Annotated in this window: 58 protein-coding genes, 5 pseudogenes, 1 riboswitch and 1 other annotated feature (1 of these 65 running past the window's edge); of the genes and pseudogenes, 20 read left to right on the top strand and 43 right to left on the bottom strand. The window is 31.6% G+C overall.

Features of this window, described 5'->3' with window-relative positions:
* From COE49_RS22785 to COE49_RS22780, 3 genes are all read left to right on the top strand, one after another.
* Positions 1–787, top strand: partial view of an alpha/beta hydrolase gene (locus COE49_RS22785; protein ID WP_088229334.1) — the 3' portion only. It extends 410 nt beyond the left edge of the window; 787 of the gene's 1,197 nt are visible here — the last part of the coding sequence; its start codon lies beyond the left edge, outside the window; its stop codon occupies positions 785–787.
* A 21-nt stretch (positions 788–808) separates the two neighbouring features.
* Complete coding sequence (locus COE49_RS28150) at positions 809–1,216, top strand: DnaJ family domain-containing protein (protein ID WP_098882324.1); 408 nt, start codon at positions 809–811, stop codon at positions 1,214–1,216.
* Positions 1,217–1,294: 78 nt separating this feature from the next.
* Positions 1,295–2,110, top strand: coding sequence for a YwqG family protein (locus COE49_RS22780; protein ID WP_088229336.1), 816 nt, complete (start codon positions 1,295–1,297; stop codon positions 2,108–2,110).
* Positions 2,111–2,931: 821 nt separating this feature from the next.
* Here COE49_RS22780 and COE49_RS22775 read toward each other — a convergent pair.
* Entirely contained in the window at positions 2,932–3,702 is a 771-nt protein-coding gene (locus COE49_RS22775) for an LAGLIDADG family homing endonuclease (RefSeq protein ID WP_098357699.1), read from the bottom strand.
* Between the two features lie 296 nt (positions 3,703–3,998).
* Here COE49_RS22775 and COE49_RS22770 point away from each other — a divergent pair, with 296 nt between their 5' ends.
* Positions 3,999–4,961, top strand: a complete 963-nt coding sequence (locus COE49_RS22770; protein ID WP_088229338.1) for an MBL fold metallo-hydrolase — start codon at positions 3,999–4,001, stop codon at positions 4,959–4,961.
* Between the two features lie 119 nt (positions 4,962–5,080).
* Here the strand turns inward: COE49_RS22770 and COE49_RS22765 are convergent, their stop codons facing one another.
* From COE49_RS22765 to COE49_RS22710, 12 genes and pseudogenes are all read right to left on the bottom strand, one after another.
* On the bottom strand, positions 5,081–5,602 hold the full coding sequence (locus COE49_RS22765; RefSeq protein WP_088229339.1) for an NUDIX hydrolase: 522 nt from the start codon (positions 5,600–5,602) through the stop codon (positions 5,081–5,083).
* Positions 5,603–5,624: 22 nt separating this feature from the next.
* Positions 5,625–6,553 (bottom strand): annotated as a pseudogene (gene dnaN / locus COE49_RS22760) (DNA polymerase III subunit beta).
* 30 nt (positions 6,554–6,583) lie between these two features.
* Positions 6,584–7,027 (bottom strand): NUDIX hydrolase, encoded by a 444-nt coding sequence (locus COE49_RS22755; RefSeq protein WP_098252060.1) that lies wholly within the window; start codon positions 7,025–7,027, stop codon positions 6,584–6,586.
* A gap of 191 nt (positions 7,028–7,218) precedes the next feature.
* Positions 7,219–7,635: a GNAT family N-acetyltransferase gene (locus COE49_RS22750; RefSeq protein ID WP_098252059.1), complete on the bottom strand. Its 417-nt coding sequence runs from the start codon at positions 7,633–7,635 to the stop codon at positions 7,219–7,221.
* Positions 7,636–7,768: 133 nt separating this feature from the next.
* Positions 7,769–8,977, bottom strand: a complete 1,209-nt coding sequence (locus COE49_RS22745; protein ID WP_088229342.1) for an L-lactate MFS transporter — start codon at positions 8,975–8,977, stop codon at positions 7,769–7,771.
* Between the two features lie 278 nt (positions 8,978–9,255).
* Positions 9,256–9,399, bottom strand: a complete 144-nt coding sequence (locus COE49_RS27710) for a hypothetical protein (protein ID WP_088229343.1) — start codon at positions 9,397–9,399, stop codon at positions 9,256–9,258.
* A 31-nt stretch (positions 9,400–9,430) separates the two neighbouring features.
* On the bottom strand, positions 9,431–10,447 hold the full coding sequence (locus COE49_RS22735; RefSeq protein WP_098946111.1) for a serine hydrolase domain-containing protein: 1,017 nt from the start codon (positions 10,445–10,447) through the stop codon (positions 9,431–9,433).
* Positions 10,448–10,548: 101 nt separating this feature from the next.
* The gene (locus COE49_RS22730; protein WP_140417262.1) at positions 10,549–10,815 is read right to left on the bottom strand and encodes a heterocycloanthracin/sonorensin family bacteriocin; all 267 of its coding nucleotides are present in this window, start codon (positions 10,813–10,815) and stop codon (positions 10,549–10,551) included.
* A gap of 182 nt (positions 10,816–10,997) precedes the next feature.
* Positions 10,998–11,444 carry an NUDIX domain-containing protein gene (locus tag COE49_RS22725; protein ID WP_088229346.1) on the bottom strand — a complete coding sequence of 149 codons (447 nt, stop codon included), beginning with the start codon at positions 11,442–11,444 and terminating at the stop codon, positions 10,998–11,000.
* A 36-nt stretch (positions 11,445–11,480) separates the two neighbouring features.
* Positions 11,481–11,576: pseudogene (locus COE49_RS22720) on the bottom strand (cytochrome C biogenesis protein); the annotation flags it as partial.
* A 30-nt stretch (positions 11,577–11,606) separates the two neighbouring features.
* The gene (locus tag COE49_RS22715; RefSeq protein ID WP_098252058.1) at positions 11,607–12,065 is read right to left on the bottom strand and encodes a GNAT family N-acetyltransferase; all 459 of its coding nucleotides are present in this window, start codon (positions 12,063–12,065) and stop codon (positions 11,607–11,609) included.
* Positions 12,066–12,175: 110 nt separating this feature from the next.
* Positions 12,176–13,087: a DMT family transporter gene (locus COE49_RS22710; RefSeq protein ID WP_088229348.1), complete on the bottom strand. Its 912-nt coding sequence runs from the start codon at positions 13,085–13,087 to the stop codon at positions 12,176–12,178.
* A gap of 153 nt (positions 13,088–13,240) precedes the next feature.
* Between COE49_RS22710 and pdxR the strand changes: the two genes are divergently transcribed.
* The gene (gene pdxR / locus COE49_RS22705) at positions 13,241–14,674 is read left to right on the top strand and encodes a MocR-like pyridoxine biosynthesis transcription factor PdxR (protein ID WP_098946110.1); all 1,434 of its coding nucleotides are present in this window, start codon (positions 13,241–13,243) and stop codon (positions 14,672–14,674) included.
* Between the two features lie 45 nt (positions 14,675–14,719).
* On the opposite strand, the gene COE49_RS22700 is transcribed toward pdxR, so the two are convergent.
* Positions 14,720–15,250 carry a DUF4269 domain-containing protein gene (locus COE49_RS22700; RefSeq protein ID WP_088229350.1) on the bottom strand — a complete coding sequence of 177 codons (531 nt, stop codon included), beginning with the start codon at positions 15,248–15,250 and terminating at the stop codon, positions 14,720–14,722.
* A 159-nt stretch (positions 15,251–15,409) separates the two neighbouring features.
* Here COE49_RS22700 and COE49_RS22695 point away from each other — a divergent pair, with 159 nt between their 5' ends.
* Together COE49_RS22695 and COE49_RS22685 are read left to right on the top strand one after the other, a co-directional pair.
* Positions 15,410–15,871 (top strand): DUF2306 domain-containing protein, encoded by a 462-nt coding sequence (locus COE49_RS22695; protein WP_088229351.1) that lies wholly within the window; start codon positions 15,410–15,412, stop codon positions 15,869–15,871.
* Positions 15,872–16,684: 813 nt separating this feature from the next.
* Positions 16,685–17,401, top strand: coding sequence for a hypothetical protein (locus COE49_RS22685; RefSeq protein WP_140417263.1), 717 nt, complete (start codon positions 16,685–16,687; stop codon positions 17,399–17,401).
* Positions 17,402–17,456: 55 nt separating this feature from the next.
* Here COE49_RS22685 and COE49_RS22680 read toward each other — a convergent pair whose 3' ends face one another.
* The 14 genes from COE49_RS22680 to COE49_RS22615 form a co-directional block, all read right to left on the bottom strand.
* Complete coding sequence (locus tag COE49_RS22680; RefSeq protein ID WP_088229353.1) at positions 17,457–18,752, bottom strand: MFS transporter; 1,296 nt, start codon at positions 18,750–18,752, stop codon at positions 17,457–17,459.
* 114 nt (positions 18,753–18,866) lie between these two features.
* Positions 18,867–20,090: a MerR family transcriptional regulator gene (locus tag COE49_RS22675; protein ID WP_098840977.1), complete on the bottom strand. Its 1,224-nt coding sequence runs from the start codon at positions 20,088–20,090 to the stop codon at positions 18,867–18,869.
* 246 nt (positions 20,091–20,336) lie between these two features.
* Positions 20,337–20,552: a hypothetical protein gene (locus tag COE49_RS22670; protein WP_088229925.1), complete on the bottom strand. Its 216-nt coding sequence runs from the start codon at positions 20,550–20,552 to the stop codon at positions 20,337–20,339.
* Positions 20,553–20,918: 366 nt separating this feature from the next.
* Positions 20,919–21,725 carry a DegV family protein gene (locus COE49_RS22665; RefSeq protein ID WP_088229355.1) on the bottom strand — a complete coding sequence of 269 codons (807 nt, stop codon included), beginning with the start codon at positions 21,723–21,725 and terminating at the stop codon, positions 20,919–20,921.
* 200 nt (positions 21,726–21,925) lie between these two features.
* Positions 21,926–22,432 carry a DUF3189 family protein gene (locus COE49_RS22660; protein ID WP_088229356.1) on the bottom strand — a complete coding sequence of 169 codons (507 nt, stop codon included), beginning with the start codon at positions 22,430–22,432 and terminating at the stop codon, positions 21,926–21,928.
* 87 nt (positions 22,433–22,519) lie between these two features.
* Entirely contained in the window at positions 22,520–23,152 is a 633-nt protein-coding gene (locus COE49_RS22655) for a VanZ family protein (protein ID WP_240522806.1), read from the bottom strand.
* A 178-nt stretch (positions 23,153–23,330) separates the two neighbouring features.
* Positions 23,331–24,356, bottom strand: a complete 1,026-nt coding sequence (locus COE49_RS22650) for a serine hydrolase domain-containing protein (protein WP_098252104.1) — start codon at positions 24,354–24,356, stop codon at positions 23,331–23,333.
* Positions 24,357–24,466: 110 nt separating this feature from the next.
* Positions 24,467–25,705 (bottom strand): MFS transporter, encoded by a 1,239-nt coding sequence (locus tag COE49_RS22645; RefSeq protein ID WP_088229357.1) that lies wholly within the window; start codon positions 25,703–25,705, stop codon positions 24,467–24,469.
* A gap of 65 nt (positions 25,706–25,770) precedes the next feature.
* Positions 25,771–26,029 (bottom strand) — a binding site (T-box leader).
* A gap of 177 nt (positions 26,030–26,206) precedes the next feature.
* Positions 26,207–28,345: a penicillin-binding protein gene (locus COE49_RS22640; RefSeq protein ID WP_098357538.1), complete on the bottom strand. Its 2,139-nt coding sequence runs from the start codon at positions 28,343–28,345 to the stop codon at positions 26,207–26,209.
* A 229-nt stretch (positions 28,346–28,574) separates the two neighbouring features.
* Positions 28,575–29,174, bottom strand: coding sequence for an undecaprenyl-diphosphatase (locus tag COE49_RS22635; RefSeq protein ID WP_098252054.1), 600 nt, complete (start codon positions 29,172–29,174; stop codon positions 28,575–28,577).
* Between the two features lie 432 nt (positions 29,175–29,606).
* Entirely contained in the window at positions 29,607–31,022 is a 1,416-nt protein-coding gene (locus COE49_RS22630) for a HAMP domain-containing sensor histidine kinase (RefSeq protein ID WP_088229360.1), read from the bottom strand.
* On the bottom strand, positions 31,019–31,693 hold the full coding sequence (locus COE49_RS22625) for a response regulator transcription factor (RefSeq protein WP_098252053.1): 675 nt from the start codon (positions 31,691–31,693) through the stop codon (positions 31,019–31,021). The genes COE49_RS22630 and COE49_RS22625 overlap by 4 nt, the downstream gene beginning before the upstream one ends.
* 14 nt (positions 31,694–31,707) lie before the next feature.
* Positions 31,708–32,238 carry a hypothetical protein gene (locus tag COE49_RS22620; protein WP_098946109.1) on the bottom strand — a complete coding sequence of 177 codons (531 nt, stop codon included), beginning with the start codon at positions 32,236–32,238 and terminating at the stop codon, positions 31,708–31,710.
* A gap of 117 nt (positions 32,239–32,355) precedes the next feature.
* Positions 32,356–32,865, bottom strand: a complete 510-nt coding sequence (locus COE49_RS22615) for a GrpB family protein (protein ID WP_088229363.1) — start codon at positions 32,863–32,865, stop codon at positions 32,356–32,358.
* Between the two features lie 127 nt (positions 32,866–32,992).
* Between COE49_RS22615 and COE49_RS22610 the strand changes: the two genes are divergently transcribed.
* Both COE49_RS22610 and COE49_RS22605 read left to right on the top strand, forming a co-directional pair.
* On the top strand, positions 32,993–33,874 hold the full coding sequence (locus COE49_RS22610; protein ID WP_088229364.1) for a protein kinase domain-containing protein: 882 nt from the start codon (positions 32,993–32,995) through the stop codon (positions 33,872–33,874).
* 40 nt (positions 33,875–33,914) lie between these two features.
* Positions 33,915–35,222 carry a sensor histidine kinase gene (locus COE49_RS22605; RefSeq protein WP_098252052.1) on the top strand — a complete coding sequence of 436 codons (1,308 nt, stop codon included), beginning with the start codon at positions 33,915–33,917 and terminating at the stop codon, positions 35,220–35,222.
* A gap of 101 nt (positions 35,223–35,323) precedes the next feature.
* On the opposite strand, the gene COE49_RS22600 is transcribed toward COE49_RS22605, so the two are convergent.
* The 4 genes from COE49_RS22600 to COE49_RS22585 all read right to left on the bottom strand — a co-directional run bounded on the left by COE49_RS22600 (position 35,324) and on the right by COE49_RS22585 (position 38,618).
* Entirely contained in the window at positions 35,324–35,431 is a 108-nt protein-coding gene (locus COE49_RS22600) for a YjcZ family sporulation protein (RefSeq protein ID WP_088229366.1), read from the bottom strand.
* Positions 35,432–35,565: 134 nt separating this feature from the next.
* Positions 35,566–36,366 (bottom strand): energy-coupling factor transporter transmembrane component T family protein, encoded by an 801-nt coding sequence (locus COE49_RS22595; RefSeq protein WP_098946108.1) that lies wholly within the window; start codon positions 36,364–36,366, stop codon positions 35,566–35,568.
* Complete coding sequence (locus tag COE49_RS22590; protein ID WP_141556640.1) at positions 36,359–38,059, bottom strand: ABC transporter ATP-binding protein; 1,701 nt, start codon at positions 38,057–38,059, stop codon at positions 36,359–36,361. The genes COE49_RS22595 and COE49_RS22590 overlap by 8 nt, the downstream gene beginning before the upstream one ends.
* Positions 38,060–38,069: 10 nt before the next feature.
* Positions 38,070–38,618 (bottom strand): ECF-type riboflavin transporter substrate-binding protein, encoded by a 549-nt coding sequence (locus COE49_RS22585; protein WP_088229369.1) that lies wholly within the window; start codon positions 38,616–38,618, stop codon positions 38,070–38,072.
* Positions 38,619–38,757: 139 nt separating this feature from the next.
* A riboswitch (SAM riboswitch) is annotated at positions 38,758–38,873 on the bottom strand.
* A gap of 151 nt (positions 38,874–39,024) precedes the next feature.
* Between COE49_RS22585 and COE49_RS22580 the strand changes: the two genes are divergently transcribed.
* Entirely contained in the window at positions 39,025–39,708 is a 684-nt protein-coding gene (locus COE49_RS22580) for an aspartate/glutamate racemase family protein (protein WP_140417265.1), read from the top strand.
* Between the two features lie 422 nt (positions 39,709–40,130).
* On the opposite strand, the pseudogene COE49_RS22575 reads toward COE49_RS22580, so the two are convergent.
* The 8 genes and pseudogenes from COE49_RS22575 to COE49_RS22535 all read right to left on the bottom strand — a co-directional run.
* Positions 40,131–40,673 (bottom strand): annotated as a pseudogene (locus COE49_RS22575) (penicillin-binding transpeptidase domain-containing protein); the annotation flags it as partial.
* Between the two features lie 287 nt (positions 40,674–40,960).
* Positions 40,961–42,700: a PAS domain-containing sensor histidine kinase gene (locus COE49_RS22570; protein ID WP_098252049.1), complete on the bottom strand. Its 1,740-nt coding sequence runs from the start codon at positions 42,698–42,700 to the stop codon at positions 40,961–40,963.
* 443 nt (positions 42,701–43,143) lie between these two features.
* Complete coding sequence (locus COE49_RS22565) at positions 43,144–43,998, bottom strand: Cof-type HAD-IIB family hydrolase (protein ID WP_088229371.1); 855 nt, start codon at positions 43,996–43,998, stop codon at positions 43,144–43,146.
* A gap of 211 nt (positions 43,999–44,209) precedes the next feature.
* Positions 44,210–44,365: a DUF1540 domain-containing protein gene (locus COE49_RS22560; protein WP_000046093.1), complete on the bottom strand. Its 156-nt coding sequence runs from the start codon at positions 44,363–44,365 to the stop codon at positions 44,210–44,212.
* 73 nt (positions 44,366–44,438) lie between these two features.
* A complete protein-coding gene (locus COE49_RS22555; protein WP_088229372.1) occupies positions 44,439–45,068 on the bottom strand; it encodes a Vat family streptogramin A O-acetyltransferase in 630 nt (209 codons plus the stop codon).
* Positions 45,058–46,341: an MFS transporter gene (locus COE49_RS22550; RefSeq protein ID WP_098946106.1), complete on the bottom strand. Its 1,284-nt coding sequence runs from the start codon at positions 46,339–46,341 to the stop codon at positions 45,058–45,060. Before COE49_RS22550 ends, COE49_RS22555 begins: the two co-directional genes overlap by 11 nt.
* A gap of 267 nt (positions 46,342–46,608) precedes the next feature.
* Complete coding sequence (locus COE49_RS22540; protein WP_088229374.1) at positions 46,609–47,844, bottom strand: cytochrome P450 family protein; 1,236 nt, start codon at positions 47,842–47,844, stop codon at positions 46,609–46,611.
* A 160-nt stretch (positions 47,845–48,004) separates the two neighbouring features.
* The gene (locus COE49_RS22535; protein WP_088229375.1) at positions 48,005–48,409 is read right to left on the bottom strand and encodes a hypothetical protein; all 405 of its coding nucleotides are present in this window, start codon (positions 48,407–48,409) and stop codon (positions 48,005–48,007) included.
* Positions 48,410–48,910: 501 nt separating this feature from the next.
* On the opposite strand from COE49_RS22535, the gene COE49_RS22530 reads away from it, so the two are divergent.
* Positions 48,911–49,135 carry a hypothetical protein gene (locus COE49_RS22530; RefSeq protein WP_071712151.1) on the top strand — a complete coding sequence of 75 codons (225 nt, stop codon included), beginning with the start codon at positions 48,911–48,913 and terminating at the stop codon, positions 49,133–49,135.
* 726 nt (positions 49,136–49,861) lie between these two features.
* The gene (locus COE49_RS22520; protein ID WP_071712142.1) at positions 49,862–50,014 is read left to right on the top strand and encodes a YqbF domain-containing protein; all 153 of its coding nucleotides are present in this window, start codon (positions 49,862–49,864) and stop codon (positions 50,012–50,014) included.
* 49 nt (positions 50,015–50,063) lie between these two features.
* Here the strand turns inward: COE49_RS22520 and COE49_RS22515 are convergent, their stop codons facing one another.
* Positions 50,064–50,357 carry a hypothetical protein gene (locus COE49_RS22515; RefSeq protein ID WP_240522805.1) on the bottom strand — a complete coding sequence of 98 codons (294 nt, stop codon included), beginning with the start codon at positions 50,355–50,357 and terminating at the stop codon, positions 50,064–50,066.
* Between the two features lie 319 nt (positions 50,358–50,676).
* Between COE49_RS22515 and COE49_RS22510 the strand changes: the two genes are divergently transcribed.
* The 6 genes from COE49_RS22510 (at position 50,677) to coaW (ending at position 55,990) form a co-directional block, all read left to right on the top strand.
* Complete coding sequence (locus tag COE49_RS22510) at positions 50,677–51,879, top strand: MFS transporter (RefSeq protein ID WP_088229377.1); 1,203 nt, start codon at positions 50,677–50,679, stop codon at positions 51,877–51,879.
* 207 nt (positions 51,880–52,086) lie between these two features.
* The gene (locus tag COE49_RS22505) at positions 52,087–52,380 is read left to right on the top strand and encodes a hypothetical protein (RefSeq protein ID WP_088229378.1); all 294 of its coding nucleotides are present in this window, start codon (positions 52,087–52,089) and stop codon (positions 52,378–52,380) included.
* A gap of 174 nt (positions 52,381–52,554) precedes the next feature.
* A complete protein-coding gene (locus COE49_RS22500) occupies positions 52,555–52,923 on the top strand; it encodes a hypothetical protein (RefSeq protein WP_088229379.1) in 369 nt (122 codons plus the stop codon).
* A 488-nt stretch (positions 52,924–53,411) separates the two neighbouring features.
* Positions 53,412–54,611, top strand: coding sequence for an LL-diaminopimelate aminotransferase (locus COE49_RS22490; protein WP_141524715.1), 1,200 nt, complete (start codon positions 53,412–53,414; stop codon positions 54,609–54,611).
* Positions 54,612–54,666: 55 nt separating this feature from the next.
* Positions 54,667–55,065: a 3-hydroxyacyl-ACP dehydratase FabZ family protein gene (locus tag COE49_RS22485; RefSeq protein ID WP_098357682.1), complete on the top strand. Its 399-nt coding sequence runs from the start codon at positions 54,667–54,669 to the stop codon at positions 55,063–55,065.
* 94 nt (positions 55,066–55,159) lie between these two features.
* Entirely contained in the window at positions 55,160–55,990 is an 831-nt protein-coding gene (gene coaW / locus COE49_RS22480; RefSeq protein WP_098357683.1) for a type II pantothenate kinase, read from the top strand.
* A gap of 6 nt (positions 55,991–55,996) precedes the next feature.
* Here coaW and COE49_RS22475 read toward each other — a convergent pair.
* Both COE49_RS22475 and COE49_RS22470 read right to left on the bottom strand, forming a co-directional pair.
* Positions 55,997–56,493: pseudogene (locus COE49_RS22475) on the bottom strand (2'-5' RNA ligase family protein).
* Positions 56,494–56,613: 120 nt separating this feature from the next.
* Positions 56,614–56,826: pseudogene (locus COE49_RS22470) on the bottom strand (CcdC protein domain-containing protein); the annotation flags it as partial.
* A 487-nt stretch (positions 56,827–57,313) separates the two neighbouring features.
* Here COE49_RS22470 and COE49_RS22460 point away from each other — a divergent pair.
* On the top strand, positions 57,314–57,454 hold the full coding sequence (locus COE49_RS22460; RefSeq protein ID WP_088229386.1) for a YrzI family small protein: 141 nt from the start codon (positions 57,314–57,316) through the stop codon (positions 57,452–57,454).
* Between the two features lie 27 nt (positions 57,455–57,481).
* Positions 57,482–57,625: a YrzI family small protein gene (locus COE49_RS22455; protein ID WP_088229387.1), complete on the top strand. Its 144-nt coding sequence runs from the start codon at positions 57,482–57,484 to the stop codon at positions 57,623–57,625.
* Positions 57,626–57,671 lie beyond the last annotated feature (46 nt).

Genomic DNA, 57,671 nt, shown 5'->3' with positions numbered 1-57,671 from the left:
TAAAGCGTCTGTATTAAAAATAGGTATGGAAGTGCAGTATAGCAGTCGTTTTCCTTCAAATCATTATCCATCTGGAAAAATTGAAACATATTCTTTTCATAGTTCGATTCTAGATAACACACGTAAAATTCATATTTATACGCCTCATGATTATTCTCACACTTCACATCTTCAAGAACTTCTCATTGTATTTGATGGAAATTCATTCATTAATGACCTTTCAATCGCAAGCACACTCAATTATTTAATTTACGAAAAAGAAATCCCGTCTTGTATTGCTGTTGCTATAGATCCTGTTGATCGGCTAGAAGAGCTAACTTATAACGGTAAAATGAATACATTTTTAACGGAGGAATTACTTCCATGGATTCAAGCTAAGTATCATGTATATCAAGAAGAGAGGCATACAACCATTGCTGGTTTCAGTCTTGGTGGCTTAGCAGCCTTTTATGCAGCGCTTCAAAATCCACATATTTTTGGGAATGTGTTGTCAATGTCTGGATCCGTACACTGGAAAAAGGATGGTTTTGAAAAAGAAATTCCTTGGACTGAGTATCAGATTCTATTTAATAATTTAAACGCATATCATCTTAAATTTTATATAGCAGCAGGAGAACTTGAAAATGAACCTCTTTTAACGGCTAATAGACGCCTGTATGAAACTTTAAAAGGAAAGGGATACCAAATTACTTATGAAGAGTTTCAAGGTGGTCATGACAGTGTTTGGTGGCGCGAAAAGTTGTTTGATGGATTAAGAGCATTAAAACATACAAAAACAACGCTGTAAAATAGAAGGAGGATTGAATCTATGAATCAAGAAGAACTAGATAAAAAATTAAAAAAACAAGAAATTTTAGTGAAAGATGAGAAAGTTTGGTCCTATACGTATGAGGATCATATTAGTTCTATCGTTAAACAAGCAGAGAAGAAAGGAGCTTTTGATAATTTACCTGGCAAAGGGAAACCTCTTAATCTTGATAAAGATCTTTCATACAATCCTGACAAGCAACTGTATAGAACTTTGAAAAATAATCATGTTTTGCCTAAATGGATAGAACTTTCAAAGGAAATTGATGTTTTAAAAGAAAGTCTAAAAGAAACAACAAATACAACAGAAGTAGCGGATTTAATTCAAACTATTAATAAAAAGGTTTCAGAACATAATTTAATTTGTCCGCCAAGTGCGCAAAAAACGAGGGTGAAAACGGATTTTTAACAATTTTTAATTGAGCTATCTCTTACTATATAATTAAGTAAGGCATTTTCAACTTATAATTATAGGGAGGCAAATGTGGTGAAAAATACGTATCAACTTCAAATTCCGAAAGAACTAGAACAGTATCGTAGTAATTTAGAAGAAAGTGTAAAACCGTATATTAAAGTGTCTGGAACACAAGCAGAGACAACTCTTTTTGAAAGTAAGTTTGGTGGATATCCGTATTTACCTACCAATCAAGAGCATCCTAAAGACTCAACAGGACAACCTATGATGCTACTTGCGCAGTTAAACTTTGAAGAAATGCCGCATATTGAATTTATGCCTCAACACGGAATGTTACAGTTTTTCGTAAGTGCTGATGATGAGCTGTTTGGAGCAGATTTTGATCATCCAACAAGCCAAAAAGACTTTCGAATTATTTATCATTCTACAATTACAGAAGATTTAACTACGGTTATTACTGATTTTAGTTATTTAAACACTTTAGAATTAGAGGACTTTATCATACCCGAAGCAGCAAAACTAAATTTTGAATTGGATTATCAACCAGTAACACCAAGAGATTATCGATTTGAAAAGATTTTTAACGATAACATTGATTGGGAAGAAATTGTTGATAAAGAAAACAATACAGAATTAGGTGAACTGTATGATGATTTATGTGAAGATCAAGGGCATAAAATTGGAGGTTATCCATTTTTCACACAGACAGATCCAAGGGAATGGGAAGAAAAATACCAACAACATAATATATTATTGCTGCAAATTGATACAGACAATTCATTAAATATTATGTGGGGAGATTCTGGTGTTGCTAATTTCTTTATACGTAAGGAAGATTTGTTGAACCTAGATTTTTCCAATGTTATTTACAATTGGGACTGTTACTAAAAAATATAAATGAAATACTAGCAAGCTAAAAAATCTTCCTTAAGGTGAGGGAGATTTTTTTATGTTCAAAACAAATGTTATGTTAACTAGATTGTAGAACAATAAGTATAATAAAAGTCAAGCGTAAATAACAAAATACCAACAAATAAAGTAAAGTTGTAAAACGTGTGTAAATAGCAATATAAATTCATTAAGTAAACATAAAATAAAATTATTAATTTATATTTTGTATAAAATAATTTTTCCGCATAAAAATTTCTTGTTGATCAAAAATGATTTTAATTCGTTAAATCTTAATCGATTATTAATTTAAATTTACTGTGAAGGATTTATAACAAAAAACAATAAAAACTGTAGAAATTCGTTTAGATAAGATTTTGTGTGAATCTCATTAAAAATCTCCGTTCCGTCTCATTAAGTATAGTTTACTTGGTTTTTGATACCTGATATTGCTTTGTTTCTATAACTGCCTATAATATATATTATGTCAACTAGTAAAAAGTAATAAACTTATTATATATTAGCGGCATGTTTTACACTTCCCTTTTCTTTTTTTATTAGTGATTCATTCATTGTTTTGAATTGGTGTGAATTGATAGCTTTTTGGAATTCTAATTGTTTCTTGTATATGATGTTAATTAACAAAATTAAAAACAACTTGTTTAGAATTAATAATTAAACAAGTTGTTTTTAGATTGACCAAACTATATTTATAATTAGCTTTCTACAGCAATTACTTTGATTTCGATTAATACTTCATTTTGAATTTAAATTTTATATATAATTGAACTTGCTCGTGTATGATTTGATTATCATTACAATTATTCTTTTTGTTGAAAAATATTATATTTACGCTTTAAATGTAAACCTTTATCTTTATAAATCCACTGTGAAAATTTATTAACATTATTTTTACCACTTAGGTATATACGATATTGTCTTTCTTTATCAACAAAACTTAATTTGAATTTATTATCCTCAAGGATATCTTTAAAAGAATTCATAAAATTATACGATCCTCCAACAAAGCTAACAAAATATTTATGGGAGTTTACATGACCATCTCCATCAAAATACCCACGAACAAAATGATGTAAATATTCTTCTGGTACGAAAGGAAATTCGATGTTAAATGATTTACATGGCATGATTCCGTGTATGTTCATAAGATCGTTTTTTATTGTTTTGCTATTAATGTTTAGCATATATACGCCTGTTTTTTTATTTTGATATAGTGGCTGGTTGGTGTTTAGTTCTTGTTTTATATCTTCTAAAATGTAACTTTCTTTTTGAGATATACTGACACATTGATTTTCCTTCTGTATAACACCATCTGCTACTATAAACCCTAATATATATGCCATATTATTTGACCACGTTTTAAAATAATCTTCTGATATGTCATACTTTCTCTTCCAACTCCCTATAGCACGCCTTGGAACGTTACTGTCTGTTAAAACCATACGAATATACCTAGCAGACACATTAGCAAGTATAGCGATTTCTGAGGTGCTCTTCCCTTCTCCATACAGATGAATGATTTCAGGTTTTGATAGTTTACATTTTGAATTCTTTTTTTTCTGTATTTGCACTTACATTCTCTCCTCTCTTTTACTAATTAGAGACATATTTTCTTCTTTAACATACAACGAAACATATGTTCTTAGTTACTTTTAAGAAGGAATTTACTCAATTAAAACAATTTACATTTACTTAATATTGACTTTATCTGCTGCTGAATAAAGATCATTTTATATATACGAGCAATGAATTTGACGAATTTATGAAATGTACTGCATTTAAGATGAAAGATAAAATGATATAGTTTACACTACAAATAGCTACAATAACAACATACGTACATTGTTAAACGTAAAAAGGAGAACGAATGAAAAAGAAATATATTAATCAAATTCACACTGATGTAAGTTTTAAACCGAAAGATATTATAGGTTTAATGACTGATTACTTTAAAATGAAAACTAAGCTGCGTCCTATGAAAAATTTACCTATTGTTTTATCAAATAAAAATAATGAGTCTTTAGAGAGTGTTACGTGGTTTGGTCATTCTGCGTCTCTTTTAAAAATAGAAGGTAAAAAACTGTTATTAGATCCTATGCTTGGCGATGCCTCTTCCCCATTTCCTGTTTTTAATAGCAAACGTTATAGTGGTACGTTTTCTTTAGAACGTGAAGATCTTCAAGAAATTGATGCGATTATCATTTCTCATAATCACTATGATCATTTAAATTATAAAAGTATTATGCAATTAAAAGATCGTGCAAAGCATTTTTATGTTCCGAATGGAGTTGCACAATATCTTATTAAATGGGGTGTTTCACCTAGTAAAATTAGTGAACATAATTGGTGGGATGAAATTATGTTTGATAATATTAAGTTGGTATGCGCTCCTGCAAGACATTTTTCTGGACGAAGTATGACAGATAGAGATCGTTCGTTATGGTGTTCATGGCTTATTCTCGGTCAAGAAACTAAAGTCTTCTTTAGTGGTGATAGCGGATATGCGCCTCACTTTAAAGAAATTGGTGATAAATATGGTCCATTCGATCTTACATTAATGGAATGTGGGCAATATGATACACGCTGGTCTGCTATTCATATGTTGCCAGAAGAAACGGTACAAGCTCATATTGACGTTAAAGGAGAATTACTACTTCCGATTCATTGGGGTGCTTTTACATTAGCATTACATGAATGGAGTGATCCTATTGAACGTGTTACGAAAGAAGCAAAACGTTTAGGAGTTAATATTGCAACGCCGCAAATCGGTGAATCTATTACGTTAAAATCTACGGATTATCCCTCAGCAGCTTGGTGGCGTGAAGTTTAATTATAAATGTAATAAAGAGCGAACCTTTTTATTAGGGATTCGCTCTTTATTCTGTATTTAATTTTTTCATTCTATTTCCTCAAACGTTTTTAGATTACAAATTATAATGACAGTTTCGTTTATGTATTAATTAAGTTATGTATATCATCTATCGAACCGTCCTGCTTAACCAATTCTTCATTCCTGTAATCTATTAATTTTTGATTAGATAAAACAAAATTGTGTTCTAATATTAATTCATTATGTAGGACTTCAGGTAATAATTTTGGTAACATCTCTCCTACACCGTAATTATAGTCGCTTAATATCCAGGACACATTTTTCCAGTCTAAAATCCCTTCGGATACTTTTTTAGGTGTGTCATATGTAAATTCAGACGGTAGTGCTACTACATAAATATACATGCCACCAGAGTATGAAGAGTCCTCCCACTTAATAATTCCTTTAAATTGAATTTGATTTTGCTTAACATCTATACTTGTCTCTTCTTTTATTTCACGAATCGCATTTTCTAAAGGCGATTCTCCTGGTTCTATCTTCCCACCTACCCCGTTCCATAATCCTTTTACAGGATCATATTCTCTATTTAGCATAAGTATTTCTTCATTTCTTTTAATGAAACATAAAGTGTACTTGTACATAATGTAGTTCCTTCCTTCGTTCCTAATAAGCTCTCACTGGTGATATAAGATGAACTGCTGCAGATTGCTCACCTGCTTCAATTAATATCGGTCTCATTGAACCACCAAAACTTAAAGTGACGGTTTCTTCTTTTATTACCCTTAAAGCATCGACCATAAATCGTCCATCGAAAGATATATTTAATTGTGTTTCACCTTGAATCACATCTATTTGTTGTGTTTCAGCTATTTTACCAACTTGAGAGTCGTTAGAATAGATTTTAATAGTGGATTCGTTGATGATTTCTAAGTTTACATTGTTATTTGCCCATTCACTTGCTAATAAACTCGATCGATCTACGCCTTGTAAAATCTTTTTTCTATCTATGTGAATAACCGTTTGAAATTCATTTGGAATGAGACTAGATATATTAGGATATTTCCCTTCAATTAGTCTTGAATATAACGTAGTTGTGCCGAATGTAAAAACAATATGACTCTCTGAAAAATAGATATATACGAGTTTCGAATTACTATTCATTAATTTAAGTAGTTCACTAATAGTTGAACTAGGTACTATACAGTTTGCCTTCACATTTGTAGAAACTAGTGTTTCACGTATAGCAAGTCTATGCGAGTCAGTTGCAGCACAAATTAATTTATTATGATCTAACTCTATATGTACGCCGGTAAGAACGGGTCTAGATTCATTTTTAGCCACTGCAAAAACAGTTTGTTTAAACACTTCAATTAATTGTTCTTTAAGATAGTTGTAATTTGTTCGTCTTCGATTGAAATAGGGATGAATTTCTCGATAAAAATATTCGAATTACTCGCGATTAAAGTAATTCCAGATTGATCTGCTGTTATTTTGATACCAGATAATATAGGAATTAAAGCTTTTGTCGATATAGCTTTACTTACTTCTGAAAGTGCTTGAGTGAAGTGTTTATGATTAACGATAAACTCCATTTTTCCCCCGCCTTATATGAAATGATATTTTTATGTAGATTGATGAACGATTGTTCCGTTAAAAAAGTACGGTACTGTTTCTTTCTTTTGTAAAATGTCTAGTAAATGTTCTGGTATACGTAAATACGGTGCTGCTATATGAAGCTCCATCCAAGTAATCTCTTCAATTTCTTTTGGCCGGGATATATATGTCTCTCCGCCGATTATCTCGCCTGAAAAATTAAAGAAAATGGCGTGATGGTCTCTCTCCTCGAAAAAGGCTTCGCTGATAGAGCAAATCCCGTTTACAGATATATGTAGTCCTGTTTCTTCTTTCACTTCTCGAATTACTGCCTCTTCTAACGTTTCCCCGAATTTAACCGCACCGCCTGGTAGTGTGTAATAAGAACCATTTTTCCCTTTGTTTTTTACCATCAAGATCTTTTCGTTAGCTTTATCGTACAAAAGCGCGTATGTAACATTGACTTTTTTCATACGTACCTCCTCTAATTTTAATAAAAGGAATTTTCTATATTTATATTATTGTATCATTTCCTCGTTTCGATATATAAATTAACTAAACCCTTCATTTATCGCTATAAGTAACGTCTGCTACATATAAAAAAGACCTTATTTTGAAAAGGTTATCCAAAGTACGGTCTTTTTATTTTTTAATACTACACACTTTATAATCTTTTTTCTAAATAATAATGATTATGCCCTTTCGGATGATCTTCACTTATCCCAATTACTTTATATCCATGCTTTTTATAAAAATCAGGAGCCTGGAAACTAAAGGTATCTAAGTTGATGAGCCTACATCCTTTCTCGATTGCAAATTCTTCAATACGCTTTATTAATTCGCTTCCGTACCCTTCATGTCTGTATTCTTCAGAAACCCACAGGAAATCAACATGTACATGATGCCAAAAGGTTATTGCTGTTATCCCTCCTACTATTTCTTCTTTTTCGTTTCTAACTATAAAACTAACCTGCTCTGAAGGGTCTTTTTCGTCATCTGAAAGATGTTTTTGATTATATTCAATTACTTTTTCTCGTATGTAATCACTATCTTCTTTAATCCATTGCTGTACTATTTCCACTTTTAATATCACGCTCCTTTTATTTTATTTATTCCATTTCATAATTGTATTGTCCTGTCTTTACTGATCAATTTACGGAGCAAAGTTTACGTTGTAGTGAAAAAGAGCCCTAGCATAAGGACTCTTTTTAAAATCAAGCTATTTTCCGATGTAACTGATTTGAATCCTTTTTCGTTTCTGCACTTGGCGGACGGATTAAAATAGAAATGATGAAAGAGATCACACATAAAACACCAATTGTTATGAAGGTTGGCTGAAACCCTCCAAGTAGTGCACCAATAAATGAACCTGCAAGTGCACCAAATCCAAAACCTTGGTATACGATACCGTAATTTGTACTATGGTTTTTTAAACCGAAGAAATCACCAACAATGGCTGGGAATATTGTGATGTTACCACCGAAACAAAAAGCAACGCTTGCTACACAAGCGAAATATATCCCGTAATTTAGTGGGATAAAACTTAGTGTAAAGACTGACAATCCTATAACAATAAACGTTGCCGAGACAATTTTTAATCGACCTATTTTATCTGATAACGTTCCAAGGATGATTCTACCTATTGTATTAAAAATTGCAATCATAGCGACGGCGTTAGCAGCAGTTGCTGCACTAAGACCAACGAGCTGGACTCCGATATCTTTTACCATCCCGATTAAATACAATCCACCCATACACGACGTAAATAGCATGAAAAACAAGAAATATACTTGTTTCGTTTTCATCATTTCACGTGGCGTATAATCATTGTGTAATGTTTCTGTTACCGTGTTGCTTACAATTGCTTCACGTAAGAAGAACGATCCAATCAATACTAAAAGTAAAACGATAATACCCCAATATAAAAATGCTTGTGATACACCAAGACTATCGATAAGATTACCATTTATATATCTAAAGATTAAACTCCCCATTCCATATGCTGAAACAGATATACCAGAAATAAGCCCTTTACGGTTTGGAAACCATTTAATTAAATTAGATAGTGATGTAATATATGCTGTTCCATCAGCATATCCAACGACAACACCGGCCAATAAATAAAGTAATGGTAATGAGGAAACTTGTGAACTAAGTATTAAACCGAGTCCTAAAACAATTCCTGCAGTAGCGATAAGTTTACGAAGACCAAATTTTTGTTGTAGCTTTCCTGCAAATAGAGTTGAAAATGATAAAGAAAAACTCGTAATAGAGAAAGTAATCGCGACTGAATTGAGATTCCATCCAAACTTACTTACAAGGGGTTGATTAAATAAACTCCATGTATAAATTGTTCCTAGGCCAATTTGAACAATGATTGTACCTAGAACAATTAGCAACGGATTTATAGATGTTTGTTTCATACGTACTGTCCCCTTCTTTTATCATGACATGAATTTTCATAGTTAGTATATCCACGATAAAATGCAAGATACTGTACGAAAAATGGTAATTAATTTCATATACACAAAAAGACACTTCATAATGAAGTGCCTTTTTGCAGGTTATATCAGATATATTTAAAGAAAGCTTTGTTAAGATAAGACATTTTCAAATGCTTATGTATATATTACCAAATGATTTCTTACATGTAATGGGACTTGAGATGTATTTTTAATTCATCATATAGTCGGATAAGAAATTAATATTCAATTTCATCAAAATCCTTCGGCTGCGGTACCGTCTGCATGTTTGCTGCGTCTTTTGGGTCGCTATAAATCGCATTTTGCTCTGTAGTTACATCTTTTATATTTTTCTTTTTATTTTTGCTTACATTTTCTTTCACGTTATATCACTCCTTTTTGTTATAGGAGTAATTATGCCCTATTACCGCTACTAAATGTATCTGCGACTAAATTGCTAAATTCACGTAAATAATATAAATAATTATCACCGCCGTAATTAAACCTTTTATTGTACATTTTTGCAACAACTACATTATATTCAGGTATCACTAAAATGGTTGGTCCAGTAATTCCTAATATTTGATACGAACCTTTTGGAACACGTTCACCAATTTCACTTAATTGTGCAGGTTCATTTTGAACGAACCAAAACAACCCGTTTTGTGGTAATTCATTATTTTTATAATTTGGACTCTGCAAGCTGGTAGCAATTTTTATAACTTCTTTTGGAACAATTTGTTTACTATTTATCATACCTTGATTTAAATGGAGGTTACCCCAACATGCAAACTCTCTAGCTGAGACAAACAGATTTTTTTCAGTACCATCATCTACTGTACCCACTTCGCTAATCGCGGCTTCATTTGGATTATTAACAACTTTAACTAAATTTTCATCTTGCTGAATTCTCCATCCTGTTTCTTGGAATTTAGCAGGTTTAAACACACGCTCTTTTAACAATTCAGGAAAACTTTTGTTATATAGCTGATAAATAAGACGTGTCATCATTCTTACATTAATATCTCTATACGCCCAAGCTTGTCCGGGTTCAAATTCACGAAAAATTGTCCCGTCATCCGTTTCCGTTAAGCCATGCGAGTGAGTTACTAAATGTCTTATCGTTGTTTTACCAAGTAATAAAGGATTGAAGTCTTTAAAATATTGTATCGCCTCGTCCTCAATAGAGTTTATTTTCCCCTCGTAAAGCGCATACGCTACCATTAATCCTAAATAACTTTTTCTCGTAGAAGCAACGTTAAACTGAGAAGATGCTGTTACCTTTTTACTTTTAGATGTATTTGAATGGTATCCACTATAATGCTCTAGTACAATTTTGTTATCCTTTATAATACAAAGTGCTGTAGCAGAACTATGATTTTTTTCTTTTATATTCTCTACCCAAGAGATCAACTTATCATATGTATACAAATAAATCCTCCTTAATACGCATAAAAATCACAGTATGAAAGAAAAGCATAAACTAGTATTTACGCCTTTCTTTCATATGAAATATTAGTGATTTACTACAATTAAATAAACCACCAGTTCCAGCAATTAAAGCAGCTGAAACATCCAGCGCAACCTATACATCCACCGCAACGACCTGCACAACCGCCGCATCTGCCGCCACAACCACCACAGCGTCCACCACAACCGCCACATCCACCGCAGCGACGTGCATCGTCCTGAATGTAGTAATATGGATATTGATTTTGTTGTTGATCCCAATACACAACATTACCAGACTGATAATCATTTAGGTTTAATGATTGTAGTTCTTGTTGAAACTGATTCATTACGAAACCCTCCATTTATAAATATAAATTCCGTCCAAATATTAAAATTAATATAGAAACAAGGCTATAGACTAAATGCGTACATCAACAAAATATGAACTTACTCTAGGTGATGTACCTTGTTTTTTAGCCTATTTTCTTACTTTCCTTTTGGCGGACGGATTTACTATTGATAGAGGCGTTTAAAAATTGCTAATCCAACAGTTTAGTAGTTCATCACTTAATTTTCTTTCTAGTAACTCTTTAACTGAAGGTGCTGGCATGATTTTATAATCATTTAAAGCTTCTTGATTATAATCTATCCAGTGAAACGCTAAATGAGATTCTTTAGATTTCGGTATGAATTCAATATGTAACTCTTGTGAATCTATCTCAAAAATATGATTGATTTCATGGTGAAGAACTTCTCGATCTTGCCATTGGTTTTCTATGACTCCTAAAAATTGTTTTATACTACAATTTACTCCGAGTTCTTCTCGTAGTTCTCTTATTAATGCATTCTCAGCTGATTCGCCAACTTCAACATGACCACCTGGTAAAAAATAATGATATCCGATGTATTCAGCAACTAGCAATTTTTCATCTTTTATCATGACAGCCCGTACAATATGATGGAATTTGCTTTTCAATCTATATTCCTCCTAGTCATTCAATTTAAAATAGCACGTTTTACAAGTGTCGACTTTATTTAATTCATCTCGTAATAATGAAATGTATTCTTCAGGAATACATACTTCGATTTTCACTTCTGTAAAGTACATGTTTTATTTCACGCCTTTACTTAACAAAAGTTAAACGAATAAACGATATACTTCTTCACCATCATAATCATGTCCCAATGATTGAAAACCATAACGTTCATATAGTTTCTTTGCAGAGATATTATCTTTATGTACTGTTAATCTAATTTCTTTACACGCCATACTTGTATTTTTTATTAAATAAATACTTTCTTGTAATGCTGCTTTTCCATAACCATTACCTTGCTGCTTTTGATCGATAATAAATCCGTTTATCCAATACATATCAGTTGTTTCTCTTGCAAAAGCATGCATAATAAAACCAACCATATGGTCGCCGTCATATATCGCAAATGGTACGTACTCTACATTGTCACCATCTGGTTTTATATATACTTTAGCAAGTGAAACTGCTACTGATGGAACAAAGTTTCTTTGCTCTTTTTTAACTTGTAAATTTAATGCATCTCTCCAATTCTCTCTCGTAACAACCTTTAAGTGGATATTCAATATTGTAAGCTCCTTTATTAAGAGGATATATTTTTATATTCAACGCTGTAAAATAATTCCCTGTTTCTTGATTTTAAGAAATGTGTTGAATTATCACTTCTTAAAAAAATCTATCCATTAATATTGCTGTACTTTTCACTTCGAATATCTTTCTTTAATGATACATGTGCTATTAAAACTCCAAGTATAGTAATTACCCCACCAACTACCGAAATAAAAGTAGGTACTTCACCTAACCATACCCAAGCTATAAAACACGCAGTTACTGGCGTTAAATATAGAGAACTTGTTGCCTCGGAAGCACCAGCATGAGATATAATATATGCCAATGCAATATACGGGAGTACTGTTGGAAATAAGCCTAAATATATAACGCTCAAATTAACTTCAAGAGGAGCTGCTAGTATTTCTTGATAAATTCCCGGTAAGAAAATAAGCATACATACCGTACTAGATAAAATTGTATATATGGTAAATGGCAAGAAGCCGTACTTTTTTAAGTAAGATGTTTGGAAAACGAAAAATAGGCTTTCTGAAACGGCTGCTAATAATATAAATAACCCTCCACTTTTTAACTGAATAGAATCTCCTTGGCTGAACGATATGAATGCAATCCCTATAAAACTAATTACCCCACCGATCCATCCATTTAATTTCATTTTTTCATTCAAAAAAACAAAAGCAATAATTGCCGTTACTATAGGTGTGACTGAAACAATTAAACTTGCAGATCCAGCATTTACTGTTTTTTCGCCGTAGTTTAATGCAATATGATAAATAGTAAACCCTAAAGCACCGAACATAAAAATTGCTGGGATATCTTTTAAATCAGGTAGCCGTAACTTATATATAAAGGAGAACAAAAGAAGTATAAATGAAGCAATTAATAAACGTAGTAAAGTCAAATGCTCAGGTGTATAAGATTCAAGCCCCCTACGAATTGCCGGAAAAGCAGTTCCCCATATAAGAATGGTTAAAGTATGAGCACATATAATGCGTAAATCCCACTTTTTATTATGCATGTTTTTTCTCCCTCCCTAATAAACCAACCATTTTCAAATTACCAATTATTTCTTTTCATCATATTTAATAGTTGCTACAATGTCTTCAACCAGTTATTTATTGAAAAAACCAACCACTTTTCAACTTTTAAATAAAAGAGGGAGATTTTTCACATGAAAACTCATAAAAAAACGCCCAAATATCAGCAAATTGTAGACTATATAAAAGAAAAAATTGAAAATGGAGAATGGCCAATTGGAAGTAAGATTCCTAGTCAACGGCAGTTAGCAAAATTATTTCATGTAAATCGGAGTACTGTAATAACTGCGCTAGATGAAATTATGGCGGATGGCTTAATTCAAGGACAAATCGGAGTAGGAACAATTGTAACGAATAATACATGGTCATTGTTAGCGACGAACCCTCCTCCCGATTGGAGTGAGTATGTAAAAGCTGGTATCCATAAACCCAGCAAATTAATGGTACGAGAAATAAATGAAGCAGAAGCAAATAAAAAACTTATCCAGCTTAGTAAAGGCGAACTTTCACCTGATCTTTTCCCGATAGAAACTATGCAGGCTATTATGAAGAACGTAAGCACAGAATTAGATTATTTCGGATACGAGGAACAAAAAGGGTTTTATCCATTACGTGAAGCAATAAGTACATACGTAAAAACATTCGGAATACATGTATCGCCTAATTCTATATTAATCGTCTCTGGTGCACTACAAGCATTACAATTAATTTCAATTGGTCTTTTACATAGAGAGTCAACTGTTTTACTTGAACAACCTTCTTACTTATATTCACTTCATGTATTTCAATCAGCAAATATACACCTATCTGGTATATCAATGGACCATCACGGTATTTTACCTAGCGACTTATTAAAACGAATTAAATACAGTCAAAAGCAAAATATTTTATATTCTATTCCTTGCTTTCAAAATCCAACAGGGATATTAATGTCTAAAGAGCGACGGAAAGAAATATTAAAAATATGCGAGAAAGAACAGTTACCTATCATCGAAGACGATATTTACCGTGAATTATGGATTGATGAACAACCACCAGTACCATTAAAATCAATGGATAAACACGGACATGTATTATATATTGGCAGTCTTTCTAAAACACTTACCCCTGGACTTAGAATTGGGTGGATTATCGGGCCAGAACCTGTAATTGATAGATTATCAGATATAAAAATGCAAACTGACTATGGGTCTAGCTCTTTATCTCAAAGAGTTGCTGCTGAATGGATAAATAAAGGATTTTATGAGGATCATGTAGCAAATGTAAGAATTCACCTTAAAAAACGAAGACTAATGATGATACAAGCTTTAAATGAGTATTGTACAGACATTGCCACTTGGGACGTTCCTACTGGCGGAGTTTTTATATGGATAAAGATTGTACCTAACATTCCGATGAAGAAACTATTTTCAGAGGCACTATCAAAAGGTCTTCTTTTAAACCCTGGACGTATTTATGAAGAAAAATCAGATCAATGCATACGTTTATCATATGGATATGCTACTTCAGAACAAATCACTAACGGAATTAAACTATTAAGCGGATTAATCCGTAAGTTAATGGCATAACAAAAACTCCTCATTTATCTATAGAGGAGTTTTTATGTGTCTTATTTACCACAATCTCATTTCTTGCCCCAATAAAATAAGTTCTTCATAAGGATCTCCGTTAATTTTTAATACTTGAGCAAAAGCTGTTTCAGTTTTTAAACCTTGTTCCTTCAAGTGGATTATTTTTTCTCTTATATATGGATGCTGCATTAACAGCATGTGTTCTACAATCATATGTTTATATGCATTTTGGTTACGCACTGGCTTAGGTTGAGCAAATAATTCAAATTCAAAACCTTCAAATTTAAAATTCACCTTTATCGATTCGGTATTTTTAATTTTTTTCTTTTTTATTTTGAACCCTTCATAAGAACCATATAAAGATCTCATTTCTTGTTCAAAAGCATTAAAGTGATGTACTTCCATTACAATATCTAAGTCAGATTGAGGAGTATCAATTCTAATAGGGATTGTCCCGCAAAGAACTGGACTATATAAAGATAAATCCTCCATTATGTTTAGTTTATTTAAAACATTATATACTTGTTGTTGCTTGTCATTCCCAGATTGTAAATATGTAATAGATGTAAACATTGAAGTCTCTCCTTCATTTCACGTAATACGTGTCTCACTAAATTCAAGAAAAATTTGTTCTAGGAGTACCTTTATTTCAATAAATTAAGCCGAACTAACTATATTTTTCAACTTTTCTCCTATACTGCAATACTATAAAAATAAAAAGGAGAAATAAATATGGGTATTTTCAATATTCTTTTGATCATCCACATACTATTTGGCACGATCTGCTTAATTACCGGTATTATAGCGATGGTTGCTCAAAAAAAGAAAGGGAAGCATACGGAATGGGGCGAAATATATCATGCATCCTACGTTGTTGTCACAATTACTGCAATAATACTATCCATTATCAACTGGGATAAAATCGCATATTTATTCTATGTAGCAATTTTTTCTTATTCATTTGCGATTTATGGTTACCTTGCAAGAAAAAAGCGTTGGAAAAATTGGCTCCACCACCATATTAGGGGAATGTTAGGCTCCTATATCGGTGCTGTTACCGCACTATTAGTAAACATCGGCATTCATATTCCCATTTTAAATTTGCTTCCGCCAATATGGTTTTGGTTTTTACCTACCTTAATCGGAATTCCTCTCGTAGCTAGTGTATCAAAAAAATATAAAAAGCGTAGTTAAAATTAATTACATTTTGATTACTTACTGATTATCATTATAAAAAATATACCCAATGTAATATTTTATTAATAAAGTCAAAATCGTATTGCTTTAAGTTAGTCATTTAGCGCTAAATAAAAAGAATCCAATAAAAGTATTGGATTCTTTTTCGGATTTCATTTCAATATCGGCTCTATGTATTCAATGATGTTACCATCTGGATGACGAACTATCATTTTCATGCCTGTAGGTACTTGTATTGGTTTATTGATCATTACACCATTATAGTTTAAGATTAGTTTTTTACTTCCTGCAGATCATCAATTACGATTGTTCCCCTTTCACAGAAAGTAATGATTTAATATCCTCTATATTAAATATAACATAGAGGGAATTTTACTTATTCTTTGAAAACGCCCTTTTTACCCCCTTTATATGACACGTTATAGTATGAAAGAATTAAAAATGATATAACGTTGTCGGAATGAAAAAAGTGGTATATAATAAATATTAACATTACTAGTAATTATTTTAGGTATTCCTAGAATAAAGGAGCGATACATATGAAAATTACTATTTATTTCGGAAGTCATGAAGATCAAGATGTTCGTACTATGGACTGTCATTTAGATGTAGAAGATACAGAAGAGATTGTTTCTGTATCATAATATAAATAGTTGGGATGAACCCTCTTCCCTACAGCGTTTAAGGCACCTTTTACAGGTGCCTTTTTTGTTGTTTTTTTCATCAAAAACCCTTTACTTTAGAGCGTTTTAATAGTAAAATATAAATATACGAACAAATGTTCTTTTTATTTTAATTGTACATGAAGGGATGATTTTTACAATGGCTCAAGCAAAGCGCAGAGGAAGAAAAAAGCAAACACCTATTATTTCAAATACAGGCTTTATTGGCTCTGTCTTTATTGATACATTGGAGTTACAAAAGAAATCCTATTACTTCGCTCGTAAAAAACTCCAAATCGTTCATCATGTTTTAGATGGCCTCTCCGGGGCAACGAGTTCCCTATTTAAAGAACATAATATTTCAGCATACATGTCATGTGTGTACTTACATAAACAAAAGAAAATTGGTTTCGTTCTTTCAACGAAACCATTTGAACAAAGTGATGGCGTTGCTTATTTTGTAAATTATTTAATCGAAAAAAACTTTTACGGCGGCCATGATGAAGATGTAGAATATCAAGAAGTATTTAATACGGGTTTTATCGGTGTAGTATTCGCTGATTTATCTAGTATAGATCGCTTTAATTTCGAGTTTGAAATGGGTATGTTAACGAAATTAATGAAAGATATGATTATTCCAGTTAAAGAACTCTTTTTACGCCACAACGTACCGGCCTACATCTCCACTTCTCATTTAGAAGAACAAAATAAATTAGGTTTCGTTCTATCAGTAAAACCGTATGATGAACGTGCAGAAGCAGATTTATATTTTGAAGCGTATTTAAAAGAACGAGGGTTATTTATTGGTGATGAAGAAGATGATATTGATAAAATTGTAATTAGAAAAACCGCTGAATTACGATAGAAAAGCGCAGGGAAACCTGCGCTTTTTAAATATGAAACAATATCATTTAATTATGTTAAGCACTATAATCTTTTGAATGAAGTTCTAAATTCAACTTATTTGAGTAAGCCTCATTCAAAATAAGAAATACTATCCCTCCTGCAATAGGTAACGTATAAGCTGGAACATAATTTAATAATAAACCTGATACTGCCAGTGCTATTGGCTGCATCATTTTACCTATACTTATTCCGATACTAAGTACCCTTCCCCTATATTCATCAGGAACCTCTTTTTGCATGAAATAAATTAATGGGATATCAATTAGTGCTATCATTAGCCCTAAAAAGAACATACTCACACAATATATAGAAACGTATACAAAGTTATTTACTTCAATACTTCTAAATAAAACAGGAATTCCTGAAACTATCATAAAAATCCCCAACGTAAAACTTATTTTTTTCAAAAGATAAGAATAAGAAAAACGATCAGTTATCTTTTTTACTAATATTGCACCAACTATCATTCCTATTGGAAAAGTCCCTTGGATTATACCGAATTGATTCGAACTGAGATTGAGAACCGTGTGTATTATATATGGTAAAGGAACCGTTACAGCAAACCCTAAGAAGAAATTAAGTGCAATTAAAATACTAAACGTATTCTTTAAAGTCTCTTTCTTAATTAAGTAAGAATACCCTTCTTTTATATCTTTAATAAAATTAATTTCTTTTATTAAACATTCCTCATTTGTGTTATGCTCGAATAATTTAAAGCGAATAAACATTATAAATATGCTTGAAAGGATGAATGAAATACCGTTTATTATTATAAAAGTTTTTATATTTAAGACAGCAAAAACAATGCCACCTAACATAGGACCGAGAATCAAAGAAACGGAATCAATTATTTTGCTTATAGAATTAATACTCATTAACCGCTCTTTAGAAACAATATTGGGTTTTGCAGATTCTAATCCTATCCCAAAAAATGTTGTAAATACAGTAATAAGAAATGTAGTAGCATAAATAATAAATAAATTTAATCCAAAATTACTGCTAAATATATAAACTGAGATTAACACCCCTCCATTAAGCAGATCCATATAAACAACCAATTTCTTTTTATCAACCTTATCTGCGATTACGCCAGCAAATGGATTCATTATAATCATTGGAATCGTTCCTAATATGAGCGTAATCGCGAAGTTTAATGCTGATCCAGTTATTTGTAAAACATATAATCCTAATGCAAAACTATAAATAGAGCTACCAAATATAGATACTGTTTTCGCAATGGAATATAAACAAATGTTTCTTAGTTCTTGGTTGATTTTTTTATTTTCTAAATGTAATTGTAAATTCCCCATAATTTTTTCCTCTCTGTTTAATTTTGTATTACGTACATTGTAAGTACTTGGGTCAACCCGATAGCAATATGTACTATTAGAAATTTTTTGAGGGAAAATAAATAGAAGATGGGGTTAACCCCATCTTCTTCCGAAAAATGAATATATATAAATTTCCTCTCCTTGAACAAAGAAATTTTCATACTTCCCGCCCCGTTCCAAATTTTTAGAAGTTCTTTCATCAATGGAATGAAACTGTAGCTTTTTGATTGCTTTCTTAACTTTTGAAGAAATAAAATTATCTCGAAATCCAGGTGGAATTTGGCTATTTATGCTGAATTTATTAAATAAAATAAATGAACTTAATAAATAACAATCTGGTTTAAAAAGGGAATTTAACATGTACAATAAAAAATCTTTATGCTCAAAACTATAATTACTTGTACCAGACTGATCAATTACAATATCAACAGAATCATTCTGAATAGGTATATTTAAAAAATCAGCGCAAATAAAAAGAATATTTTTTTTCGGATTTCTTTTTTCAATTACATCTTTTAAAAATGAAAGTTTATTCAAATCTCGATCAACAGCTATATATAAGCAATTCTCTGGTAACTCTTCATAAATATTTCGTAAAAAGAACCCAAGGCCCGATCCTAAATCAAGTAGTATCTTGTTATTCAAATCTAGCTGCATTAGTTTCTTTTTCGCCCATTCTCCGCCTCTTTGTATATTCTCCAAAAAAGTACTATCTGTTTCATAAATATAATCCGAAATAGAATCTTTAAGTGATGTTTTTTCATACTCTTTAAATGATTTACCAGCTGTTAAAATTCCGGAAGTAATCGCGTATTCTTCACCACAACTACAAATTAACTTTCCTTCAATAATTTGATTCTTATTTATTATGCCATCTTCAAGAGTTAAATTTCCGCTACACTTAAAACATGTAAACAAAATAAGTACTTTTAAATCTATCCCTAAAACTGAATTTGAAATTTCATTTGTTATAGATAAATTACTTAAAGTTTCTTTTAATTTATCTTTTCTTTCCTCTAAACCTTTTATTTCCTGTTCAATCTTTTCATATTTCAATTTAAATAAGGATTGATATAAAGTATCTTTTTCGTAATCAATAGATTTCCCTAAATTTTTATAAAGAAACAGTTCTTTAATTTCATTTAAGCTAAATCCTAGCCATTTGTACTCTAAAATAAGTTCTATATCTTTTTGACAATACTCATCAAAAAAATAGTGGCCTCCCCTTTTTTCAGGAATAATGAGCCCGAGGTCTAAATAATGTCTAATCGTATCTACACTTACATTATTTACTTCTGCAAACTTACTGATTTTCATACTATCACTACCATTTATGTATTTGTTTATATATACTTCTTTTTTATTTATAAAAATCCTTTTATCTCTCTATACAAGATTATTTGTAGCGCAAATTAAATAAACCGACAAATAGATTTGGTTCACTAGTTTGTTTTAGAAACCTTATAGTTAATGACCCTAAGGTTGACTAATCCGCATCAAATGATGGTATTACTTGTGTAACCAAAGTAAAACCCCAGAAATCCAAAGGTTTCTGGGGCTTTATTATATATTTATCTCTTTTTGCTTTTTAGTTTGTTTATGTCTATAAAGTAATTTACGAGATGTAAGAGAAATCAGTAATAAAATCAGTATTAGTACTAAAATTTGTATAAATGATAAATCAAAATATTTAGCACCTGTAACAATTAAAAGGGTAGAAATCGTACCTTTTACAATGAAAAAAATAATAATCCATAATCCGCCTTTTTTCCAGTTCATTTTTATTTTATCCCTTCCTGCGTTTAAATTCATAAAAATCCCGTGATAGTTCTTGACAGTGACACCCTAACGGGAATCTATTACACTAATAAAAAAGTAAAATTTTTCCACAAAAATAATGTCCAATTAAATGTGACGATTTCATATTAAATGAAAATGATATTCATTGTCAAATTTATAGAACTTTTTTAATTCCGAAGGTCTTCATACTGGTACGATTTGAATAACCACTCATTTCATCTTAATCACTATGTGAGAATATTAATTGTTTTAGGAAGCAGGTATAGGTAGTGACATGGGCATGTGGCTGGTCCCTACTTTCGTATTAATCAAATAAAAAACCCGTGAATAATCCACGGGTTTACTTTAATAACTAATTGCTATTGTTCCTTCACCCGCATGAACAGCAAATGAGATTGGTAATGGATATAATTTAAAATCCATTTCAGGGAATGCTTGTCTAATATCTGAAATCCATTCTTCCGCTCCATCCTTATCATTGGCATGGAACATATGAAGTACTTTAGGTAACTCTTTTTCAAGTTCACTTTTAATGTACTCTCTACATTTTTGGATTTTACGAACTTTTTTTTCAAGTAAAAGTTCTCCACCTTTTACTTCTAATATTAAATTGACACTTAATAAACTTCCAAGTAAAAATTGTACGCCTTTTACACGACCGCTTGCATATAAACCTTTTAAGCTCTTTGGAAATACATAAAAAGGTCTTCTTTTTTCATCTATTAATGTTTTGTGTATATCTTGTAAAGTCATACCATCATTGTATAACGATTTCGCTTTTCTAATTAGTTCATCCATTGGATAACTGGTCGATTCACTATCTAGCACTGTTAAAGGGAACCCTGCCATTTCTGCAGCAAGTTTCATATTTTGATAAGTTCCACTTACTTTTCCGCTAATAGCAACTGCAAATCCTTCTTCATATTCTTCTTTACATTTCGTAAATAACTCAACCATTTCCCCAATGTTAGGTTGTGATGTAGTGACAGTTTTACCTTCGTTTAACGCAGCATAGACGCGTTCACGTACACCTTCTTCACAATCTTTGTACGACACCCCATCAATAATAACTTCAATTGGAATAACAAAGTTATCTCCTTCTGTTATAAAACCCGCAGTTGTACTATCAGTAATCCAAGCAACACGCTTCATGTTGTTCCTCCCTTAATTCAATTCCTCTTTTCTAATTTTTCTATATATTTATGTTATGAAAAGAGAATATCCCTGTAATAGTAACAGGACTTTATTGTTTTGGCTATAGTAGATGTATATCAAATGTGACTATTTCTTGTCTTTTTCATAAATTAAAAAAGAAAATTAAAGCATTCGCCCAATTTTCTTTTTAAAACGTACTATTTAAAGGTTTCATTATCTAAAATTACAACATAATCATTCGTCAATCGCCCAGCTTCTTTTGTATAACTGACTAACCTTTGTATATTATCACAGCAAATTTTCGCTCCCCATACGAGTAACGGTACGCCGATAAAGTCGATATGGAATCTTCTAGAAAACAACCCCCCAAAAGTCATTGGAATAGGCACTGTTGGTGATGTATTAGAAAAAATAATCTTTTCATGACTTTGATAGTGTTTTTGCAGAATCTCTCCTAAATGCTTCATCGCAGGTACCACGACTTTTGATGCGCCACATCCAATCGTATAAACAGGATGACCATTTTCGTCTATTCCATGAAAAATAATTTTCCCCATATCTTCTGTTTTCAATTTATTAAAGTAATCTACATTTAAAATTTCTTCTTTCGTCAACTTACGATCGGTTGGTAATTTATTCAAATGATAAGCTGCAGCGAGTGATGTTGTATGTGTTCCACCGAAGTCTGTGTAAATGAATATCATATTATCATCCCTTGTTGTAAAAGTTCAATGTTAATTAGTATTACCGTTCACAGTATTGTTAAACACGGGATGAATTTATTTTCAATTTTATTTATCAATACATTTCACATTATTAGTATTATTTTTCTCTAACATTTGAATGTTACATTTAGTAACTAACTTTAAAAAAACTTTATAAACATAATATCCAAAAATAGAGCCTAGAACATTGCAAATTACATCATCAATATCAGTAATACGTCCCCATCCACTAAATAAAGACTCAAGTAATTGTAATAATTCAATACTAACTGATACAGCAAATCCTAATAAAATAGTATTTTTGATCTTTTTATATGTACCCCATATGATTGGTGCTAAAAATCCTAAAGGCATTAATAATAAAATATTACCTCCTACATTCCTTATGATTAAAGCAATCATAAATAAAGCATCCCCATCATAAGCACTTCCAATTTGATTGATATCTTTAATAATTGATGCAAAAGGGATAACATTAACTGAACGACTTAGATTTTCGGCACTAGAAGGAAAACCAATTGGTAAAGGAAATAGGGTTACGGCAACAACCATACAAATATATACTGCGAATAGACAACAAATTAATTCTGTCCACCAATTTATACGTTCTTTACTTATTACTCCAATTAATATAATTCGTACTATCAAATAACAGATAATCCCCAAAATGATAAACAAACTTCCGTTGATCATATGCAAACTGTTAACACACCCCTTCATATTATTATTTTTATATTACCGAAAAACCATTAATCTGTAAATTTGATTAATTAAATGTTTTTATGTTTATAAATTTGTATTTTATTATCTCTAATATTCATTATTGAAAACCATCATTTTGTAAATAAAATGATGGTTTTTAAAAGTATTTGTACAATTAAAAAGCCTGTTCTATTTCTCCTATTATTTTTTCAGGTCCCGCTCCTTTATTCGAAGGAATAACTAATGTAATTCCCAAATCTGGATATACAGCAGAGCGAAAACTGACGCCTGGATCATAGCCCATCACATGATATTTAAAAACATTGTTTTGTCTAGTTTCAATCCATACTCCATAGCCATAAAACTGATTATTTTTAACTTGAATGTGAGGTTTTAAAAGTAACTCTGTATTTTCTTGGCTTATTACTTCATAGTTAAATAATGCTTCCCAAAACCTCAGCATGTCTGGAGCAGTAATAAAAGCACCACCATCAGAACCTCCTTTTATTGGTATAGAGTATACATTTGTTCTCCATGTTTGTTTATTTACACCTTTTATATATCCGAGAGCTGTGTGTCCTGGTAATCTATCTAAAGAGAAATAGCCAGAACCCTTCATGCCTAGTGGAATGAATATATTTTTTTCTATATATTCCGTAAATCCAAGCCCTGTTTGTTCTTCTATAATTAATCCAAGTAGGATAAAACCGGCATTGTTGTAGTGAAACTGCTCACCTGGTGTAAACATCATTTTATTGTTTTGGAATAATGGTAAAAAGTCTCGTAAACTTTTTAAAAGATACATTGGATTTTGTTTCCAAAGGTCCTCAAAGTTGTCCATAATACTTTCATCAAAATAATCTGGAATACCCGAACTATGCGTTAAAAGATGATGTACTGTAATATTTTCATTGAAGTTTGGAAATTCAATGCTTAAACAATCCTTTAACTTTGTATGAAAAGTAATTATACCCTTTTCAACAAGTTGGCAGATGCCGATAGCAGTGAAAATTTTACACCCTGAGGCAATTCCGAATCTTGTTTGTAGTGTATTATTTATACATTCACTTTTGTTTGCGTAACCAAATGCCTTTTCATAGACTAATTCTTTTTCTTTTTTTATTAAAACTACTCCAGAGAAATCTATTTTCTTATGTATATCTTTTATAATTTTATCCATTGCATCTTTTATTTTTATCACGACAACCACCCTTATCTTTCGATATTGTTCTTCCCCCTTATTATTTCTCCATATAAAGGGAGAAGAACCTTCTTATTGAATACGATAAATTATTAATGAGAACACAAAATTTATTTCGAATTTATCGATTCAGTAGAATACACCTTAGATTGTGATCGCAATAAAGTAAACACACACAATATGATAGTAATAAGTAACATTATTAATGATCCTACAATAACTACAAGTTGTATAGAAATAACTTGAGTTGCAACGCCGAACAAAATCGTTGCAAAAATAGTTATTACCGCGATTAATAGCCCATATATACTTCCAATCCGTCCCATCATATGAACAGGAACGTTATTTTGGTAAAAGGTATAAAACCCTGTATTTGCATATGCCATAGAGAAAGATAAAATAAAAAATCCGATAGCAGCTATTAAAAACTCATTTGAAAAAGCATAAAATAAATAACCGATTGCAATGAATAATGATCCTATTCCAATTAATAATGAAGGTGCTATTTTTTTTGATAAAATTGTATTTGTAATGGCACCTAATATATAGCCTGCACCAGCTATACTAACTAAAAAACCATATTCACTATCTGTTAATAGTAATACCTCTTTCGCAAACGATAGTTCAAGTGAATCAGTAGCGGTTGCTAATACGATTATGCCTTGAAATAAGAAGTAGACATATACGACATACACATGTTTTCTACTAAAATTTATAACAGCGCTCCAATCTTTTCTTAATACAGTAAGGGATAATGTATTACTAGTCGTATCCAAATCTTCTTTCTTATCAAGGTTGGGCAGAAGTAGTGTAATGGCTCCTGATATAAGAAAGGCAGTAGCATTTATATAAATAGCAAACTCTGGTGTACTCGCAAATAATAGTCCCCCCGCTACCGCCGGACCAATTAAAGATGCACCAGATCCTATTAAAGTACGTAGTGAGTTGAAATGTTGTCTTTTCTCTACTGGAATTAATTTCGTCATATATGTCATAGCAGTCGGCTCATAAATCGCACTGCCCATACTTATAAAAAATACGAATACATAAACAATCCAAAGTGATGGAAGGAAAGGTAAAATAGCGATAAATACTGCACGATATATATCAAGGTGAATCATTAATTTTTGTTTGTTTAAACGATCAATCATACTCCCTGACCAAGCATTTGTAAATAGAGCGGCTAATGGTTTTATTACATATAAAGTAGCAACAGCTAAGGCTGAGCCACCCATATTATAGACAAGTACATTCAGTGCTATTAAGTAAATCCACGCACCTAAATTCGCAATACCAACTCCGGATAGTAGTAATAAAGGATATTTCCAATCTTTAAGTATGTGTTTCATTTTTGGCCCCCGCTTTCCAAATGGTTTTAAAGCAATAAAAAAATCTCACCCCCAAGACTTTTAGTCTTAGGGACGAGATTTACCATCGCGGTGCCACCCTAGTTTATTAATATGTCGCCATATTAATCTTATCAGGTACTACATTGTTTTCATGCTTATACCTTATCTCTATAACGGGAGCTCCCGTCACACCACCCCCTTTATGAAAGGTTCCGATGTGCTGCTCAGAGGCTTGGTTCAATAAAGAATTTTTGCTCCTTTTCAGCTGCATGGAGCTCTCTGTGAAAAATTCATTTTATTTACTCTTCTCTTCATTGCATTTGATTTTTTCCATATTATCACAGTTTTATATAACTGTAAATAAAGAATAATCTGTCGTTTCAAATTATGCCAACGTTACTGATCTTGTTTATTATTTTTTCTAAAAATTACGGTGCGTGAAATTACCTAAACCTAAAAAAGGGCCTACTGTATATAGATAGCCCCTTTAGATCGTCTGAATTAATTTGCATTCGCCTCTGCTAACGGTTGTAGTGGAGGTTCTAATTCTAATATTAACGTATCTCCTTCTTGTATATCTTGTCCTCGTTCAATACTTTGGCTCGTTACATATCCCGTACCTAACGTTTTTAAATCTAATTTTAATAGCTTGGAGAAATGCATAACATCACGCATAGACCAACCTTTTAAATTTGGCATTTTTGCGTTATTTCCTAATAGAAATATACGATCTCCTTCACTCATTATTTCGCCAGACTGCGGATATTGTTTTGTTATCTTGCCTTTTCCTAAAATTACTGGCTGGAGTTTCATTTTTTCTACACTGTTCTCTACTGTATCCATCGTTTGGTTAACATAATTTTGCACTTTTATTTGAGATTGTTTCGTCGCATCTGCCATTTGTTTTTCGGTATATGGTTTCACCTTTAAATATTCAAGACTATTTTTCATAACTGGTTTAAATATTTCAGCAAGTGGCTGCGCTCCATATTCATCTCCCTTTAATTTTGGTTGTTTAATAGCTAAATATACAATTAATTCTGGGTCATCAATCGGAGCCATTCCTAAAAATGAAAAAATATAATTTTCTTTCCCTTCCATATATCGTCCATTTTCCGGATTCGGAATTTGAGCTGTTCCTGTCTTACCGCCTATTGGATAACCATCTACTTTATACATTGTACCAGTACCTTTTGAAGACGTAATAACACGCTCCATTAAGCTCCTTACCTTGTCCGCTGTCTCTTTTTTTATCGGATTTCCAATTTCTTTCGGTTGATTTTCCATAATAACTTGTTTGTTTGTTGGATTTACAATTTTGTCAACGATATACGGTTGCATCATTTTCCCGTCATTAGCTATTGCGCTAGCTGCTTGGATTATTTGAATAGGAGTTACTGTAGAACCTTGTCCGAAAGAAGTTGTGACTTGTTGAATTTGTGTATTTAATAATAAAGTATTTTTACTCTCACCAGGTAAATCTATTCCTGTTTTTTGGTTGAATCCAAATTTATTCATATATTGCTTAAATTTATCCGGTTTTAGTAATTGATCTTCTAAAATAGAAAACGCTACGTTTGATGATCTTTCAAAACCTTCATCAAATGTAATAGATCCCCATCCCAATCCGCCATTATGATCTTTTATATCCGATGAACCAACTGAATATTTTCCGGATTGGAAATATTCTTTCCCGTTATATACACCTTCATTAATGGCAGCAGCTAGCGTAAACACTTTCATTGTTGAACCTGGTTCATATGCATTTGCAATTGGATCATTTAAAAAATACTCTATATCGCCTTTATTAGGATTAAAACTAGGCTTACTAGACATCCCTAAAACTTTTCCTGTCTTGGGATCTGCAATGATTCCTATTAACATAGAAGGATCATAGTGCTCTTGTGCTTTATTCATCGCTTCTTCTAAAAAACTATTAATTTGTTTATCAAGTGTAAGATATACATTATTTCCATTTTTAGCAGGTTCTACTTTTCTAATATCATTTGTAAGCGGAATACCTTTTTGTGAGCCTACATATTCTATATTCCCGTTTGTAGAGCGTAAATATTTATCCAAACTTTTTTCAAGTCCAAATTTCCCTTCTGTATTTCCTTTAGCGTCGGGTCTAGCAAATCCAAGTATATAGGATGCAAAATTTTCATTTGGATATACTCTTGCTTTCTCTGGACTAAAAGACACTCCTGGTATTTTCAATTTTTTTATTTGATCTTTCATTTCTCTAGATAAATTCCGACCAGCTTTTCCAATTTCAACTTGCGTACGTCCCTCATGAAAATTTTTTATTACTTCTTCTTTATCAATTTCAAGCGCATCAGCTAATCGCCCTGCAGTTTCATCTTTATTTTTCACTTTATCCTTCCCTTTTAAATTCACAACAACACGATACGTTGTGGAATCTTGGACTAGTACTTTTCCAGTTTGATCATAAATTGTGCCACGATTAGCTTCTAAAACACCATTTTTATTATGCTGTTCATTCGCAAGTTCCTTTACATCAACATTTTGCACGACCCCTACTGCTTGAATGTAAAAAAAACGTAAAAGCATAGTAAGAAACAAAATAATAAAAGCAATCATCATGTACCGAGCACCTTTATTTGTTTGAAGTTTATGCATACTTTTCTCCTTTCTTTTACAATTAATCAATGAAAAGATACGCTTCTAAGTATGATTTTATTTAATACTATATTTTTCGTAGTTTTTTTGGTAATCCCTTTATATTAGTAAGAATCTAGGTGTGCAAATAATTTTTTTTGTTTTTATTTACTTTTTAATATAATTCAGTGCGTGAAATTTTAAAAATATTCAAACAAAAAGAACCTACTTATTTTGTAGGTTCTTAAATTTAAGCTATATGGTTATATTTCGCTAAAAAAGGAATTCGTTTCGCTACCAATCCATACATTTTAAAAACAAATTTCGCTATCGGTTCAAATATACGTGCACTTTGCATTACTAAGCCACTCGTAATAAATGTTAAGAAAGCAGCGCCAAGTATATCTAGTGGATAATGAACGCCTACGTACATACGTGATATGCCAACTAACACTGCCCAAATAAGTGCAATATATTTCAGTTTTTCTCCTCTAAGAATAAATACAAATGCAATGGAAAATACAAGTACAGAATGATCACTAACAAATGATGAATCTGCTGCATGTGGTACTAATTGATGTACTTCATGTGATATAAAAGGACGCGGATGATAATACACCGCATGAATGAAAACATTTACTAGTAATGCAATACTAACTGAAAGTGTCGTATATAAAACTGTATATTGTTTTCTAATTGCATTCTCTTTCTTTCCGTTATTAAACCATAAGATAAGCATAAACAGAATCGCTACATAAACAGCACTATTTGTAATAGCGATCATTAGCGTATCTAAAAGCTTGGACGATCCCGCGAAATGATTAAACCATTGAAATACTGTGTAATTCATACTACTCTCTCCTTACATACAAGTGTTCTTGATTTACACAGTATACAACATCATTATGAAAATGGGCTTAAGCTTTTCTCATCTAATTCTCATTTTACTATCATTTACTTTACAATGATGAAACTAATTTTATAGGCTATTTATGTACAAAGCTTAAAAACCTTTTAAATTATACAACTCGAATATTTTTCATATATAAAATACATAACATATACATTTAAATATGCGAGTTACAAAATCATATTATTAATGCATACGGAAGTACAAGAATATATCATCAAATCCTCTTTTATTTTGATCTACGATTGCTTTCATTATTATTTCCTTTTAATGCCACTAATTGTACAAGCAAGTTCGAAATAAGCAAACTAATTCGATCGCAAAAAAGAAGGAATGTACAAAACATCCCTTCTTTTCAATACTTCAAAGCATTTATTTTATGATGCAAGGTAGTGCAACCGTAACAACTGTTCCCTCATTTTCTTTACTCTCTATTTCAATAGCTCCGTCGTATTTCTCTACAATTCGTTTTGCAATAGACAACCCTAGCCCATTTCCCCCTTGCTTTCTGCTCCTAGCTTTATCAACTCGATAAAAGCGATTTAGAACAAATGGTAAATCTTCTTCAGGTATTCCTGATCCACGGTCTAATATACAAATTTTAACTTTCTCCGATTGTATACAGGATTCTATGCAAATATACTTATTAACTTCTTTTGTATATTTTACTGCATTATCCATTATGATAATAATAATTTGTTCTAAGTAAGATGATGGCATTGATACATACGCTGCATTACCATCTAATTTTAGATCAAATTGAAAATCAGTTTGAAGTACCGCAAAGTTTTGCGCAACTTGTTTTAATACGCTATTTACATGGACTGGCTCAGCTTCTATTGGATGCATCTGTTCAGAATCAGCTCTTGATAGTTCTAGCAATTCTGAAACCAATTTATTTAAACGTTCTACTTCTTTTAAACTGGATTGAAGAGATTTATCTAATACCGCTGGATCATTTTTCCCCCACCGATTTAACATCGCTAAGTGTCCCTGAATGATTGTTAACGGTGTTCTTAATTCATGGGATGCGTCTTCTACAAACTGTTTCTGTTGCGTAAAAGAAGTTTCTACTTCATCCATCATTTCGTTAAATAGAAATGATAATTTAGCGAGTTCATCATTATTTTCTCGTACTGGAACACGCTCATTTAATCCGTTTTTCTTAATACGGTTCATCGTGTCTGTTATATTTTGAACACTTGATAATAGTTTTTTTGATATAAGTATTCCACCTAAAAAACTAAATATCAATCCGAATACCCCAGAAATAACCATTACAACTAAAATAATTTTTAATAAGTGATCAAAAGTCTCTAAGTTTTTCGTAAGTTCAATCGTTCCAGTGAATCCTTTTGTTTGAATTGGTATACGCTCCACTAATATTCGATCTTCTAGATGCCTCGTTATTAAAGATTCATCTTCTATAATATACTTCGGTTTTATCCAATTTTCATTAAAATCTCGTGAGACAGAGACAATCGGTTTTCCATTAATATCGATAATACGAATCATTTGATGCTTATCAATCATATTATTTAGAAAATCTTTACTATTTTCGAAAGTTTTCGTAGAAAGGCTATCATTTTTATCTTGGAAATATGCCGCTATTTCTGTCACTTGTCTATTTATTTGTTTCTGTTCATAATCTATAGTCCACTTATTAATAACCAAAAATTGTAACGTACTATATAAAATGAATAAAATAAATACTAATGCAGTAGACCAAAGTGTTAACTTCCACTTTATAGGTAGATTTCGAATGCGAAACATAATATTTTTTATCATTTCATTATATATCCTGCTCCTCGGACTGTTTGGATATATTCCTCCTTATCAACACTATGTAACTTATTTCGTAAATAACGAACATATACATCCACAATATTCGTCTCAACGATTGCGTCATATCCCCATACTTGATCCAATAAAACATCACGTGTAAGTACTCGATTAATATTTTTCATAAACATAAGCAATAGCTCGAATTCTTTATTTGTAAGTTCGATTTCTTCATTTTCTTTTGTAATCGTTCGCGATTCAATCTGGAGCTGTAAATCTTTGAATGTAAGGAATGTGACAGGCTTATTTTCTATATTTTCTTCTCGTCTAAAAATAACTCTCATACGCGCTAACAATTCTTCGATTGCAAATGGCTTTGGAAGGTAATCATCAGCTCCACTATCTAATCCTGTCACACGATCCATAATACTATCACGAGCGGTCAACATGATAATGGGGGTCTTTTTAGTTGCTCTTAATCGACGACATACTTCTAATCCATTTAATCCTGGAAGCATTAAATCGAGTAATATAAGATCATAATTTTTTTCAAGCGCAGCTGTTAATCCCTTTCTTCCATCAAACTGTATATCTACTTTATACCCTTCATACTTTAATTCTAACTCTAAAAAATCTGCTAAACTTTCCTCATCTTCAATAATTAATATATGTTGCAACAACAGTTCCCTCCCTATACGTTTAAATGAATAAGTAAACCTATCCCAAATATAATTGCAATAACTTGATGTACTTTTCTATATACCATAAATTTTGTTTTCTTATTTAATTTTTGTGAAAAAAAACCAGTTAAACCTAGTGCTAGTAAAACTAATAGAGAAAAGATACCACTGTATATTAATAAAATATGGCGACTCCCTTTTATTAAAAAGTAGGCACCGTGAGTAATCGCAACAGCAATTACAGCATATCCAATTAATACATGAAACTTTTTTATGAAAAGATATAGTTCTTTAATACTTTTAAATAAATTTATGTTTTTTTTCTTTAAAAACAACCATAAATGACGTAAGAACCATAAAGATGCAGCGAAAATTGCCCCATACTCACCAACAGAACCTAATTTTTTATTTAACCCATTTACATGTAATACATCCCCATATGTAACATTAATAAATAGCAATTCTACACTGCAAATAATAATAGTAAAACCTATAATTTTAACATATAAATGAAAATATTTATTTCTGAGTAACTTCTCCATTTTATTTAATCTCCTTGCTTTTACAATTCCTATAACAAACAGTGTATCAACTACAGAAGAAAAGAACATGAGAGAAAGATGAAAATAAAATGAGAATTTCAATATTAATAAAATTTTCTAGTGATATTGTTTAGCTAATTTTATTATGTTTTGAATAAACGGCGCTTTTGCATTTGTATATGACACACGATCAAAAGGATATGTAGCTGCAAGTACCTCTTTTAATTCTCTATATTCTTTACGTGCCCATTCATGTTTTTTTAGAAAGTCTCGAAATAAGAGATTATTTCTCCATTCGTCACTATTATAAATATAAACATGTATATGGTGGGTACCTGCTCGCCATTTCCCCTTTCTAAAAAAACGCCAATTAGGTGTTTCTTTTGGAACATACTCATATCCTATTTTTGATAGGTCTTCAATCCACTTATCAGTAATTCGCAAATCCGTTACGCCAATCATCATATCAACAAGTGGTTTAGCTCCTAATCCTTCTACCGCTGTACTCCCTATATGCTCAATAGCAATCATTTCTTCTCCCAGCAAAACATTCAATTTGCATCTTTCTTTTAAGTATTCTTCATGCCATTCTTTTTGATGTGGCTTGATAATAATTTTTTGATCCATTTTTCTTGCCTCCTTTTAAGCTTGTGTCATTATATTTATAAAATTTCGTGTTAGTAACATAGGAATTGCACAAAATCTGTCGAATATTGAAACATATAACTTTATTATAATAAATGCGAGGTAAATTATGAGAGATATTCCAGTTGAAATTCAGTTAAACCATGTAACTTTCCAATTAAAAGAACGTCATAATTTTGATTGGCTTATGAAATTAGGAACCGTATTTGCAGTTTTTGACCAACAAGATTCCGGTAATCTTTCTTTTGGTGTGGAAAAAGATGGGCATAAGAAATTTATTAAATATGCTGGAGCTCATACAATTTCATATAACGGGAATACGAATGAGGCTATTAAAAGATTAAAAAATTCAGTTCCCATATACGAGGAATTACAGCATCCATCTCTTATAAAATTAATTGAACATTTTCCGGTTCAATCTGGATATGTTTTAGTTTTCAATTGGTTTGATGGCGAATGTCTTCATCCGCATTGGAATTTCTCGCGTCCTGAAAAATATATGCATCCAAACTCTCCATTTTTTAAATTTAAGCAATTATCTGTTACAGAACGAATTCATTCATTGAATTCCATTTTTTCTTTCCATACATATGTAGAAAAGAAAAACTATGTAGCGATAGATTTTTATGATGGGAGTATTTTATATAATTTCAGTACAAATGAGACGAAAATTTGCGATATTGATTTATATTCTAAAAAACCATATATAAATAAAATGGGACGATTATGGGGTTCCTCTCGTTTTATGTCTCCTGAGGAATTTGAGCTTAACGCAATGATTGATGAGAGGACAAATGTATTTAATATGGGTGCGATGGCATTCGCACTTTTAGGCGGTGAAAAAGATCGCACCTTTATAAAATGGAACGCAAGTAAAGAATTATATGAGGTAGCATATCGTGCTGTAAATGAAAACCGTGCAGAACGGTATGCATCAGTTAAAGAATTTTATGAAGCATGGCTAAATGTATCTGATACTGCAAAAATATAACTACATATTTTCAAACTAATATATAGTTTATACTGTTATCATGTATAATACAGATGAAATAGAAATTCAGAATAACGAGGCAAATATTATGAACTTTGTTTATATTAATCAAAACGTATTAAATAATCTTCTATACATTTTAAGTAGTATATTTGTTTTTTATTTTATATATGATAATGGGCACTATTTAAAGAAATATAGAACACTACTTATTACTGTTTGTACGATTATCCCACTTATTTTATGTATGCGTTATCCTATCTATATGGATGAGAATTGTATTCATGATTTAAGGCAAATTCCAGTTTTAATAGGCACACTTTATGGTGGATTCCCTGTCGGTATCATATTGTTTATTATTTTATTAATTACAAGATTTGCATTTTATGGATTTAACATGTTAACTGTCATTGTTTACGGCACAATGTTCATAATTACAGCTTTCGCATCTGCAAAATTTAATGCATATAATAGAAAAGTTAAAGTAGCTTTTTCTATGTTTTTAACTTTTTTCCTAGCAATATTTACAACTGTGATTGTATTAACTTTATCAGACTTTGAAGTAAATAATTTGTATATTATTTATTTTATAATATTACCAACTACTTTGATGCTATTTATTGTTTATTTTAATGAAGTGCTAAAAGATGCAGTATATATGCGCTCGAAGTTGATTAAGATGGAAAAAATGGAGATTGTTAGCCAACTAGCTGCTAGTATATCACACGAAGTAAGAAATCCCTTAACTGTCGTAAAAGGATTTACACAACTTTTAAAAACACCAGATTTAACTCCAGAATCAAGAGACAAATATATTGAACATATACTCGAAGAGTTAAATCGAGCCCAAGTAATAATTGATGATTATTTAACGTTTGCTAAACCCGCATCAGAAAAACTAGATTATATTTCAGTAGAACAAGAGTTAAATCGAGTTATTAATATGATATTGCCATTATGTAATATGAATACAATACATATTACAAAAGACTTCGCTAAGGCAACAATTGTTGGTAATAAGCAGCACTTTCAACAATGTTTTTTAAACTTAATAAAAAATGCTATTGAAGCCATGCCTGATGGTGGTACCTTACATATTTCCTCTTCTATTAGTAATAATAAAGTTATAATACGAATTGAGGATAGCGGAGTTGGAATGTCACAAGAGCAAATAAATCGATTTGGTGAACCATATTTTAGTACGAAAACGAAAGGTACAGGTTTAGGTACGATGGTTGCTGTTAAGATTATCGAAACGATGCAAGGTACTTTAAAAATTCGAAGCGTTATTAATAAAGGTACAACATTAATGATTACTTTTCCAAAACATAACGAAAATCCATCTTAAAACAAGTAAAAAAGGAGCATAATAGCTCCTTTTTTCTTTGTTTCGATACATAAGTATCTACTATGTTTTTTTAGTTTACATTAGCGAATACTAATTAAAAATTAATATCCTCCGCCCCAACAGCTGCATCCAACAATAATTAATAAAATAAACAACACAACTAATAAAGCGAAACCTCCACCAAAACCACAAGAACCACCGTGACTCATATTTTCTCCTCCTTTTGGTTTGAAAACTAATAGGTAGTTGATCATTTTAACTGGTTCGTATTATACATTATGTAAATATCCCTTTTTTGAGCATGTCTGCATAAAATAAGTAAAAGCACTCCTTTGAGAGTGCTTTAAAATGGATACCAAAAGTCTTGAAATACATGTAATTTTAAATAGACTGCAAAAATTAAAACGAAGACACCTATAAATAAAGCGATAAAATCCCAAGCTGTTGCTTTTTTTGTATAGAACCACGTACGTTTATCCTTCTTTCCAAATCCTCTTAAATCCATTGCATTTGAAACCGTATCGATTCTTTCTAGCGAATGAATAATTAGAGGCCAGAAAATTAAAATACGATTTTTCATGCGAATCCATAAACTTGCTTCTCCTTTTTCGAAAGCTACTCCTCTCACTTCTTGTGCATGCTTAATAACTTGATATTCAGACTGAATATCAGGTATGTAACGTAATGCAATATTTATTGCATATGTAATTTTATAATGAATGCCAAGTTTACTTAAGCTACTCACAAATTCACTTGGATCTGTCGTATAAATAAAGAGGAGTGTAAAAGGTAATAACGTAAAATACTTTAATGAAAGCGTAGCCGCATAAAATAATGTTTCATATGTAATTGTCGCATAACCAATATATATAAACGAAGTATATGATCCGGTTAATTCAGATCCATGGGTTGGTGTAATAAATAAAATCATAACAGAGTTTAATAAACTAAATGTAAATATAACACTAAAAACAATTAAAATTTTACGAAGTGGAATTTTAGAAAGTAAAAGTCCAATACACCCAATAAAAAATAAAACTAGCAATATACGAAAATCAAAAAATAAAAAAGTAAGCGTCATACAAAAAATAAATAAAAACAATTTCACTGCTCCATCCATACGATGAAAAAATGTACTATGCACCTTCCCCCCTCCTATTATCGTCGAAATAAAGTTCTATAAACTTTTCTGGACATGAAACTCCGCTAAATGTAACAAGCTTGAATAAAGAACTTTCTCTTAAGTTAGCTCTTTGTAGTATTTCTTGATTTCCTAATACAGCGGACACAGTATTATCTGCAATTATTTCTCCTTCATGTAGTACTATCGCTCGGTCTCCATATTCTAATGCTAGATTCATATCGTGCGTGATAAAAATAAATGAGATTCCTTTTTTAGCTAATTTTCTAATAAACGACATGAACTGTTTATAATGGTAATAATCTTGTCCAGCTGTCGGTTCATCTAATATGATTAGTTTTGGATTCATTGTTAGTACAGTTGCAATAGTTAATCTCTTCTTTTGTCCGTAGCTTAGCGCCTGAATTGGCCAATTCCGAAATGGATATAAACCACAAATTTTTAACGTTTCTTCTGCTCTATTCTTAATTTCTTCCTTTGAAAAATTTTTTATTTTTAAAGTAAATACAACTTCTTCTAAAACAGTTGGTTGTGTAATCATATGATTTGGGTTTTGCATCACATAACATATACTCTCCCCACGTTTGCGAATAGACCAAGAGTTAATCGGTATTCCATCTAACAAAATTTCTCCATTTTTTACTTTGTTTATACCAATTAGACTATGAGCTAATGTTGATTTCCCAGCTCCATTATGGCCCAAAAACGTTACAATTTCTCCTTCATATATTGAGAGATTCACATTTTTTAATACTTTTTGATTGTTAGGGTATGAAAATGATAAATTATCCACTTTAAGTAATTCCTTATTTTTAGTATTACGTTTTAATATAACTTGCTTGTTCATCCACTCATTTATAACGCTATTAATCCTTTCCTTTTGCAGATTTTCAATTGGATATATTAAGTCATTTTTTCTATCACAATGCAATCTCTTTAATGCTTCGATGTAAATAGGCTCTCTTAAGCCGATGTGTGGTAATATATTTGACGCTAAAATCTCTTCCGGTGTCCCTATCGCAACAACTACACCTTCATCAATTAAAATAATTTTATCTAAATCCAAATTTAAAATTTCTTCTATTCGATGTTCAATAATTACAATTGTTTTATTATATTGTTTATGTATATCTTTAATAAGTTCGGTCGTATGTAGGCTGCTTAGTGGATCTAAGTTTGCTAACGGTTCATCGAACAATAATATATCGGCATTTGTTGTTAACAGACCTGCTAGAGAAACGGTTTGCTTTTGACCCCCTGACAATTCATGTGGTCTTTGTTTATGAGAAGTATGCATCTTCACCTTTCTTAATGAGTCCGAAACAATCTTTTTCATATCATCTTGATGTACACATTCATTTTCTAAATAAAAAGCTACATCCTCCTCTACTGTTAGACCAATAAATTGAGAGTCTTGATCTTGCAAAATTGTGCCTACATGTTTACTCTGCTCAAAAATACTGCCTTCCCTCGGATCTTTACCAGCAATTGAAATATTTCCCGTACTAATCCCTTCATATGAAAATGGGATTAGCCCATTAATACAATGAGCTAATGTGGACTTTCCTGAACCGCTTCGTCCAGCAATTAATACTTTCTCCCCAGGGTATATATGAAACGTAATATCTTTCAACGTAGGCTGTGCGGCATGCCTGTATTGAAAGTTAAATTGTTCAAAAGAAATAATCGGTCGCATATTAACATCCCTACTTTTCAATTTTTAAATGTGTATGTTTCTTATTAGATTTAGCTAAGCCAATTGTAATTGGTAATCCAAGAACTAAGAATACAATAACATCAGCTATTGTCGCTCCTAATACTTGTATAACAATTTTGTCAAACGGTTCTCCCATCACAATAATATCGAATGCTCCAGCAAATATAATCGCGATGACAATACCAACTAATCCAGTAATTGCAAAATAAGAAATATCGCCTTTACTATACGCCCCATTTTTCACACTAAAGCCATTCCTTTTTTGAATGAGACCCATCGCAAAACCGATAATACCTGAGCTAATAACCCATCCCCACCAAATACCAAATCCAGCAATTGTATCTGTTACGGTATGACCGATAAGCCCTATTAACAGTCCCGCCACTGGACCAAATAATGCTCCAAAAACAGTTAAAATGGCTAATCCAGGTTTAATAAATGTATTTGGTGCAATAGTAAATCCCCAAAGTCCTAATATCCCGTATAATGCTGCTCCAATTCCAATTGCTACCACTACCTTTGTTGCTAATTTATTCATTACAATTCCCCTCTCATATTAGTCAGCTTTAATTACTCTATATTTGTTTAAAAAACGAATTATGCATCGACACTCCCTTTCTATACAACAAAAAATGACCTCTTACATAAGAGGTCATTTTCTTTCACGTTCAAGAATCCTCTTATCTTTCAAAAAACACATCGTGTCCTCTGCGGAGTTAGCACCTTCCTATGAATTTACATAGGGGTTGCTGAGGTTTCTTAGGGCCGTTCCCTCCACCTCTCTGGATAAGTATTAATTTGTAATTCGTATTATGGCACTAAGAAAGAAAAAATTCAATACTTTTCTAATTATTTTTTATTTTTCGTTAAATAGATTATTTATATCATTGTATTCTTATCGGAATTATGAAATAATGAATTCAAAATTGTTACGGGAGGAATATATGATGAAAGTAATTGGTTTAATTGGTGGACTAAGTTGGGAATCTACCTCACTATACTATAAACATATTAATACACTTACACTTTCTCAATATGATCAAAATGCGAAGCTCGTTTTATATAGTATGGACTTTGGTGAAGTAACTACTTTATTACAAAACCACCAATATGAAGAAGTGAAAAATGAATTAGTGACAGTTGCAAAAAAGGTTGAAAAATCTGGGGCTGAATGTTTATTGATGTGTTCAAATACAGTTCATTTATTTGCTGAAGAAGTAGAAAATGCAATATCTATTCCACTCCTTCACATTGGTGATGTAAGTGCTAAAGAAATGGTAGAACAAAATATAAAGCGTATCGGACTACTAGGAACGAAACAAACGATGGAACAAGATTTCTATACATCACGACTAGCAAATTATAACATTGAGACAATCATTCCAAATGAAGAGGAAAGAACTTTTATCCATCACATTATATTAAACGAATTAAGTAAAGGAATTATTTCAAAATCATCAAAAGAAAGACTATTACAAATTACAAGTTCATTAATTCAAAACGGCGCAGAAGGTATACTACTTGGCTGCACTGAAATACCTTTGCTCATTTCCCAAAATGATCTTACTGTTCCTGTTTTTGACACTGCTTTTTTACATGCAAATACTGCTGTGCAGTTCGCTGGATAATAAAAATATACAAGTGTAACCTTTATGCTTTTATATTGTCCAAACTATTAATTTAACTATGGATTCACAACTACAACTACAATTACAATTGCAATTACTATATTACAAAACTATTATTCCTAAAACACTTGCTACGTTATGTTTATAAATAATGGTTATCAATAAAAAAGCATCTGCATAGGCAGATGCTTAGATGTGATAAGGAGTGTTCTGTGAGGTTAGGATAAGCTTTTCAGCTTGTCCTATGCTATCAATATATGATTTATTTTATAAAACGTGAATAGTTAATAGAATTATTTTATGCCTCTTTTCTAATCTATTCCTATATTAAAACGTCTCTAGTTTCTATACATACTTGAGACGATTCACATTTTTCAATTCTCTACTTTTGTCGCTTCTCCAGTTAATCGCTTACTTTTTAATTAAAAATAAGCATCTAAAACTTCTTTTCCAATATTAGAGTTAATACCAGATTTATCATTTATAACCCACGGTACAACAATAGAAAATGCTACTTCTGGATCATCATATGGGGCATATCCTGCTAATGTTAAGTTATAGCATTCTCTACGATCGCCTTTCTCATTTCGCCCAATATCACTTTCTCCACCGTATACCGTTTGTGCGGTCCCTGTTTTACCAGCTGGTTTATACGGTGCTTTTTGGAACGCTCTTACTCCCGTTCCATCCCCTTCTTGGAATACCTTTCTAAATCCTTCTTTTACTTGATTTATATACTCCTCTTTCATATCTACTTTATTTAAAACGACTGGTTCTATTGAATGCACTACTTTACCAACTTCATCTTTTTGAACGGTTTGTTCTCTAATCTCTTGAACAATTTGCGGTTTCATTCGATAACCGCCATTTGCGATAGTTGATATATAGTGTGCAAGCTGAAGTGGTGTATACGTATCATATTGTCCAATCGAATAATCTAATAAGAAACCAGGCTGATCCTTTTTTTCTCTTGTTTCTTCACTTTGTCATAATCTCCTCCTTTTAGCGATTTGAATAATAACGGTACCTCTAGATTAAAAATAATGTACAACTTCTATACATTACTTTGTATGGATATTAATATAACGCTAAAAACTTAATTGAAATTAAAACAAAGATAAAGAAAAGGTAAAGTTTACCAAAGCAAACATAAAAATACCCAATAACAAAAAGTTTAGCTTTTTGTTATTGGGTATTTAGTAATTTAAGAGTTAATAGTCGATTGTATTGATATACAGCTATCATCACAATTTTATAGACATTGTTTACTCTGAATTTTTGGCAAGTAAATCGTTACAGTTGTCCCGACACCAACCTCACTCATAATACTTATTGTCCCTTGATGACTTTCAATAATTTTATAGCTTAACATTAATCCAATACCAGTACCTTTTTCTTTCGTACTATAAAAAGGCTCCCCTAATCTCTTAATTCTTTCTTCAGGTATTCCGATTCCTTCATCTATTACATGAATAATAACGCCCTCAGTATTGATTTTTTTTATATGAATTGAAATTTTTCCGCCAGCTGGCATAGCTTCAATTGAATTTTGTAAAATGTTAATAAATACCTGTTTCAGTTGATTTTCTGAACACTCAATGATTAACTCTTTGGAATCTGTATATAATTCCACATGAATATTTGTCATAATTGCTTTTGTATTTATTAATGATACGACATTTTTAAATATTTGATAAATATTTTTCTTTTCCGTATTTATTTCATCTGTTTTTGCAATCGACAAAAACTCTTGGAGAATCGCTTCTATTCTTTCAATTTCCGAAAGCATAAGATCAAAATATTTTTCTTGATCTTCTTTATTGATTTGAAATAACTGTATAAATCCTTTAATTACGGTTAATGGGTTTCTAACTTCATGAGCTACGCCCGCTGCTAATTGGCCAATTGCTGCTAATGTATCCGATTTATTTAGTAATTCTTCTGTCTTTTTTCGCTCTGTAATATCGCGTACAATAATCATAATTTTATCATGCAATAACGGTAGGCATCTAGCTTCAAAGAAATTAATACTTCCATTAATTGCAAGTGGGTATTCAACAATTGTATTTGTTCCTTTTTCTTTCACTTGACGAATTGCTTCTTGAAATTGCTGCGCTACTTGAGATGGTAATACTTCGTAAAACTTTTTCCCCATAAAAGCTTCTGCGGGTACGTAAAATTTTGTAGGAGATCCTGCTTTATAATCTATAATTGTGCCATCATCTTCTGTTAAGAAACATAAATCGGGTAAAGCTTTAAAAATTAATTCCAATTCAGATGTTTGTTGTTTTAACTGCTTTTCTATCGCTTTTAAATGTGTAATATCTACGCCAACAGCCCAGTAGCTGAATCCTGTTACAGGAAACTGCTCTGATATATTTGACCACATGATTGTTTTAACTTCTCCATTTTTACATGTTAGACGCATTTCCCAATCTCTAAAATTTTTTCCACGAGTCAAAAATTTACTTTGTATTCGGTGACGATAATTATGGTCTGGATACAATAATTGAAGTGCATTTGGATTCCCGATTATCTCTTCAGCAGTATAACCTGTTACAATTTCACATTCACGATTCCATAGAATAAAATCTCCATTATGATCAAGTGCATCAACCATGACAGGCATATTTTGTAAAATTGTATGTAGCTCCTCCTCTTTTTGAGAGAGCAACGTTGCATTTTTACTTTGAAATACTTTTATTACTCCATCTAAAATTAGGTTTGCTAGCATTTCAAAGTATTTTTGACAATTGAACATTTCACTTTTTGGGCACCATACTACAAAAGATCCTAAATATTGATTGTATAAGAAAATGGGGATTTCAATTTTGGGAAGTTTACATATTTTCATTTCATTTATTCCAAATGAAAATATACATACTCTTTCAGCATCAAGAAGTTGATGTGATATGTTTGTTAATTTATAAAATTGTTCTGCCATGGTTTCTATTGTACTCACATCAATAAATTCCCTTAGCCGCGCATTCATTGCTTTTCCACCTCGATATGTAAAATTAATACAAGTCCAAAATTCATACTTCTCCATTATACGAAGAATGTGCGTCTAGGTATATAGCTGTAGAATAATTATTCAAACAAATTTAATTTTTCAATTAAAAATAGATAATAGTATACACTTCAAGTAAAACTTTCATCCATCAGACATTATCCATTCCATACGAAGCGACTTATTATGTGTATATTTCCCTCTAACTTACTTTCGTTAAATTTCAAAATGGTTAACGACTCTTAGCAGAATAAAAATACAAAAAAGAACATAAAGTTCACAAAATTTTCATAATTATCATGAAAATTTTAAACATTTATTCCAATATATTCTATATAATAACAAGTAATAAGGCTTCTATGAATCTCATAGAATACCTTACCCCTAATAAAAAGTAAAAAAGAATCNNGATTCTTTTTTACTTTTTATGCTAACACATGCGTATACAGAGCATGTGCAACACCGTGCTCTTCATTTGTCAACGTTTCGTATTGACACATCGCTTTTATTTCTTCAACTGCGTTTCCCATTGCAATTGATATATTTGCTTTTTCCATCATGGAAACATCGTTTAGGCCATCACCTATCGCCACAGTATTTTCAACCGGAATATTAAGATGTCCTGCTAAAGTATATAATCCATTTCCTTTTTGAGCATCTCGATGATTAATCTCTAAATTATGCCAATAGGAAGATGTAATTGCTAAATCTGTATTATGCAGAAACTTCTCTTTTAATTGTTTTAATTTCTCAATATCATAAGAAAATGGCAAAAGCTTATGCACATGTATATCTGTTTCTACAATTGGTTTACAACTTTCTGCACTATGAAATGCTGTATGTTCAAGGTATAGTGCTGCAATCGTTTCTAACTCTTTCAAGTCGATATTTTCTTTTGAATTCTTTACGTATTCGATTTCATTACGTACACTCTCTACCCCATATTCCGGTACGTACACACCTTTATCAGTATAAAGCTGATAATATAAGCCATTTTCTTCGAGATAGTTCACAATCTCTAGTGCCTGCATATTTTGAATTGGATATCTCTTCATCATTTTTTTGTCCTTATATATAAGCGCACCGTTTTCCGCAATAATTGGACACTCTAAATTAACTTCTAACAATAATCGTTCAATGTCGACGATAGAACGTCCTGTACAAATTGCTACAACATGGCCCGCTTCCTGACATTTTCGAATTGCTTCTGCATTCTCATTACTAATCATTTTATTCCCCGAAAGAAGAGTTCCATCTAAATCAATTGCGATTAATTTCATTATTTCTTCACCACTTTCTTTAAATACACGAGTTCTAATCGATCAAAAGGTATCGTTCTCATACAGAACTCGTAAAGTACTATTTATTTATAATTTATGAAAAGCGTTTCAGGTCAAGAAATAATTTTAAAAAACATGAATGAAAATGAGATTTATTATCAATACTATAATTAATAAAAGGGCAACCACGATTTGGCTACCCTTCAAAAACTTATATTTCTGGATCGAAAGTTTTACAATCTGTTTCTTCCGTAGTAGAAGCTTGTTTCCCTTTATTACTTACTACATAAATTGCATCTGCACTACATTTGTTACCATTAGCCCAAAATTTACAGTTGTTTACTTCACATAAAACGTCTTGTGCCATAGTATCACACCTCCTTGTTCTATTATCATTAACAAAATTCGGAGGTATGATACTCTTTGGGGTGCATTTTTTATTACCTTTTGAGCTTTCTTAATGGGTCTATATCCCCTCGTACAATAGCATCTATATTTTCAGTTATTTTTTCAATGTCAAAATGCCACCATTGAATTTGCAATAATTCTTCTATTATTTCATTTGAAAATCTCTCTTTTATTTTACTTGCAGGGTTTCCACCAACAATTGTATATGGTGCGACGTCTCTGGTCACAACAGATTTAGCTGCAATTATTGCACCATCACCTATTTTTATTCCAGGCATAATAGTTGTATCCATGCCAATCCAAACGTCATTTCCTATAACTGTATCTCCTTTATATGGTAAATCACATAAATCGGGTGTGAATTTTTCCCATCCATTCCCAAAAACATTAAAAGGATACGCCGAAAATCCATCCATTCGATGATTTGCTCCGTTCATAATAAAGGTAACTCCAGATGCAATGCAACAAAAATTTCCAATAACGAGACGATCTCCGATGAATTCATAATGATATAATACTCGATCTTCAAATGTTTCTCCATCTTTCGCATCATAATAAGAATAGTCACCAACGAGTATATTAGATTTCGTTATTGTATTTTTAATAAAATGAACGTTTTGATTTCCTCCGATTGGGTATTTAACATTTGGATTAGGATTCATTTTGCACAGCACTTCCTTTACCATTCATTTCACTTTCTACCGCTATTATTGGCTTTAAATTGTATATGGGTAAAATAAACAATAATCCAATTATAAATAGTAGAGCCGTTCCCTCATACATCGTACTTAATGAAAACATCTCCTTTAATGAACCAGCAATACTCATCGTTACTACCATTGAACCGGTAAATAGTGGACTTAAAATACCGTTTACCCGTCCAATAAAATCAGTATCGCTATTTTGAATAATGAGCGTATTAATACCTATTTGGATACATGGAAGAGCTAACCCACTAAAAAATTGTGCTGTAAGTGTCACCCATAAATTTGTAGAGTAGCCAATTATACCGATGCCAATTGCCTGACCAAGCATCCCTATAATTAACATTTTTTGCGGAGCAACATTTTTCGCAAACACCATCGCTAAAGCTCCTCCAACAATCATCCCTACACCATTTACTGTTAGTAACCATTGTAAACTCTCTTTTGATAACCCTAACTGCTCAGTCACAATAAATATACCTAGTGGCTGAATTAAACCAATCCCTAGCCCTGCTGCCATAAAACATAGTCCAAGCAAAGTTAATGCTTTTTTCTTTTTTACATATTTAATACCATCCAGCATTTCCTGTAATAGTGTAATTTCTTTCTTTTCATTTTTATTCTCGAGATCTTTCGGAAGAAATAACAAAACAACTGCTGCAAGTAAAAAAGCGATACCTGTTATAATGATTGAAATATAAATTCCAAAGCTATGAAAAATAAATGTGCCTATAATTGGTCCTAACACCATAAATATTGCAAATATCGTTTGATAAATAGACATTGCTAATTGAATTTGTTCTGCCGATAAATGCTGTTTAAATAACTTCATTCCCGATGGTTGAGAAAACTGAGAAAGGATTGCAGAGATAAGCGTCACAAAAAATACGATTTTCCACGTTCCAAACATAAGTGTAATTAATACTGCAAATACTGATAAAGAACTCAAAGTCTCACACCATATCATTGTCCTCTTCGGTTTCCACCTATCAGCAAAAGTTCCACCAATGAATGAGAAAATAAAAATTGGAGCGAATTCAGCAACTGAAATCATTGAAATAGCGAAAGCATCACCTTTCGTCATTTCCATAACATACAGCAATACCGCAAAGTTTCGAACCCATATTCCTATTTGTAAAAATAATGCTGATGCGAGAATTCCTTGCACAAACCGATTTTTTAATACTTGTGATACCCCATGATTTTGTTTCGTTTCCACAGTCGTTGACATAAAAAAGCCTCCTATTTCATGTTCTGAACAGGAGGCAGCACAAATCATATGAAAAGACTATATTTTCGCGGCGCGAAACACATCCCTTTTCTATAAATGTACATACTAACCCTATTCAGAAGAATATTTCGTTTTTTAACGAAGATCTCTTACAAATAGAATTAGTTGATCATTGGGATGTTTTCACCCTTCCGTTTCGAATTTAAATAACACATACATACTCTATGTAAATCATTTTCGATGTATGCATGTCTAAAAATAAATATTCTAGAATGTTAATGGTAATTCCTCTAAAGAACGCATTAAATAATTACCTTGCCATTTGATTTTTTCACGATTCCCTTTTATTTGTAGTTCAGGCATACGCTTTAACAAAGTAGAAATAGCAATCTTTGCTTCTAACCTAGCAAGTGGAGCTCCTAGACAGAAATGGCTACCATGACCAAAGGCAATATGACGATTATTTTCCCTCGTAATATCAAATACTTCCGGATTTTCAAATACTGTTTCATCACGGTTGGCAGAAGCTAATGCAATGATAACCATGTCTCCTTTTTGTATTGTTTGATCGTGGATTTGAAAAGGTTCAGCCGCCCATCTTGCAGTTGTAATCTCAACTGGAGAATAATAACGTAAACCTTCCTCAATAGCAGTATCAATTAACGTTGGATTTTCTTTTAATAATTGTAATTGATTAGGGTTTTCAAGAAGTGCTAATACCGTATTTGTAATTAAATTCACAGTCGTCTCGTGTCCTGCTACGATTAATAGCATTATCATTGAATATAGCTCTGCAGCACTAAGTTTATGCCCTTCATTTTCTGCAAGTATTAGCGCACTTACCAAATCTTCTTTTGGATCTTTTCGTTTTACATCAACTATATATTGAAGATATGTAATAAACTCAGATAGTTGTTTTTCGATTTCTTTTATTTCTTCAGGTGTTTTTGGCGATGCAATGACAGCATGCGACCAAATTCTAAATTTCGCTTGATCCTCTTTTGGAATTCCAAGCATCTCGCTTATTACAATAATCGGTAATGGGAATGAATAATCATCTACAAGATTTAATGTACCTTTTTGCTCTGCAGCACTTATTAAACTATCCGCGATTTTCTGAATTCTTCCGTCTAATTGTGTAATCATCTTCGGTGTAAAAGCTTTTTGGACTAAAGATCGTAAACGATTGTGGTTAGGTGGATCCGAATTCAACATATGAGTTGTCAAATGATCACTATTGTCAATGGAAAGATACATGTTCTTTGTATCTTGAGGAAACACATTTACCAGATCTTTCTTTAAGCGATTATCTTTTAAAAGTGGCAGAGCATCTTCATATCTTGTAATAAGCCATTCGGCACCTAATTCAGTTTTATTTACAAATAAGATAGGTTGCACTTTTCTTGATTCTTTATAAATTTCATAAGCATCTTCTTTAAAATGAGCTGAAGCTAAATTAATACCATCTTCTATTCTTAGCCCAACTTTATTTTTCATTGACATTGTATTCCCCCACTCTCATTTGCTATTGAAAATCAACCCAACATTTGCATTATACTCCAATAAAAACGTAAAAATTGTAAGTTTTTAATCAGAAGCTTACTTCTTATGTTGAAAAATAAAAAAGTGAGAGAGTAAAATCATTTAGCTCTCCCACTTCTCTTTATGCGAAGCACATAAAATTACTAATTTGTTGATAGCGGTAACTTACTTTACGACGACGGCCACCTTGCCAAGTGTAACCTGATACTCCGTTGCTTCTCACTTCAGTCGGAAAGAACCATAAGTCTCTTCCAAAAGGTCCAGGACGATGTAAACGTAAATATCCCCATCTTCCTAAGCAGTTACACATCCATGATTTCATATTGCCAGCTTGTGCAGGAGAAGCAAATGTTGACGGTAAAGACGGAGCTTGTGATGGTGGTGGTGACGTTGGAGCATCTTCCGCATCATCTGGTCTGTAATCTTCATGTTCAATATCTCTCGCTTCATTTGCTGATGTATACCCATAATTTTGCGGATTATAATACATCGCTTGATCATATGGATAATTTTGTTCGTTATACATAGTAACAAATCACCTTCTTTTCATTAATTACCTTTAACATTCATATGTGATTTGACACCTATAGGAAGCTTATGTATAGCCCAATTTCAAACCGAAAAAAACTTGTATTTTTGTTTTCAAAAATACAAGTTTTTTTAAAATAGAACATATCTTTATTTTTTCAACTTTACACTATAAAAACGCATTTCTTCTAATAAATTTAACTATATAAGAATACTTTGAAGTAAATGTTTTGCTTCATCTTCATACATATCCTCAACAGCATTTTTAATTTTATCTATCATGTAAATCCCTCTATTCATTTCAAAAGTAACATAGACTATAGTGTATCATTTCAGTACAAATATTTAAAAGTTTTATCTTTAGTATTAGTGTGTGAAATTTGCTGCATTTTTTCCATTGCAAATTATTTATAACGTATTTTATTTTTATGAAGAAAACACTTTATAAATCTTTTTATTTATATGTATAATTATATAAAAAAACATAGGAGGAATTTCCATAATGAAAAAACTAATTAATTACAAATACCTTTTAAAAAACTGGCGATATCTTTTCATATGTATACTCCCTACAATTAGTTTATTTTACATTTTCGACGTTACTTTTGAATTACTGTACCACCAAGATTTCTACTTATCTAACTTAATATGTGCTGTAATCTTATTCATTTTATTTATCAATATTAAAGATAAATTTAAAATTAAAGATGATAGTACTTTATGATTAAACGTGATTCTTTTACGTTCAATCCTTTTTTAATTAGATGCTTATTAGAAACTTACACTGCCTCAAAATGATTGCTCATATCCTTTTCTTCTGTACAAATACCTTTTGTTTCTTTCAGTGTAATTGGTATATTGCTATTTATTATATTGATTCGACATGTTTTACAAACAAAAAAGAACATCTTCAATATCGGATGCCCTCATGTGATTTGGAACGAAACGGAACAAAAGAGTTCAGTCTACCTTCTGACGGCGATTCATCTCCACCTGAATTGTTGGGTTTCACCCGTAACACAAATCAGATGAAGTCTTCTTGTCGAAAAAGATAAAAAACTGTGAGAACGTATCCCACAGTTTATCTATGTATGTTAAAATTATTTTTTAAATTTAAATCTTTCTATAAAGTTTCTTTTTCCTCTTTTTCATTTCCTGAAACTAAGTTACCTATAGCATCTGCCGTTACTTCAACTACAAATTCACAAATCCCAGCTACAACTTCTCCAATTACTTCATCCATCTTTTCCCCCCCTTATTTTATGGAACTTATTTGTAGTATAGTAGCAATTCATTAATTGAAACTATCGGAAAAGGTGACACAAACCTTACATATTTGTAAGCTCTTTCATTTTTTCGCTTATCTTCTTTAAACCCAAGTATTTTTAATAGAGATATCGGTCATCATAATATGAGGTAAGTCATAATCCTGTTAGAGGAGGCGTTTAAAATATATTACGTAAAATTAATTAAAGGTCAATCCTTCTATGCTTTTAATCGTCGTTTTTTAGTATCTCAAGAAGAAGAAGTTTCAGAAAAAACGTATAATTACTTACGCCGAAATGAATTCTTCGAAGTACGTAAAGAAGAATTTTCTGCCTAATTTACATTGAAAGGTCAAACCCCTCTCACATGAGAGGGGTTTGACCTTTTTAATTTCCTATATCGATGTTTATCGATTCTTTTATAAATTGATACGTTTCTAATTCTAATTCTGTCACTTTTTTTCTATATATACCAGACTCATTCAAACTTATCCATAACCAACCTTTAAACAAGTCTTTTTTTAATTGACCTGTTATATAAACTCCTGTTTTCATAGCTTGTTCTTCATGTAATAAAACATATTCTCTTTCATTCTCTAATAAACATAAAGTTTCTCCAACCATTTCATCTTTACGAAGGAGGAATTTGTATACTTCCTCTTCAAACTTTACGCTAATCAAATATGTGCTACATGGACTTACTTCATATAGATGCGTTTCTATACTATTCACCTCCTATCAATAATTACATTTTAACATCCGGATATTTAAATAAAAATAGTGTTATATAAGAATTTACAAATGGATTACACATTCATATTTTTACACTATTTCAATATATAAACCTACTAACATTTCGACAAATCAAAAAGATTGAAATCCACTAATGAAACACGTATTATAGACTCTGACTCTAAAAAAGAGCGTGAAAAAATAATACATAAATAAGGAGATTTTATATACGAGTTTTTTATTTTAAAAGACGGAGAGGTTTTATATTATGTGGCGTAATAAAAACGTTTGGATTGTTCTAATTGGGGAGTTTATTGCTGGTCTAGGATTATGGCTTGGTATACTTGGTAACCTTGAATTCATGCAAAAATATGTCCCTTCTGATTTCATGAAATCAGTTATATTATTTATTGGACTACTAGCAGGTGTTCTAGTTGGTCCTATGGCTGGCCGTGTCATCGATCAGTATGAAAAGAAGAAAGTTCTTCTATATGCTGGATTTGGTCGAGTTTTAAGTGTTATTTTTATGTTTTTCGCTATTCAGTATGAAAGTATCGCCTTTATGATTGCATTCATGATTGCACTTCAAATTTCAGCAGCATTTTATTTTCCAGCACTACAATCTGTAATCCCTCTAATTGTTAGTGAACATGAGTTATTACAGATGAATGGTGTACATATGAATGTTGGTACAATCGCTCGTATTGCAGGTACTTCACTAGGTGGAATTCTTTTAGTTGTAATGAGTTTACAGTATATGTATGCCTTCTCTATGGCAGCATACGCTTTATTATTCCTCTCAACTTTCTTCCTACGATTTGAAGACAAGAAATCAACAATACCAAGTGAACAAGCTGCAAAAGACAATAGCTTTATGGAAGTATTTCGTATTTTAAAAGGAATTCCTATTGCTTTTACAGCACTTATATTAAGTATTATCCCCCTATTATTTATAGCTGGGTTTAATTTAATGGTCATTAATATTAGCGAAATGCAACATGATCCAACGATTAAGGGATTCATATATACAATTGAAGGTATCGCCTTTATGCTAGGTGCCTTCGTTATTAAACGTCTATCTGATCATTTCAAACCTGAAAAATTACTATATTTCTTCGCAACTTGTACTGCATTTGCACACCTTTCGTTATTCTTTAGTGATGTAAAATGGATGGCCCTTGTATCATTTGGTTTATTTGGATTTAGTGTAGGTTGCTTCTTCCCGATAATGTCGACAATTTTCCAAACGAAAGTAGAAAGAAGTTATCACGGACGTCTCTTCTCATTCCGTAATATGTTTGAAAGAGTTATGTTCCAAATCGTATTACTCGGAACGGGATTCTTCTTAGATACGATTGGATTACAATATATGGTTCTCATCTTCGGAGTTATTTCATTGTTGATTATTTTTATTTCTCTATCTAAGCAAAAACAATTTGAAAAACAAACGTCACAATCTGCGAATGTATAAGGTGTAAATTTAGTTGGCAGAGGATTTACGGGCAGTAAGACTTATACTCCTTAAGAATGGATTCAGCATTTTACTGGGTCCATTCTTTTTCAATTTCTAGGATAAAAAATTATATACTTTGTATAGTTCAAAGATTTAGAGGAGTATCCCCTACTACTTTCGAATACAATAAATTATAGATTTTTCAAAAAGGAGCTGTGGAAATGTATGATCCAATTATTAATTATCCTTCTTTTTTCATTAGTTATGTTTGGTATTCTAAATTTTTTAGCCATTTCCTTATCTCAAAATAATTTTAAAAGAAGGATTGCTGCAGGTTTCCTATTTTTATTGTTAACTCCCATTATCTTTTTGACTACTACAGCATTCACTTCTATATTCGATAAAGATGATTTTGGAATAGCTAACCTAACCTTTGTTATTGTAAATGTATATATTGTAAATGGAATTGTCATTCTTCTTTCCGCTTCATTTATCCTCAACAAACATAACTTAAGATAGAGTACTAGGCATGAATCTAGATTACACTAGATTCATGCCTTTTCACTTTAAAAACCTCACCTTTCTCCAAATTTTTATGTGAAATTAAATAATTCTTTATAAAAATTTAAACATTATTTATTACAATATTCATATCGTACGTTTTATACGTACTACATACGAAAGGAGCACAAAATGAAAAAATTTCTATTAATATCTCCTATACTCGCCATTCTTCTTAGTGGGTGCAGCAATAATGATATATACGGTTCTTGGGAAATCGTTGACAATAAAAATGGGGAATGTCCTGTATCTTATAAATTTGAAACAATTGTAAAAGAGGAAAAGAAAGTAGAAATTGTACAAAATTTAGTGGAAATGCAAACGACAAATAAAAAAGAAGATTTATATAAAGGTTCGTTTGTAAATAACTCTAGCTTATACCACATTGATTATGGTAACTCCTTTACATCGGATCAATCTTTAAAAATTGTCGATAATAAATTAATTGTATATTTTACTAATGCTGAAAAAATATGTACATATAAAAAAATAAGTGATTAACTATAGGGATTTTACAAAACCGCAAAATATATTTTTGCGGTTTTGTACTATAGATGCTTTCTTAAAAATATTTCCCCTTTTAAATCCTCTAATTATAATATAGAATTAATTAATAAACATTTTTTATTGTGAGGTGTTTTTTTGAGGAGCTTAAGTTCTTTAATTATATCAACAGTTTGTTCCGTAATCCTTATTCTATGGAGTGCTATTTTATTCTATGAAAAATTCACTACAGGGAATTCATACTATTGGCTTAGCGGCATAATAGGTGTGGTGTTCGTATTCTTTTTAATACAAAATATCCGAGATATTATAAACAAAAACTCTAAAACATCTTAACTGTTTTAGAAGAAATATATAATACTCTAATCCTTCCTCTAAATTTGTCAATCGTTTTAATTTTCATAAAAAAATGATAAAATATAAACATGTGTTTTCAGAATAATTAAAAACGCAGAAAGAAAACACAGTTTTTAGGAGGGGTTTTGATGACTTACACGTTAGCAACTAGAATGAAAGCATTCCAATCTTCTATTTTTAGTGAATTAGGGGCCTATAAAAAAGAGAAAATTGCAGCAGGGCATAAAATGATTGATTTAAGTATCGGGAATCCTGATATGCCTCCTGTTGACTTCGTAAGAGAAGCACTGGTACATACAGCGAGTGAAAAAGAAAGCTATGGATATACATTAGCAGGTATACAAGAATTTCACGAATCTGTAACTGAATATTACAACAACACTCATAACGTTATATTAAACGCTGAAAAAGAAGTTTTATTATTAATGGGTTCACAAGACGGACTCGTTCATTTACCTATGGTTTATGCAAATCCTGGAGATATAATATTAGTTCCTGATCCAGGATATACAGCTTATGAAACAGGTATTCAAATGGCCGGTGCAACATCTTACTACATGCCATTAAAAAAAGAAAATGATTTCTTACCTAATTTAGAAGTTATTCCTAAAGAAATCGCCGATAAAGCGAAGATGATGATTTTGAACTTCCCAGGGAACCCAGTTCCAGCAATGGCTCATGAAGATTTCTTTAAAGAAGTAATCGCATTCGCGAAAAAACATAATATTATCGTTGTTCATGATTTTGCTTATGCTGAATTTTATTTTGATGGCCAAAAACCAATTAGCTTCTTATCTGTACCTGGCGCAAAAGAAGTTGGCGTTGAAATTAACTCTTTATCTAAAAGTTATAGTTTAGCAGGTAGCCGTATTGGGTATATGATTGGTAACGAAGAAATTGTCGGCGCGCTTACACAATTTAAGTCTAATACAGATTACGGTGTGTTTTTACCAATTCAAAAAGCAGCATGTACGGCACTTAGAAATGGCGCTGCATTTTGTGAAAAAAACCGCGGTATTTATCAAGAACGTAGAGATACTTTAGTCGATGGATTCCGAACATTCGGTTGGAACGTCGATAAACCCGCTGGCAGTATGTTCGTTTGGGCTGAAATTCCAAAAGGGTGGACTTCTCTAGAATTCGCTTATGCATTAATGGATCGCGCAAATGTCGTTGTCACACCAGGTCATGCTTTCGGCCCTCATGGTGAAGGCTTTGTACGTATTGCACTTGTTCAAGATAAAGCAGTATTACAAGAAGCAGTTGAAAACATTAAAAACAGTGGTATTTTCTCTCTTGGAAAAGTAGAGGAACTAGTTAAAAATTAATAATAACTCCCCTGCTTAACTTTAGCAGGGGTATTATTATTCCTGGAGGTACGCTATGAATATTAAAGATACTCTTCCCCATCGCTATCCATTTTTAATGATTGATAAAGTAACAAATATAAAACAAGATGAATCCGTTACAGGATACAAATTCATCACAAATAACGAATGGTTTATAAATGATAGTCAAAAACATATGCCTCATATGTTAATTGTGGAAGCACTTGCTCAGCTAAGTGCTTTTATACATACAAGCGATTCTGAAGGATTAGGCTTTCTCTCCTCATTAGATGGAGTCGAGTTTCATGAAAAAGCGTATCCTGGTGATACACTTGATTTACGTTATGAACTAATACGTAACCGCCGCGGTTTTGTTCTTGGGAAAGGTACAGCAACAGTTAGCGATCAGTCAATTGTAACTATAGAAAAGCTATTAATATATCAAGCCGATTAAGTGACTTTTTAATCAGTCAGGGTATCCTATCCCCCACCAATCGGATTGATTGAAATTAATAGAATAAACATATTACATAGTTAGGAGTAGAAAAATGGTAAGTACAGTCGGTATCGATGCTGGAGGCACATTAACGAAAATTGCTTATTTTAACGAAAAAAAGCAATTAGCTTTTGAAAAATTTTATTCACTTGAACAAGATAAAATTATAGATTGGCTTAAGAACAACAATAGAATGAAACAAATATGTATTACAGGCGGAAAAGCAAAACAAGTACAACAACTACTTTCAGATTCATATAAAATAGTGGAACTAAACGAATTTGAAGCTACTCTTGCTGGTGTTCGATACATATTAAAAAAAGAACACCATTCTATAAACAACTTTATTTTAACAAATATCGGGACAGGTACTTCCATCCATTACGTCTATAATGACCAATATATTCGCGCTGGTGGAACTGGAGTTGGTGGTGGTACAATTATGGGGCTTTCCAAACTATTAACAAATATAGATCAGTTTGAAGATGTAATCCCTCTAACAAAAACAGGTTCTAGAAAAGATTTAGACATTACGGTCGGAGATATTTATGGAGGTATTCTCTCCCCTATTGATAATAGTTTAACAGCAAGTAACTTTGGGAAAGCAGCCAATATAGACTCGAATTTTAGTAAATCAGATATAATCGCAACCGTTCAAGGGCTTGTTGGTGAAGTCGTTACCGCATTAAGCCTTCAATTTGCCGAAGCAAAAAATATTGACCATATCATTTATATCGGTTCTACTCTATGTAATAACGTACATCTTCAAAAAATTATAAGTAGCTATACGGAATACCAAAACAAAATACCAGTCTTTTTACAAGAAGGTGGTTATAGTGGTGCGATTGGTGCCCTACTTCATGTTTCGAATAAAAAAAGCTGACTTTTGTCAGCTTTTTTGCAATGGTACTTCAAATTCAATAATTGACTCCCCGTTCTTTCCAATACGCTCTACACTAATTCTATCAATCACACAATTTAACTTCTCATGAAAACTAGGCATACCCTTAACTACTTCAGTAGCCAACTCGGCACTTTCTTTTCTACCGACTGTTACATGCGGGATGTATGAAATCTCTTCTTTCAAAAATTGTAATAAAGGTCCTGTATACAGGATATCATGTAGTTCTTCTATTTGTTCTTTTCCCTTTTCAATTCGTAAAAATAAATATTCTCCCTTACTCGTAATTTGGTTTGCAAATTCAAGTTCTATATTTTGTATCCCTTTTGAAACATTTAAAATATGTAATTCCAGCTCACTATTTAAAATGGGAAAACACTTGTAATATGCGGTGGAATTAATTCGAATAAAGGATCATGTTTTTGTCTAATATCCTCTATTTCATTGATGGGCATGTTGTTTAGAAAAAGTAAAATCGTACGCATTTTTATCCACCCTACTTCCCTCATTTTTTATATTTATCATATTGTATCGCGGCTTGCACTTCAACAAATGATTTCAATTATATATAAAAAGAAAAAACTTCTCGAAAAAGACGTTTTTTCTTATATAGCATGATTATTATTTTCCCGCCAAACTTTCCTGAACTTAATATAACACGCAATTCCCCACGGAATAATATACGAGACTGCAACGATAGAAAATAATAAACCGATTGTTTGTGGATCTAAACCAACAATATATTACCTAGAGTCGTATCTTAAAATAACAAGTGCAATAAAAGTAATTAAAAAAGCTGCGCTTTTTTTCGTATAAATAAAAAAATTGTTAGCATAACAATTACATTATGATGCATATGTTTCATTTAACATCCCCCATTTTTACCGATATTTCGTTAATTACAATACTTCTTTTCAAATCCCTTTTTAATATACGCATTTTAATCAAAATTAAAAATTTTCAATTTTTATGTTTACAATTATCCATTAATTGTATATAATTACTAACGTAAGAAAAATATTCTAAAAGGAGGTCGAAGGAAATGATGAAATTACATTTACATGCTTTAACTTTAGCGTTAACTGCACCTGTGTTTTTCGGACAATTAAATATGAATTCGACCACCCTAACGGAGAATTGAAAATCGTACTTTATTTCTATTAATTCATAAATTCGCCACAGGAGGTCGTATACTTTCCTGTGGCTTTTTCACGCCTCGCCATAGGAGAACTATATCTTCCTGTGGCTTTTTTGTGCGATTTTTTAGTCTCTTACATTATTTTTTAAAGAAAGGAGCAACATTCGATGACTATTAGCGTATTGTTTTTAAGTATTACGATTCAAAGAAATACAATTTCCAAAGCTAAAATTTTTCATAATGAACAGATTGAAAAAGCTATGAATGATGTTAAGGAGCGCCAAGTGCTGTATTGTGATCACCTGTAATTCCTTTTCGAAAGGAGGAATTCGTCTATGACTTTTCATATTTTCTTTTTTACGACTGCACTTCAGAAAAAAACATTATCTGAAGATGAAATTATTCGTAACCAGCAATTAAAACAAACTATGGATAAAATAACGGACATTAAAAGTTCGCATTATACACAAATGTGTTAAAAATATATTTTAAAGGAGCAATATCTTAATGAAATTTAAAGCATTC

Origin of the sequence: Bacillus sp. AFS029637 (assembly GCF_002584985.1) — a bacterium.
Lineage (GTDB): Bacteria > Bacillota > Bacilli > Bacillales > Bacillaceae_G > Bacillus_A.
The sequence above is the reverse complement of the archived record's forward strand: the minus strand, read 5'-3'. Positions and strand labels throughout refer to the sequence as shown.

What these genes read in the sequence shown, in the direction of transcription:
- COE49_RS28150 (WP_098882324.1), top strand. Translation starts at nt 809, where the DNA reads ATGAATCAAGAAGAACTAGATAAAAAATTAAAAAAACAAGAAATTTTA.
- COE49_RS22770 (WP_088229338.1), top strand. Translation starts at nt 3,999, where the DNA reads ATGAAAAAGAAATATATTAATCAAATTCACACTGATGTAAGTTTTAAA.
- COE49_RS22765 (WP_088229339.1), bottom strand. Translation starts at nt 5,602, where the DNA reads ATGTACAAGTACACTTTATGTTTCATTAAAAGAAATGAAGAAATACTT.
- COE49_RS22755 (WP_098252060.1), bottom strand. Translation starts at nt 7,027, where the DNA reads ATGAAAAAAGTCAATGTTACATACGCGCTTTTGTACGATAAAGCTAAC.
- COE49_RS22745 (WP_088229342.1), bottom strand. Translation starts at nt 8,977, where the DNA reads ATGAAACAAACATCTATAAATCCGTTGCTAATTGTTCTAGGTACAATC.
- COE49_RS22730 (WP_140417262.1), bottom strand. Translation starts at nt 10,815, where the DNA reads ATGAATCAGTTTCAACAAGAACTACAATCATTAAACCTAAATGATTAT.
- COE49_RS22710 (WP_088229348.1), bottom strand. Translation starts at nt 13,087, where the DNA reads ATGCATAATAAAAAGTGGGATTTACGCATTATATGTGCTCATACTTTA.
- pdxR (WP_098946110.1), top strand. Translation starts at nt 13,241, where the DNA reads ATGAAAACTCATAAAAAAACGCCCAAATATCAGCAAATTGTAGACTAT.
- COE49_RS22700 (WP_088229350.1), bottom strand. Translation starts at nt 15,250, where the DNA reads ATGTTTACATCTATTACATATTTACAATCTGGGAATGACAAGCAACAA.
- COE49_RS22695 (WP_088229351.1), top strand. Translation starts at nt 15,410, where the DNA reads ATGGGTATTTTCAATATTCTTTTGATCATCCACATACTATTTGGCACG.
- COE49_RS22685 (WP_140417263.1), top strand. Translation starts at nt 16,685, where the DNA reads ATGATTTTTACAATGGCTCAAGCAAAGCGCAGAGGAAGAAAAAAGCAA.
- COE49_RS22680 (WP_088229353.1), bottom strand. Translation starts at nt 18,752, where the DNA reads ATGGGGAATTTACAATTACATTTAGAAAATAAAAAAATCAACCAAGAA.
- COE49_RS22675 (WP_098840977.1), bottom strand. Translation starts at nt 20,090, where the DNA reads ATGAAAATCAGTAAGTTTGCAGAAGTAAATAATGTAAGTGTAGATACG.
- COE49_RS22670 (WP_088229925.1), bottom strand. Translation starts at nt 20,552, where the DNA reads ATGAACTGGAAAAAAGGCGGATTATGGATTATTATTTTTTTCATTGTA.
- COE49_RS22665 (WP_088229355.1), bottom strand. Translation starts at nt 21,725, where the DNA reads ATGAAGCGTGTTGCTTGGATTACTGATAGTACAACTGCGGGTTTTATA.
- COE49_RS22660 (WP_088229356.1), bottom strand. Translation starts at nt 22,432, where the DNA reads ATGATATTCATTTACACAGACTTCGGTGGAACACATACAACATCACTC.
- COE49_RS22645 (WP_088229357.1), bottom strand. Translation starts at nt 25,705, where the DNA reads ATGAAACACATACTTAAAGATTGGAAATATCCTTTATTACTACTATCC.
- COE49_RS22640 (WP_098357538.1), bottom strand. Translation starts at nt 28,345, where the DNA reads ATGCATAAACTTCAAACAAATAAAGGTGCTCGGTACATGATGATTGCT.
- COE49_RS22635 (WP_098252054.1), bottom strand. Translation starts at nt 29,174, where the DNA reads ATGAATTACACAGTATTTCAATGGTTTAATCATTTCGCGGGATCGTCC.
- COE49_RS22630 (WP_088229360.1), bottom strand. Translation starts at nt 31,022, where the DNA reads ATGATAAAAAATATTATGTTTCGCATTCGAAATCTACCTATAAAGTGG.
- COE49_RS22620 (WP_098946109.1), bottom strand. Translation starts at nt 32,238, where the DNA reads ATGGAGAAGTTACTCAGAAATAAATATTTTCATTTATATGTTAAAATT.
- COE49_RS22615 (WP_088229363.1), bottom strand. Translation starts at nt 32,865, where the DNA reads ATGGATCAAAAAATTATTATCAAGCCACATCAAAAAGAATGGCATGAA.
- COE49_RS22610 (WP_088229364.1), top strand. Translation starts at nt 32,993, where the DNA reads ATGAGAGATATTCCAGTTGAAATTCAGTTAAACCATGTAACTTTCCAA.
- COE49_RS22605 (WP_098252052.1), top strand. Translation starts at nt 33,915, where the DNA reads ATGTATAATACAGATGAAATAGAAATTCAGAATAACGAGGCAAATATT.
- COE49_RS22600 (WP_088229366.1), bottom strand. Translation starts at nt 35,431, where the DNA reads ATGAGTCACGGTGGTTCTTGTGGTTTTGGTGGAGGTTTCGCTTTATTA.
- COE49_RS22590 (WP_141556640.1), bottom strand. Translation starts at nt 38,059, where the DNA reads ATGCGACCGATTATTTCTTTTGAACAATTTAACTTTCAATACAGGCAT.
- COE49_RS22585 (WP_088229369.1), bottom strand. Translation starts at nt 38,618, where the DNA reads ATGAATAAATTAGCAACAAAGGTAGTGGTAGCAATTGGAATTGGAGCA.
- COE49_RS22580 (WP_140417265.1), top strand. Translation starts at nt 39,025, where the DNA reads ATGATGAAAGTAATTGGTTTAATTGGTGGACTAAGTTGGGAATCTACC.
- COE49_RS22570 (WP_098252049.1), bottom strand. Translation starts at nt 42,700, where the DNA reads ATGAATGCGCGGCTAAGGGAATTTATTGATGTGAGTACAATAGAAACC.
- COE49_RS22565 (WP_088229371.1), bottom strand. Translation starts at nt 43,998, where the DNA reads ATGAAATTAATCGCAATTGATTTAGATGGAACTCTTCTTTCGGGGAAT.
- COE49_RS22560 (WP_000046093.1), bottom strand. Translation starts at nt 44,365, where the DNA reads ATGGCACAAGACGTTTTATGTGAAGTAAACAACTGTAAATTTTGGGCT.
- COE49_RS22555 (WP_088229372.1), bottom strand. Translation starts at nt 45,068, where the DNA reads ATGAATCCTAATCCAAATGTTAAATACCCAATCGGAGGAAATCAAAAC.
- COE49_RS22550 (WP_098946106.1), bottom strand. Translation starts at nt 46,341, where the DNA reads ATGTCAACGACTGTGGAAACGAAACAAAATCATGGGGTATCACAAGTA.
- COE49_RS22540 (WP_088229374.1), bottom strand. Translation starts at nt 47,844, where the DNA reads ATGTCAATGAAAAATAAAGTTGGGCTAAGAATAGAAGATGGTATTAAT.
- COE49_RS22535 (WP_088229375.1), bottom strand. Translation starts at nt 48,409, where the DNA reads ATGTATAACGAACAAAATTATCCATATGATCAAGCGATGTATTATAAT.
- COE49_RS22510 (WP_088229377.1), top strand. Translation starts at nt 50,677, where the DNA reads ATGTGGCGTAATAAAAACGTTTGGATTGTTCTAATTGGGGAGTTTATT.
- COE49_RS22505 (WP_088229378.1), top strand. Translation starts at nt 52,087, where the DNA reads ATGATCCAATTATTAATTATCCTTCTTTTTTCATTAGTTATGTTTGGT.
- COE49_RS22500 (WP_088229379.1), top strand. Translation starts at nt 52,555, where the DNA reads ATGAAAAAATTTCTATTAATATCTCCTATACTCGCCATTCTTCTTAGT.
- COE49_RS22490 (WP_141524715.1), top strand. Translation starts at nt 53,412, where the DNA reads ATGACTTACACGTTAGCAACTAGAATGAAAGCATTCCAATCTTCTATT.
- COE49_RS22485 (WP_098357682.1), top strand. Translation starts at nt 54,667, where the DNA reads ATGAATATTAAAGATACTCTTCCCCATCGCTATCCATTTTTAATGATT.
- coaW (WP_098357683.1), top strand. Translation starts at nt 55,160, where the DNA reads ATGGTAAGTACAGTCGGTATCGATGCTGGAGGCACATTAACGAAAATT.
- COE49_RS22460 (WP_088229386.1), top strand. Translation starts at nt 57,314, where the DNA reads ATGACTATTAGCGTATTGTTTTTAAGTATTACGATTCAAAGAAATACA.
- COE49_RS22455 (WP_088229387.1), top strand. Translation starts at nt 57,482, where the DNA reads ATGACTTTTCATATTTTCTTTTTTACGACTGCACTTCAGAAAAAAACA.